Genomic DNA, 57,671 nt, shown 5'->3' on the forward strand with positions numbered 1-57,671 from the left:
GTGGACAGCCATACTTCCGAATTATGGCAGCAAATTTTATCGATTATTCAAACCAAATTAAGCAAGCCGAGCTTTGATACCTGGTTTAAGGCTACTAAAGCGATAACCTTCAACTCCCAGGTTCTCATTATCTCGGCACCTACAACGTTTGCAGTAGAATGGCTGGAAAGTCGTTACACCAAACTGGTAGGAGCAACCGTCTACGAAGTCACAGGGAAACAAGTGGATGTAAAATTCGTGATTGAAGAAAGCAAGCCTCCTGAGCTTGTGGTTCAACAATCCGCTCCGACTCCCGTAGTATCAAGAGAAGAAGCACAAACGCATCTGCTCAATCCAAAGTACACTTTTGACACCTTTGTAATCGGCTCTGGGAACCGCTTTGCGCATGCAGCCTCACTGGCAGTAGCCGAAGCACCAGCCAAAGCATACAATCCCTTGTTTTTATACGGTGGTGTAGGTCTGGGCAAAACCCATTTGATGCACGCAATTGGGCACTATGTCCTGGAACATAACCCAAATAACAAGGTAATTTACATCTCTTCTGAGAAATTCACGAATGAATTTATCAATTCGATCCGTGATAACCGCGGTGAAAGCTTCCGTAACAAGTATCGTAATGTTGACATTTTGCTTATCGACGACATTCAATTCCTCGCTGGAAAAGAGTCTACACAGGAGGAGTTTTTCCATACTTTCAATGCGCTCCACGAAGAACGCAAGCAAATTATCATCTCCAGCGACCGACCACCAAAGGAAATTCCCACACTGGAAGAACGGCTGCGTTCCCGGTTCGAATGGGGCTTGATTACGGATATTCAACCACCAGATCTGGAGACCCGGATTGCGATTTTACGCAAAAAGGCTAAGGCAGAGAACCTTGATATCCCTAATGAGGCCATGATGTATATTGCCAACCAGATTGACACCAATATTCGTGAGCTTGAGGGTGCATTAATCCGGGTAGTTGCTTATTCTTCGCTTACCAACCAGGATGTAACCACTCATTTGGCAGCTGAAGCGCTCAAGGATATTATTCCTTCCAGTCGTCCCAAGATGATCACCATCGCTGATATTCAGCAAAAAGTCGGAGAATACTACAATTTGCGCCTTGAAGACTTCAAAGCACGCAAAAGAACCAAAGCCGTAGCGTTTCCACGTCAAATCGCAATGTATCTATCCCGTGAACTAACGGATTATTCGCTGCCTAAGATTGGTGAGGCTTTCGGAGGACGTGACCATACGACCGTAATTCATGCGCACGATAAAATTACACAGGCATTAAAGGTCGATCAGGAGTTGTACAAAGTGGTAAATAATCTTGCGGAGAAAATTAAAAATCCTTCCTAAGAGGAACAAAGAGCCTATACACAATCTATACACATGTGGGTAGGCTTAATTTTATGCTGTTTGGTGGGGTTATCCACATATTCGTCGCCCCTACTACTAATACTATTAAATAACTATAATAATTCATCATGTAAAGACGCGTAATTAACAGACTCAAATCCATCGAAATTCCCAATTTTTCAGCTAGGAGTGAAATCATGAAAATAAGCATTCTTAAAAATGAGCTCAACGAATCCATTCAACACGTATCCAAAGCTATATCCAGCAGAACAACAATCCCTATTTTGACCGGTATTAAACTGGAAGTTAGCCATCAAGGCGTCACATTAACTGCAAGTGATACCGATATTTCTATTCAATCGTTTATTCCAGCAGAGAATGACAGCCACACCATCGTGAAGATAGATCAGCCAGGAAGTGTTGTCCTTCCCGCTAAATTTTTCGTCGAGATTATTAAGAAGCTGCCCTCCAAAGAAATCCACATGGAAGTAAAAGAAGGATTCCAAACGTACATTTCTTCCGGATCCACTGAGATTCAGATGGTAGGTTTAGACCCTGAAGAATTCCCAGTGTTACCGAGCATTGAAGAGAATGACACGATCTCTCTACCAGGTGATTTGCTGAAAAATATGATTAAACAAACAGCCTTTTCTATTTCTACCCAAGAGACAACTCCGATATTAACGGGTATACTATGGAATCTGAGCGACAATGAGTTTAAGTTTACAGCGACTGACCGTCACCGCTTGGCAACAAGAGCTGCTAAACTTGAAGGCACGGAAAATGTCAATTTCGGAAATATTGTTATTGCCGGTAAAACCCTTAATGAGCTCAGCAAAATTATCCCTGACCAAAATATGCTGGTTGATATTGTCGTTGCGGATAATCAAGTTCTCTTCAAAATCGACAAAGTACTGTTTTATTCACGGATCCTAGATGGGATTTATCCTGATACTTCTAGAATTATTCCAACAACCTACAAAACAGAACTAACTTTAGATACAAAAAAATTAAGCGAATCGATTGATCGTGCTTATTTGCTGTCCCGGGAAGAAAAAACAAATATTGTTCGTATGCAGACGCTTGATCAAGGCGGTATTGAAATTTCTTCAAGCTCATCAGAGCTGGGTAAGGTTCGCGAGGAACTTGAAGTCATTGATTTCAAAGGTGAACCTCTCAAAATATCTTTCAACTCGAAATATATGCTTGATGTATTAAAGGTCATAGAGAGTGAGCAGCTCGTTATTGCATTTACAGGGATGATGAGTCCGATCATTTTGAAACCACTTGACCAAACCAATAGCTTGTATATCATTTTGCCTTACCGTACAACAAATTAATGCCAACATTCATGAACATGTGGATAAGTGGCTGAAAGGATAAAAACCATGAAAAAAATACTTATCCACAGTGGATACATTAAGCTGGACCAATTTCTGAAACTCGCAGATTGTGTATCCACAGGTGGAATGGCCAAAGCTTTATTGCAGGAAGGTCACGTATTGGTCAACGGAGAGGTAGAGGAACGGCGCGGCAGAAAACTTTATCCGGGTGACAAAATCGAAGTGCAGGATAACGGTACCTTTGAGGTTGAAGGCGGAGGAGTAAAAGAGTAGTACGCTAGGGGAGGAACCATTTCGTGTTTGTTAAAAATATCGGTCTGCAGCATTATCGGAATTACGGGCTGCTGCGTCTGGAGAGCCTGGGCGATGTGAATCTGATTCTGGGTCAGAACGCCCAAGGCAAAACAAACCTCATGGAGGCATTGTTCGTCCTGGCGATGACCAAAAGCCACCGCACCTCTAAGGACCGCGAACTTATCTCCTTCGATGCCCCCGGAGATGCAGCTCAGATCGTTGCCGAGGTGGAACGCAAGTATGGCGATCTCAAGCTGGAGCTCACCCTATCTGCCAAAGGTAAAAAAGCCAAGATCAATGGTTTGGAGCAGCGGCGCCTTAGTGAGTTTGTTGGATCTCTGAATGTGGTCATGTTTGCACCGGAAGATTTAGAGATTGTAAAAGGGACCCCTGGTATCAGACGGCGTTTTCTTGATATGGAGATCGGCCAAGTCCAGCCTAGTTATCTATTTCACCTACAGCAGTATCAAAAAATTCTCTTGCAAAGAGGTAATCTCTTAAAGCAATTATGGGGAAAAGAGGCTGCAGGGAAAGAGCTTCTGGAAATCTGGGATGCTCAACTTGTAGAGCATGGTGTTAAAATCGTCAAAAAAAGGAAACAATTCATAAAGAAGCTGCAAATATGGGCTGAAAGCATTCACCGGGGGATTACGAACGGCGGAGAAGAACTGAAATTGCTCTATGTCCCCTCTTTCGGCGATCGGGATGAGGAAGATGAAGCTGTCTTATTAGACAATTTTATGTTAAAGTTATCACAAACGAGAGAACAAGAAATCAGGCGCGGCATGACGCTGACGGGTCCCCATCGGGATGACCTGTCCTTTTTTATCAACGGAAGGGAAGCTCAGGTCTACGGTTCTCAAGGACAGCAGCGTACCACGGCTTTATCGCTTAAGCTGGCGGAAATCGAGCTGATCCATGAGGAAATCGGAGAATATCCTGTGCTGCTTCTTGATGATGTTTTATCCGAGCTTGATCCTTACCGCCAGACCCAGCTTATTGAAACCTTTCAAAGCAAGGTACAGACATTCATTACCGCTACCGGAATTGAGGGTCTGAATGCCGATAAATTAAAGGGCGCCAGCCTATTTCATGTTCATGATGGAAAAGTTGAGTTATAAAAGAGCGGAGGACGATCATGTATATTCATTTGGGCGGGGAGAAGATCATTAGGTCTTCGGAGTTAATTGCTATATTTGATATTTCGATTGAGAAATCTTCCAAGGTATCTAAGCAATTCGTTATTCACTCTGAGCAGGATAAGAAGCTTGAGCGGATTGGCGAAGAGGAAGCAAAATCTATTGTCGTAACTAAAAATATCGTGTATTACTCCCCCATTTCCTCCTCCACTCTTAAAAAAAGAGCCAAAATTTTGCTCGAAATATAACTTGCATTGGGTAACAAAGAGATAATCAGAAAGAAGTAGGTGAAGGCATGTCAATGAATCAACCGACATATGATGAGAGCCAGATTCAGGTACTGGAAGGGCTGGAAGCGGTTCGGAAACGTCCGGGCATGTATATTGGTTCGACTAGTTCTAAAGGTCTCCATCACTTGGTATGGGAGGTCGTCGATAATAGTATCGATGAGGCACTCGCAGGTTATTGTGACCGGATTCAAGTGATTATACATGAGGATAACGCGATCACTGTTATCGATAATGGACGTGGCATACCTGTAGGTGAGAATGTAAAGCTTAAGAAGTCGACGCTTGAAGTCGTAATGACCGTGCTGCATGCAGGCGGTAAATTCGGCGGTGGCGGATATAAAGTTTCCGGTGGTTTGCATGGCGTGGGTATCTCTGTAGTGAATGCCTTGTCTGAAAAGGTCCTTGTTAAGGTCAAACGTGACGGTCATATCTACCAACAGGAATATAGACGTGGTGCACCGCAGTATGACATCAAAATCGTTGGCGATTCAGATGAGACAGGAACGACTACAACCTTTCATCCGGATCCTGAAATATTTACGGAAACCACAGTTTTTGAATATTCGACACTGCTTACTCGTATTCGGGAGCTGGCTTTTCTTAACAAAGGAATCGAGCTTTCACTTCATGATGAGCGGACGGATGTCACCAACGTGTTCAAATACGAGGGTGGTATCGTTGAATATGTGAAATATTTGAATGAGAAAAAAGAAGCACTACATGAGGATCCGATCTACGTGGAAGGCTCACGCGATATGATCCAAGTTGAAGTGGCTCTCCAATATAACGATTCGTATACTGAGAACATCTACTCTTTTGCGAATAATATTAATACGCATGAGGGCGGAACGCATGAATCCGGCTTTAAAAGTGCGCTGACCCGTATCATCAACGATTATGCTCGTAAAGCGGGAGTACTGAAGGATAGCAATTCGAATCTGACTGGTGATGACGTGCGTGAAGGATTGACAGCCATTATTTCTGTCAAAATTCCAGATCCACAATTCGAAGGTCAAACGAAAACTAAGCTCGGAAATAGTGAAGTTCGGGGTATCGTAGAATCACTGTTCGGAGAGAAATTACAAGAGTTCCTGGAAGAAAACCCAGCAGTGTCACGTCGCGTTCTTGAGAAATCACTCTCCGCTTCACGCGCGCGAGAAGCTGCCCGTAAGGCACGTGAGTTAACCCGTCGGAAGAGTGCGCTTGAAGTCAGTGCTCTGCCTGGTAAACTCGCCGACTGTTCATCCAAGGATGCCTCGATCAGCGAACTATACATCGTCGAAGGTGACTCAGCGGGTGGATCGGCTAAGCAAGGCCGGGATCGCCATTTCCAAGCGATTCTACCGTTGCGTGGTAAGATCCTAAACGTTGAGAAAGCTCGCCTTGACCGTATTTTATCTAACGCCGAGATCCGCGCCATCATTACGGCTTTGGGCACAGGGATCAGCGATGACTTTGACTTATCGAAGGCTCGCTATCATAAAGTCGTTATTATGACCGATGCCGACGTCGATGGAGCCCATATTAGAACGCTATTATTAACGTTCTTCTATCGTTACATGCGGAAGCTAGTAGACGCGGGTTATATCTATATTGCACAGCCTCCTCTCTTTAAGATTGAGCGCAATAAGGTTATCCGCTACGCAGGCAGCGAGAAGGAACGCGATGATATTATCGCTTCTTTTGGAGAAAATGCTAAGGTTAACGTCCAACGTTACAAAGGTTTGGGAGAGATGAATGCAACCCAACTTTGGGACACAACGATGGACCCTGAGACCCGTATGATGCTCCAGGTTACGATTGAAGATGCGATGCTGGCAGATAGTATTTTTGATACACTTATGGGTGACAATGTTGAACCAAGACGTGACTTTATCCATGAGCATGCCAAGAACGTTAGATACCTTGATGTGTAAGAACAATATTTAATACAACCTCCGGCTTCTATTCCTAACGGAATGAGAACGCTGGAGGTTCTTTGATTTCAAGCTTTTTTTTAGGCTCTTGTGGATTGTTTATTGCGGGTCGAATAAGGGGATTTTCTTGCTTTTACACGTCCATAGGCTACGGCATAGCGATGTATTTTACGATAGATTGATTTATCAGGAAATAATTTGAATACAGCAATGGACGGAAGAGTGTTGACTTCCAGCAGCCACATATCCAGATGTTGATCCATGGCAATATCCAGACCAATCTCTTTGATTCCTGGATAGGCAGATTGAAGCTGTGTCGCGATTTGTATACCCAAAGCTTTTAAGTGATTGATCGTAACTAGGACTTCAGAGGGCGGCATATAATTTTTTAGTAGAGTACTTACGGAAAGGATACTGCCTCCACTGTGATAATTGGTGACGATTTTTTGAGGGGCAGCTACTCTTCCAAGCATTCCTGTTGTTTCCCATACTCCTGATGGAGTCTTTTGGGTAAGAACCCGAAGATCAAAAGGGCGGTCTTGATGACGCAGAAGGTCAATCCCTTTTTGAATCAAATAGGTTCGATTCTGAATTCGTTTCTGTAAGTTCTCATACAGCTCTTCTGGTGAGAAAAACACTTCCGCAGTCTTCCCATATCTTAAAATATACAAGATCTGTTCTTCGGGCTCTTCTTTATTAACGTTATCGAGGTCGGTACCGTGTTCAGCTTTCTGTTTGCTAGTGCTAAGAGTTACAGTACGCTGCTCAGCTCTCATTACACCGATACCATAACTTCCTCGATCTGGCTTAATATAGACCATTGTATATAACGCAAGCATCTCCTTAAGAGCATTGACATCGAATTTACGGGTATCAGGCACATATTGCAATAGAGAGTGATTTTGAAGGATGACTTTCGTTTTAGCCCATTTGCTTGGGACGCGTTGAATCTTCATTATCTTCCTCCTTATGAGTTTTGTGCAGGAATAGGTCCTTTGGGTTCCTTGTTGTAAAAAATGCAGTGGCAGCATAATCTTTGACAGCTGAAAATCAGGACAAGCTACCTAAACAATGGTATAATATAAGGATATGGGGTTATGCCTTATCGAACGATATTAGGATAATAAAACCGTGTTTCTTGTCTTTACAGTCTATGTAGTAAAGATATTTGCGGAAAGGGCAAATACCCTGATAAGCGCAAAAAGAAATCAATATTAGAAGATAAAAGGCTATCATGTTTAATTGTGCTACTTTTGTGAAAGTAATATAATTAAGGGTAGCGGTTTTTTAACTGAAGGAGGTCCAGCAACTCATGGCTGAACAAAATAACCCACAAGTCAAAGATCGGGACATTGGCGTGGAAATGCGTGAATCCTTTATGGATTACGCAATGAGCATCATTGTTAGCCGGGCTTTGCCAGATGTGCGGGACGGACTCAAGCCGGTTCACCGACGCATTTTGTTTGCGATGTCGGAGCTTGGAATGTCTGCGGATAAGCCTCATAAGAAATCTGCAAGAATCGTCGGTGAGGTTATCGGTAAGTACCACCCTCACGGTGACTCAGCTGTCTATGAAACAATGGTACGGATGGCTCAGGATTTCTCGATGCGCTATATGCTTGTAGACGGTCACGGGAACTTTGGTTCGATTGATGGTGATATGGCCGCGGCGATGCGGTACACAGAAGCCCGTCTCTCCAAGATTGCAGGCGAAATGCTTCGTGATTTGAACAAAGAGACAGTTGACTTCGCACCCAACTATGATGGTGAAGAGAATGAGCCGGTTGTATTGCCAGCCCGTTATCCGAATCTGCTCGTAAATGGGGTATCGGGTATTGCTGTAGGTATGGCTACTAATATTCCACCGCATAACCTTGGTGAAGTTATCGATGGTGTGCAGGCGATGATTAAGAATCCTGATATCACGCCAATGGAATTGATGGAGTTTATCCAAGGTCCGGATTTCCCTACGGCTGGATATATTTTGGGTCGTGAGGGCATTCGTCAGGCTTATCGTACGGGGCGTGGTTCAGTAACCATGCGTGCGAAGGCAACGATCGAAGAGAACAACGGCAAGGCTCGCATCATTGTGCATGAGCTTCCATACCAGGTTAACAAAGCAAGATTGGTTGAAAAAATCGCAGAATTAGTACGTGAGAAACGGATCGAAGGTATAACGGATCTTCGAGATGAGTCTGACCGTAACGGTATGCGTGTAGTTGTTGAGATGAGACGCGATGTTAATCCAAATGTAGTATTAAACAATCTATATAAACATACTTCTATGCAATCCACATTTGGGATCAACATGCTTGCCATCGTAAATAACGAGCCGAAAATTCTTAATCTGCGTGATGTACTTTATCATTATTTGCAGCACCAGATTGAAGTTATTCGTCGTCGTACTATATTTGATCTTAAAAAAGCTGAAGCACGCGCTCATATCTTAGAAGGTCTGCGCATTGCGCTTGATCATCTGGATGAAGTGATTGCGTTAATCCGTGCTTCACGGACAACTGATATAGCCCGCGAAGGATTAATGAGCACCTTTAGCCTCAGTTTAGAGCAGGCTCAGGCTATCCTCGATATGCGGATGCAACGTCTGACCGGTCTGGAACGGGAAAAGATCGAGAATGAATATAACGAATTGATCGTTAAAATTGCAGAGTACCGTGAAATTCTGGCTAACGAGCATCTTGTACTGGAAATCATCAGCAACGAGCTGCAGGATATCCGCGATAGATATTCTGATGAACGCCGGACAGAGATTACGGTTGGTGAAGAAAGTATCCTGGATGAAGACCTTATTCCACGTGAAGAGGTTGTTATCACTATTACACATACAGGATATATCAAACGTCTACCTGTCAGCACCTACCGCAGTCAGAAGCGCGGAGGTCGCGGAGTCATGGGGATGGACACCAAGGACCAGGATTTCGTGGAGCATCTCTTCGTGAGTAACTCTCATAACTATCTGATGTTCTTTACCGATAAGGGTAAAGTTTACCGGATTAAAGCTTATGAGATCCCAGAATTGGGCCGTACAGCCCGGGGGACGCCAATCATCAACCTGATTCAAATCGAACAAGGTGAGAAGATTAGTGCGGTAATCCAAGTGGAAGATGGCGATAGCGACAAATATTTATTCTTTGCTACCCGTGAGGGTATCGTGAAGAAGACGCCTCTTGGGGATTATAACAACATTCGTAAAGGCGGTCTTATTGCTATTAATCTTCGTGAAGAAGATTCCCTAATCGAGGTTAAGCTGACTGATGGACAGCAAAATCTCATTATCGGTACAGCTCGCGGAATGTCGATTACGTTCTCAGAGAATGATGTGCGTTCTATGGGACGTAGCGCGACTGGCGTTAAGGGCATTACGCTTGACGGTAATGACCATGTCATTGGTATGGACTGTGTCGATAAGGAGCTTGAGGTTCTGATTGTTACTACCAAGGGCTATGGTAAACGGACACCAGCCGGTGATTATCGTTCCCAGACTCGTGGCGGTAAAGGGATCAAGACCATTAATCTCACCGATAAGAATGGTCCTGTAGTGGGTCTTAAGGTCGTTAAGAAGGATGAAGACTTAATGATCATTACGACTAGCGGTACCCTGATTCGTACCAGCATGGATGGAATTTCTACTATGGGCCGTTATGCTCAAGGGGTTAAGCTGATTAACATCCGTGAGGATGACGCAGTAGCTACCCTGTGTAGAGCTGACAAGAACGAAGAGGATGAATCTGAGGAAGTGGAAGGTCTGGAAGGCTTGGAAGGGCAAGAAGGCCTGGATGGGCAAGATACAGTCGAGGAATCTGGCGATATTGATCAGCCTGAGATCCTGACTGAGGACGAAGACACTGACTTAGAATAGGTTGAATTCAAAAAAGAGCAAGGGCTTCTATTACAGAAGTTCTTGCTCTTTTTGTTGCTTTTTGAATGACCGATGCTTCAAAAAATAAAATAAATATTTTGAAAGAATAGTTTTCACTGCACTAGTGTCTTCCATTTATCCGTACTATAATTAGCCAATAGAATCCTATAAAGTACTAATTTCTCAGAAATTATCTGTCTTATCAATGTGAGGTAATGCTGGGTGTACGGCTTATAGAAATTAAGGGGCTGAGTATATGCCAAATATATTGGTTGGAGAAGTTAAAGCAGGCTCAAAGATAATAAAGGATGTAATTACACCTTTAGGGGGGACTTTATTCACTAAGGGAAAAATATTGCTCCCTCGTGATCTAGATATTTTACAGGCTTTTTTGATTGGGCAAGTGGAAATCGAAGGTGACCAAGGTGAGGCCAGTTCGGATGGAGCCAAGACAACAGCTAAGCAAGCTTCCCCTAAAGCTGGAGCCATTATCAACGAATCGATGTTGGCCAAGACTAATTCTCCTCTACATGATGAATACGATAAAATGCTCACTCTTATTAAGAACAGCTATCGATCGGTAACGGCAGCTTCACTTCCTATTTTTGAGCTTCGCAGTCAGTTAGAGACACTAATAGGTTATTTGAAGGATTATCATGTCTTGAAGTTTACACCGCGCACTTTAAAGTATGAGGATTACAACTATCACAATGCTGTGTTGTCCGCGTTGACCTCCTATAAAATTGCTCAGTGGTGTGGGTACCCACAAAAGGATTGGATGCAGATTGCTTTTGCAGGATTATTACATGATATCGGCAATGCAAAAGTAGACAGCTCACTTTTACAGAAACCGGAGTCACTTAACAATAGTGAAATAGAAGAGGTTCGCCGACACACTACATATGGTTATCAATTATTACGCAATGTTACAGCGATTAATGAAGGGGTAAGACTTGCCGCCTTGCAGCATCATGAGAAGATTGATGGCTCTGGTTACCCATTGAAGCTGGACGGCAGTCAGATTCATTTCTACGCTAAAGTAGTCGCAGTAGCAGATATATTCCATGCTATGACCTTAGAAAGAGCCTACAGAAGAGCACAGTCTCCTTATTTGGTACTAGAGCAGATTCTGACAGAAAGCTTCGGTAAGCTTGACCCAGTGATTGTGCAGACGTTTATACAGAAGAGTACTGATCTCTTTAATGGCACTAGAATCAAATTAAGTGATGGCCGTCATGGGGAGATTATCTTCACAGATCGCGCAAACCCTACACGTCCGATGGTTAAAATAGAGGAAACAATAGTTAACTTGATGTTGGAACGTGAATTGTATATTCAAGAGATCATTGCTTAGGGCGTAGGTACAAGGGAATAAGGCTGTGCTAGCCATTATATATCGCAGTATTGAGGCTTATGGCAGCACAGTCTCTCATTTGTCTATTATATTTCAAAAAAAGACTTGCAATGCATCTCCATACATGATATATTCTAAGTCCGGCCAAGAAATACACATGCCGAGCTCGAAAAAGAAGTTAAAAAAGAGCTTGACATTAAATAGCCGAACATGATATAGTATAAGAGTTGCTGCTGAGACATTAAACGGCGCCAACGAGAACTTGATCTTTGAAAACTGAACAACGAGTGAGTAGGAAATCACGTAAGTGAAATCCAAAATTAGAGAATTAATTTTCTCGTCAGATGTTTCAAAATGAGCATATCGCTCTTTTCAATACTAATTGGAGAGTTTGATCCTGGCTCAGGACGAACGCTGGCGGCGTGCCTAATACATGCAAGTCGAGCGGAGTTATTTTGAAAGCTTGCTTTCAAAATAACTTAGCGGCGGACGGGTGAGTAACACGTAGGCAACCTGCCCTTCAGACTGGGATAACTACCGGAAACGGTAGCTAATACCGGATAATTTCTTTTTTCTCCTGAGAGAAGAATGAAAGACGGAGCAATCTGTCACTGAGGGATGGGCCTGCGGCGCATTAGCTAGTTGGTGGGGTAACGGCCCACCAAGGCGACGATGCGTAGCCGACCTGAGAGGGTGAACGGCCACACTGGGACTGAGACACGGCCCAGACTCCTACGGGAGGCAGCAGTAGGGAATCTTCCGCAATGGGCGAAAGCCTGACGGAGCAACGCCGCGTGAGTGATGAAGGTTTTCGGATCGTAAAGCTCTGTTGCCAGGGAAGAACGTCCGGTAGAGTAACTGCTACCGGAGTGACGGTACCTGAGAAGAAAGCCCCGGCTAACTACGTGCCAGCAGCCGCGGTAATACGTAGGGGGCAAGCGTTGTCCGGAATTATTGGGCGTAAAGCGCGCGCAGGCGGCTATTTAAGTCTGGTGTTTAAACCTTGGGCTCAACCTGAGGTCGCACTGGAAACTGGGTGGCTTGAGTACAGAAGAGGAAAGTGGAATTCCACGTGTAGCGGTGAAATGCGTAGATATGTGGAGGAACACCAGTGGCGAAGGCGACTTTCTGGGCTGTAACTGACGCTGAGGCGCGAAAGCGTGGGGAGCAAACAGGATTAGATACCCTGGTAGTCCACGCCGTAAACGATGAGTGCTAGGTGTTAGGGGTTTCGATACCCTTGGTGCCGAAGTTAACACAGTAAGCACTCCGCCTGGGGAGTACGGTCGCAAGACTGAAACTCAAAGGAATTGACGGGGACCCGCACAAGCAGTGGAGTATGTGGTTTAATTCGAAGCAACGCGAAGAACCTTACCAGGTCTTGACATCCCTCTGAATCTGCTAGAGATAGCAGCGGCCTTCGGGACAGAGGAGACAGGTGGTGCATGGTTGTCGTCAGCTCGTGTCGTGAGATGTTGGGTTAAGTCCCGCAACGAGCGCAACCCTTAACTTTAGTTGCCAGCAGGTAATGCTGGGCACTCTAGAGTGACTGCCGGTGACAAACCGGAGGAAGGTGGGGATGACGTCAAATCATCATGCCCCTTATGACCTGGGCTACACACGTACTACAATGGCCGGTACAACGGGAAGCGAAGCCGCGAGGTGGAGCCAATCCCATCAAAGCCGGTCTCAGTTCGGATTGCAGGCTGCAACTCGCCTGCATGAAGTCGGAATTGCTAGTAATCGCGGATCAGCATGCCGCGGTGAATACGTTCCCGGGTCTTGTACACACCGCCCGTCACACCACGAGAGTTTACAACACCCGAAGTCGGTGGGGTAACCCGCAAGGGAGCCAGCCGCCGAAGGTGGGGTAGATGATTGGGGTGAAGTCGTAACAAGGTAGCCGTATCGGAAGGTGCGGCTGGATCACCTCCTTTCTATGGAGAATCGTTCTCTGCAATGAGAACATTCAAATCGGAAGTTTAACTTCCAAAACTCAGGTTTAGGCCTGTTACTCACTCGTTGCTCAGTTTTGAGAGTTTAAGCTCTCAAGTAAGACTTGATCCTTGAAAACTGGATACCGAAACGAATTTGCGTTTTAGAACATCTTTTAGCAACTTGTGTAAACAAGTAAATGTTATTAGTGAGATGATTCCAAAGAGAATGTCATCGTATGATATTTTCCTGCGGAAAAATCAAGGTTAAGCTAATAAGAGCACACGGAGGATGCCTAGGCGCCAGGAGCCGACGAAGGACGTGGCGAACAACGAAACTGCCTCGGGGAGCTGTAAGCAAGCTTTGATCCGGGGGTGTCCGAATGGGGAAACCCAGCTGTGGTAATTCGCAGTTACTCATTTCTGAATACATAGGAAATGTAGAGGCAGACCAGGGGAACTGAAACATCTAAGTACCCTGAGGAAGAGAAAACAATAGTGATTCCGTCAGTAGCGGCGAGCGAACGCGGAACAGCCTAAACCTAAGAGCTTGCTCTTAGGGGTTGTGGGACGTCTCACATGGAGTTACAAAGGAATATGGTAGGTGAAGAGGTCTGGAAAGGCCCGCGATAGAGGTAAAAGCCCTGTAACCTAAACTGTGTTCTCTCCGAGACGGATCCCGAGTAGTGCGGGGCACGTGAAACCCCGTATGAATCCAGCAGGACCATCTGCTAAGGCTAAATACTACCTGGCGACCGATAGTGAAACAGTACCGTGAGGGAAAGGTGAAAAGCACCCCGGAAGGGGAGTGAAATAGAACCTGAAACCGTGTGCTTACAAAAAGTCAGAGCCCGATCTATGGGTGATGGCGTGCCTTTTGTAGAATGAACCGGCGAGTTACGTTTAACATGCAAGGTTAAGCCGAGAAGGTGGAGCCGCAGCGAAAGCGAGTCTGAATAGGGCGACTTAGTATGTGGACGTAGACCCGAAACCGTGTGATCTACCCCTGTCCAGGGTGAAGGTGCGGTAACACGCACTGGAGGCCCGAACCCACGTACGTTGAAAAGTGCGGGGATGAGGTGGGGGTAGCGGAGAAATTCCAATCGAACTCGGAGATAGCTGGTTCTCCCCGAAATAGCTTTAGGGCTAGCCTCGGTATAAGAGTAGTGGAGGTAGAGCACTGATTGGGTGCGGGGTCCGCAAGGATTACCAAGCTCAGTCAAACTCCGAATGCCATATACTTATTGCCGGGAGTCAGACAGTGAGTGCTAAGATCCATTGTCAAAAGGGAAACAGCCCAGACCATCAGCTAAGGTCCCCAAGTGTGTGTTAAGTGGGAAAGGATGTGGAGTTGCACAGACAACCAGGATGTTGGCTTAGAAGCAGCCACCATTGAAAGAGTGCGTAATAGCTCACTGGTCGAGTGACTCTGCGCCGAAAATGTAACGGGGCTAAACACACCACCGAAGCTATGGCTAGATACGTATGTATCTGGGGTAGGGGAGCGTTGTGTAGGGGTTGAAGGTGTACTGAAAAGAGCGCTGGACACTACACAAGTGAGAATGCCGGTATGAGTAACGAAAAGATCAGTGAGAATCTGATCCGCCGAAAGCCCAAGGTTTCCTGAGGAAGGCTCGTCCGCTCAGGGTAAGTCGGGACCTAAGGCGAGGCCGAAAGGCGTAGTCGAAGGACAACAGTTTGAAATTACTGTACCACCGTAATCCGCTATGAGCGATGGGGTGACGCAGGAGGGTAGTGACGCGGACTGATGGATGTCCGTCTAAGCAGTGAGGCTGATGTGTAGGCAAATCCGCACATCGATAAGGCTGGGCTGTGATGGGGAGCGAAAATTGTAGTAGCGAAGGTCATGATCTCACACTGCCAAGAAAAGCCTCTAGCCAGGAGAAGGTGCCCGTACCGCAAACCGACACAGGTAGGCGAGAAGAGAATTCTAAGGCGCGCGGAAGAACTCTCGTTAAGGAACTCGGCAAAATGACCCCGTAACTTCGGGAGAAGGGGTGCCCCGGTAGTGTGAATAGCACGAGGGGGCCGCAGTGAAAAGGCCCAAGCGACTGTTTAGCAAAAACACAGGTCTGTGCGAAGCCGCAAGGCGAAGTATACGGGCTGACGCCTGCCCGGTGCTGGAAGGTTAAGGGGAGTGGTTAGGGGTAACCCGAAGCTATGAACCGAAGCCCCAGTAAACGGCGGCCGTAACTATAACGGTCCTAAGGTAGCGAAATTCCTTGTCAGGTAAATTCTGACCCGCACGAATGGCGTAACGACTTGGGCGCTGTCTCAACGAGAGATCCGGTGAAATTTTAATACCTGTGAAGATGCAGGTTACCCGCGACAAGACGGAAAGACCCCATGGAGCTTTACTGCAGCTTGATATTGAATTTGGGTACGATCTGTACAGGATAGGTGGGAGCCGTAGAAATCGGAGCGCAAGCTTCGGTGGAGGCGCCGTTGGGATACCACCCTGATCGTATCTAGGTTCTAACCTAGTACCCTTACCGGGTACGGGGACCGTGTCAGGCGGGCAGTTTGACTGGGGCGGTCGCCTCCTAAAGAGTAACGGAGGCGTTCCAAGGTTCCCTCAGAATGGTTGGAAATCATTCGCAGAGTGCAAAGGCATAAGGGAGCTTGACTGCGAGACCTACAAGTCGAGCAGGGACGAAAGTCGGACTTAGTGATCCGGTGGTACCGCATGGAAGGGCCATCGCTCAACGGATAAAAGCTACCCTGGGGATAACAGGCTTATCTCCCCCAAGAGTCCACATCGACGGGGAGGTTTGGCACCTCGATGTCGGCTCATCGCATCCTGGGGCTGAAGTAGGTCCCAAGGGTTGGGCTGTTCGCCCATTAAAGCGGTACGCGAGCTGGGTTCAGAACGTCGTGAGACAGTTCGGTCCCTATCTGTCGTGGGCGCAGGAAATTTGAGAGGAGCTGTCCTTAGTACGAGAGGACCGGGATGGACGTACCGCTGGTGCACCAGTTGTTCCGCCAGGAGCATGGCTGGGTAGCTACGTACGGACGGGATAAGCGCTGAAAGCATCTAAGCGTGAAGCCCCCCTCAAGATGAGATTTCCCAATTAGTAAGACCCCTTGAAGACGACGAGGTAGATAGGTTGGAGGTGGAAGTGCAGCAATGCATGGAGCTGACCAATACTAATCGGTCGAGGGCTTATCCTATACTTAAAATGCAGATTTGTTTCGGATTCAGTTTTCAGGCATCAAGCCTGTAACACGCTTAGAAATTCATTGTCACTTCTGGTGATGAACCGAATTTCACGCGGCAGCGTCTGTTTCACAGACGCATGTTTGGTGGCGATAGCGGAGGGGTTCCACGCGTACCCATCCCGAACACGACCGTTAAGCCCTCCAGCGCCGATGGTACTTGGACCGAAGGGTCCTGGGAGAGTAGGACGTTGCCAAGCACACAAGACCACTGTTGAGTAATCGACAGTGGTCTTTTTGTTATGTATATTTACTTAAGGATTGTTGCAAATTAAATTATGTTTGACAGACTAGAGTGTTTAACCCATAATACAATTCATACTAAACATATAAGAATTATAGGGGGAGCGAATTATGTCGTACTTTAGTGTATCTATTAAGAAACCGATTCTGTTGGGGGCAATAGCAGTTTTGCTATTGATGTTAATTGCAGGGTGCTCGGGGTCTAATAATAAGGCTGATTCAAATAAAGAGGCACAGGAAAGTGCGAGTCCGGCAACTCAAAGTCCTCAAACTGCAGAACCTGCAACGGGAGGGACTTTCGTCTATGGACGACCTGCTTCTGTAACTTCGCTGGATTTGCATAATCAGATTACGTCCAACAATGCTTTTGCAATCGACAAAGTTTTTGAATCATTAGTCGCTTTTGACAGCAAAGGTGAAATTGTAGATTGGCTTGCTAAGTCACATAATATCAGTGAAGATGGTCTGACGTATACATTCGAGCTTCGTGATGGTTTGAAGTTTTCCAATGGTACGGATGTGACCGCAGAAGATGCTGTATTCTCTCTTGAGCGGCACTTGAAGGTAGGCGGCCCGCTGGCAATATCCGCAAAGGTCGACACAATCAAAGCGCAAGATAACAAAACGCTTGTTATTACACTTAAAGAGCCTTATACACCATTTATCTCGGAGCTATCTAATTTCTCAAATGGTATCCTTCCTAACAATTTCGGGGGAGTATCCGAAGAGGAATTCTTCAAGAAACCAATCGGTACGGGACCTTTTGTTGTTGAAACATGGGACACTGCTGGTGATCTGACCTTCACTAAGAATACATTCTACTGGCAAGAAGGTAAACCCTATATTGATAAGCTCGTTTATAAGCTGATTGAAGATGACAGCCAAGCGATTAACCAGCTGAAGGCTGGAGAAGTTAATGCTATTGAATCTTTGGCTCTGCAAAATGCCAATGAGATTAAAGATGGGGCTGACACTAAAGTAGTTACTAACGGTAGTTGGGTGACAGAGCAATTGTTCTTTAATACGTTGGATGAACATTTTTCTGATGTGCATGTCCGTCGCGCTCTGGCGCTGGCGCTTGATCGTGAGGGCTTGACCAAGGCGTTAACCTTTGGTTATGCACAAACAGCAAACTCATTGCTGCCAACAACGATTCCTTATAACGCAAATGATACAATCAAAGCACTGAACTTTAATATCGAAGCAGCCAAGGAGGAGCTTGCCAAATCTGCCTTCCCTAATGGCTTCACTACCAAATTACTTGTAGCATCCGGTAATAGCACAAGAGCTCAAGAGGCACAAATTATTCAGGCAGCGGGCCAAACGATCGGGATTAAGATTGAGATTGAATCGATTGAACTTGCCACTTTCCGTGAACGTTTCTTCGCATATGATTTTGCGGCAATGCTGAACAGCGGCCAAGCGGATTCCCCTGAAGCGAACTCAATTATTGCTTTCCAGACCGATCCGGAAGGCTTCAGCAAATCATATTGGACGCATTATACAAATGATGAAGTAACGAAGCTTCTATATGAGGGACAAAAAACTGCGGATGGCGATGAACGTGCACAAATCTATACTAAGCTGCTGCAGACCCTTGCTGATGAAGTTCCTTATATTCCGCTTTACTATCCAGATGTTTTAAAAGGTATTCGTTCTTCAGTTGACGGTCTCGTTGTTCTACCGAACGGCAGTGCCCGTTTCGAAGATGTCCGCATCAGCCAATGATGAATCTTAAGCAGGTGTTAAATCAACCGAAAGGAAGCAAGGGTTCTTACAACTGGCTTGTGATATCTCTTATAAAAGCATTGGCAGTGATCTTCTGCGTAATGATAGCGGTCTTTTTCATCATTCGAATCGTGCCGGGAGATCCAGCAAAAATGATTTTGGGAGAATACAGCACCCCTGAGGCGCTCAAGAGTATGCATCATACTCTTGGGCTGGACCTCCCTTTATGGGAGCAATTCATCCGATTTGTGAAGACGCTGTTTACTCAAGGAGATACTGGAAACTCCATTATTATGGGGACATCAACAAGAGAGTTGATTACACAACGGGCCCCTGTTACTTTGCTGCTCATCGTGATGGCTTGTGTGTTGGCGATTTTCGTATCCCTTCTGCTCGCTACGGTAGCCGCTACGCATAAGGATAAACTGCTGGACCATTTGATACGTATTTTTCCTACAATTACTCTAGGTATGCCAATCTTCTGGGTTGGCTTACTTTTAATTTTGCTCTTTAGTGTCCGGCTTGGCTGGTTCCCTGTTGGGGGAGTAAGTGAAGGGTGGGTCGGAACCTTGCATAGTCTTGCACTTCCAGCAATCACTGTTGCTTTTTCACAGGTTCCTACGCTTGTTCGTTCATTAAGAGCGCAGATGCTTGAAGTGTTAGAATCGGATTTTGTAGTCACCCTTAAGGCTGCGGGCATACCAAACAGGGTTATTTTATTTAAACATGTGCTGCGCAACTCTGCTCTTCCTACGTTAATGCTGCTGGGTGTGAATATTTCTTATTTAATCGGAGGCACCTTGGTCGTTGAGCAGGTATTTGGAATTAAGGGAATTGGCAGCTTATTGTTCACTTCAATTTCGAAACGGGACTTTCCGGTTATTCAAGGAATAGCACTTTACTGTGCGCTATCTGTTGTGATCATCAGTCTCTTGATTGAAATCATTTCCTGGTGGCTTGATCCCAGAACGAAAGGAAAACAATGAAAACTATAAGACTAGACTCGCGATTGTATGAAGACGGTAAGATAACAAGCGGCTTAAAGCGAATATGGAATACCCCATCACTTCTAGTGGGAATTATTATGTTTGCAGCTCTTATTCTCTTGACTGTGTTTATACCTTATATAAGTCCTTATGACCCCTCTGAGCAAAATTTGAGTGCCTTTTTACAGCCTCCGTCAGCCGAACATTGGTTGGGAACTGATCAATTAGGGCGTGATCTGTTTACCAGACTGGTTTATGCAGCGAGGACTGATTTGAAAATCATGGTCTTGGCAGAAATCATTCCCTTTTGCACAGGTGTATTTCTAGGAATGCTGGCAGGATATTACGGCAAATGGATCGATACAGTTATTACGCTGTTGTCAGATACATTCATCGCCTTTCCTTTTTATCTGATGGTTATTATCGTGGCTTTTGCAAGTGGAGCAGGAGAACGAGGCATTTATATTACTTTTATTTTTGTAGGATGGATTGTCTTTGCCCGTGTCGTCAGAGGTCTTAGTGCTTCTTTTCGTAATCAGGAATGGGTGGCGTCCGCTCAAACCTTAGGGCTACCAGGAGTGAAAATTATTTTGCGTCATCTCCTGCCGAATGTACTTCCGCAAGCCGTGGTCGTCCTTATGACAGATATGATTGGATTGCTTGTTGCCATTGTTACGCTCGGGTATCTTGGTATCGGCATTACACCGCCAACTCCTGACTGGGGGACAATGATTTCAGATGGACAGCCCTTCATCACTACAGCTTGGTGGCTCTCGGCCGTTCCGGGATTTGCAGTGGTGTATACGGGGATAGCTTTGTCGCTCCTAGGTGATGGTTTGGCAGACATATGGAGGAAAAAATAATGTCTATACAACCCATTTTAGAAATAGAGGCGCTATCGCTGGCAGCTAAGTCAAATGAGAGATTGGTCAATAATGTTAGTTTTTCGCTGAGTAAAGGGGAGAGTCTGGGATTAGTAGGTGAATCGGGATCAGGAAAATCGCTTACGCTGCGTGCAATTTTAGGCTTGCTTCCAAATGGTGTTGAACAGACTGGTGGCACCATTAAAAGTGACGTAAGCAGTGCGATGGTATTTCAAGATCCAAGAGGTGCGCTTGATCCGCTCTGTACGGTTGTCAAACAACTGGCTGAAGTTGTGTATTACAGACAGAAAGTAAGCCGTAAGACTTCGCGGGTAATTGCACTGGAACTGCTCGAAAGGCTTGGTCTCCCCGATTCATTGAAGAAAAAGGACCGGTATCCGAGTCAGCTGTCAGGCGGTCAGTGTCAACGGGTAGTCATCGCTCTGGCACTGGCGTGTAAGCCAGGCATACTTCTCTGTGATGAGCCGACAACGGCACTTGACGTCACGGTTCAACGGCAAATTATTGAGACGATCACGAGCCTCCAGCATGAGCTCAGTTTTGCCATGGTATTTGTTACGCATAACCTAGCGATTGCAGCAAACTTGTGTTCACGGCTATGTGTAATGAAACAGGGGCAGATTGTTGAGCAGGGCAATACTCTTGATATTTTGCAAAATCCGAAAGACCCTTACACACAGATGCTGATTGATTCGGTGCTTCCTTTGCCAGAGCTTGAAGGGAGTAGAGACTCATGCAATTAGCCTTGCAAATAAAAGATTTAACTGTTCATTATGGCGGCTTTACTGCACTGGATCGTATCAATATGAATCTTGAGCAGCACACCACCCTTGGGCTTGTTGGAGAATCCGGATCAGGGAAATCTACGCTGGCGCGAGTAATTGCTGGACTGATTGCCCCAAATGAGGGACAGATTCTGTTGGGTACCCAAGAATTAAAAAAGAAAAGAAGCCGTGAGCAGCACAAAACAATCCAGATGATTTTCCAAAATCCAGATGCTTCGCTAAATCCTAAACATTCGATTAGGCAAATTCTTTCCGAGCCCTTATTGTTTCATAAAATAGTGGGGCGTACAGATGTTGAACAAAGATGCAAAGAGCTTTTGAATCAAGTTCATTTAGGACAAAAGGCGTTAGACAAATTCCCGCATGAATTTTCCGGCGGGCAGCGTCAACGGATAGCGATCGCTCGTGCATTAAGTGTTGAGCCAAACATCCTGATCGCAGATGAACCTACAAGTGCGTTGGATGTATCTGTGCAGCTTAGTGTGCTCGAACTGTTCAATACGCTGAAGGCTGAGCTTAATCTCACCATGCTTTTTATTTCTCATGATCTAGGAGTAATCAATGCAATTAGCGATACGGTAGCAGTTATGCGGCAAGGAAAGCTCGTGGAGCAGAGTCCGCGGGATCAATTCTTCATCCGTCCTAAACATGAATACAGTTATGAGCTGTTGTCGGCGGTTCCGAAAATGCCAAAATAAAGTACATCAGGAGGTTTTTTTATGAACCGAGAACATAAAGGATACGTGCCACTTTCACTGGCTGAGTACAATAAGCTAACACATTTAATTTCCAAAGTCTTGTTTACTGAGCACCCTCCAGTTATCATTCCGGCTGAGGCAATCCTTGGAATCGAGGCGGTAGCCGCCGGAATAGCTGCACCTGGTCGAACCATTGTAAATATAGTAACAGGTCCTTATGGAAGTTTATTTGGAAAATGGCTTGAGCGGGGTGGAGCAACGGTTGTTGAAGTAAAGGTTCCTTTTGATGAAGTGGTCACTAGCGACCAAGTTGCTTCCGCGATTAAGGAGTTTAAACCTTGTGCCCTTTCTTTTGTTCAAGCTGAAGTGGTTACTGGAGGCTCTAATCCTGCTAAAGAAATATTTGAAATTGCAAAAGAATTCAATCTAATTACTGTGTCGGACTCCGTATCTGCGGTTGGGGGAGAGGCCCTGCTGGTGGATGAATGGTCCGTTGATTTTGCAGTTATAGGTGCGCAAAAAGCCTTAGCTGGACCCAACGGTGTTAGTGCCGTAAGTATTTCTCCACGTGGCTGGGAATTTCTTGAGTCGAATGAAAATGCTCCACGCAATTCTATTTTATCCTTGCTGGAGCTGAAACCATCACTTGGAGACGCCGCGCCATTGCGGGTTGCCCCAAACATTCCTACGCTGGAGGCTAGAGCCTTGACTCAAGCTTTGACACGAATTGAAGAAGAAGGATTGGATCAAGTAATCAAACGCCATGAGCGAGCCGCAGCAGCTGCTGTAGCTGGTATTAAATCCTTGGGGCTTGAGCCTTGGCAAAAGGACAGCAGACATTATTCTACGCTGACTACAACGGTGCGGATTTCTGGAAAGCAAGAGTTGCGGATTGAGCAGCCTATAGGCATTGTGGCTCCCGGAGACGGAGAATTATTTGGCCATCTTCTACGGATCAACCATTTTGGAACGAATGCTGAGCGGCAAAGTGTGGAGAAGGCTATATCCACGCTTGCCGAACTGTTGAAACAAGACCCAGTTCAGGCATTAGCAGCTGTTCGGCTGGCATGGGGGGAATGAAGATGATTCATAAGCATCCAGAGCTGCAAACGTTCAATGACATTTTTATAGCAGGTATCGAAGGCAGACGTTTTGATGTCGTGATAAAGGATGGGCGTTTTTCATCCATTACTGAAGCGGATCCGCATCAAGTAGAGTCAAATCTTGCAGGAACAGATCTGTGGCTAAGTCCGGGTATTATTGATCTTCATACGCATTTAGCTTGGACAGATTTTGACCACTCTGATCAATTGAAGCGCGATGCCAACGAGATCGAAATTATGCAGGCACAAGCTTTTGAAGCTACTCTTAGAACGGGTGTAACGACTGCCCGTGATGCAGGTGGGATTCTGCCGAGCACAGTGCAGCATCTTGTTCAGCAATATCAGCATCCATTAAGAGTGCAGACCAGTAGCGATATGATTGGAGCAGCAGATGCCCGTGGTCTCAAGCATTTAGAACAACGCATGGCGGAAATCTTTGCTACAGGAGCGGGTTGGATAAAAATCATGGCCACAGGCGGGCTTGGAGCACCTACCGAGAAAGTCGTTGACCCGATCTTTTCCGAAGAAGAGTTCTCGTTCATTGTTCGTAATGCACATGCCCAAGATAAGAAGGTACTGGTTCATACCTGGGGCGGAGTGACGATAGACTGGTCCATCCAGGCCGGCGTGGAATCAATAGAGCATGGGATGTTTCTAACTGAGGATCAGGCAGGAAGACTTGCTAACTCGCGGGTAGCGTTTGTACCCACTACATCAATTTATCGTATTGCTGCAGACCCAAAAGGCGTTCTAGCGTTGAACCCGATCATTTGCGACCGAGCTGCCCGCGCTGCCGAATGTCATTCCAAGGCCATTCATTATGCAAAAAGAGAAGGCGTTCGTATTGGATTCGGTACAGATTATGCCACACCTGCACTACATGGCTATAACCTTCAAGAACTGGATACATTGATTGATTATGGCTTAACTCGGAGAGAAGCGTGGCAGGCTGCGACTAAAAGTGCTGCAGATATTCTGGGGAGCGGTAACGAGCTGGGACAAATTGCAGAAGGTTTTATTGCAGATGCTGTTGTTTTCAAAGTGGATCCATATGAAGCGCACAATGCGGAGGCACTTCGAAGCAATATCATTGCCGTAATTACTGGAGCGAAGGAAGCGGAATTAATCTAGAATCGTCTAAGCTTCTTCTAAAAAACAACTGTTATCTTCTGCAGTTGTTTTTTTACTTTCTAGATAATTAGATGATAAGGGGAGGTAGTTATTATAATACGATAATACATAGATGATGTTTTATGCATTTGATTATATATAAAAAAACTCTTGCAATGCATCTCCATACATGATATATTCTAAGTCCGGCCAAGAAGTACACATGCCGAGCTCGAAAAAGAAGTTAAAAAAAAGAGCTTGACATTAAATAGCCGAACATGATATAGTATAAGAGTTGCTGCTGAGACATTAAACGGCGCCAACGAGAACTTGATCTTTGAAAACTGAACAACGAGTGAGTAGGAAATCACGTAAGTGAAATCCAAAATTAGAGAATTAATTTTCTCGTCAGATGTTTCAAAATGAGCATATCGCTCTTTTCAATACTAATTGGAGAGTTTGATCCTGGCTCAGGACGAACGCTGGCGGCGTGCCTAATACATGCAAGTCGAGCGGAGTTATTTTGAAAGCTTGCTTTCAAAATAACTTAGCGGCGGACGGGTGAGTAACACGTAGGCAACCTGCCCTTCAGACTGGGATAACTACCGGAAACGGTAGCTAATACCGGATAATTTCTTTTTTCTCCTGAGAGAAGAATGAAAGACGGAGCAATCTGTCACTGAGGGATGGGCCTGCGGCGCATTAGCTAGTTGGTGGGGTAACGGCCCACCAAGGCGACGATGCGTAGCCGACCTGAGAGGGTGAACGGCCACACTGGGACTGAGACACGGCCCAGACTCCTACGGGAGGCAGCAGTAGGGAATCTTCCGCAATGGGCGAAAGCCTGACGGAGCAACGCCGCGTGAGTGATGAAGGTTTTCGGATCGTAAAGCTCTGTTGCCAGGGAAGAACGTCCGGTAGAGTAACTGCTACCGGAGTGACGGTACCTGAGAAGAAAGCCCCGGCTAACTACGTGCCAGCAGCCGCGGTAATACGTAGGGGGCAAGCGTTGTCCGGAATTATTGGGCGTAAAGCGCGCGCAGGCGGCTATTTAAGTCTGGTGTTTAAACCTTGGGCTCAACCTGAGGTCGCACTGGAAACTGGGTGGCTTGAGTACAGAAGAGGAAAGTGGAATTCCACGTGTAGCGGTGAAATGCGTAGATATGTGGAGGAACACCAGTGGCGAAGGCGACTTTCTGGGCTGTAACTGACGCTGAGGCGCGAAAGCGTGGGGAGCAAACAGGATTAGATACCCTGGTAGTCCACGCCGTAAACGATGAGTGCTAGGTGTTAGGGGTTTCGATACCCTTGGTGCCGAAGTTAACACAGTAAGCACTCCGCCTGGGGAGTACGGTCGCAAGACTGAAACTCAAAGGAATTGACGGGGACCCGCACAAGCAGTGGAGTATGTGGTTTAATTCGAAGCAACGCGAAGAACCTTACCAGGTCTTGACATCCCTCTGAATCTGCTAGAGATAGCAGCGGCCTTCGGGACAGAGGAGACAGGTGGTGCATGGTTGTCGTCAGCTCGTGTCGTGAGATGTTGGGTTAAGTCCCGCAACGAGCGCAACCCTTAACTTTAGTTGCCAGCAGGTAATGCTGGGCACTCTAGAGTGACTGCCGGTGACAAACCGGAGGAAGGTGGGGATGACGTCAAATCATCATGCCCCTTATGACCTGGGCTACACACGTACTACAATGGCCGGTACAACGGGAAGCGAAGCCGCGAGGTGGAGCCAATCCCATCAAAGCCGGTCTCAGTTCGGATTGCAGGCTGCAACTCGCCTGCATGAAGTCGGAATTGCTAGTAATCGCGGATCAGCATGCCGCGGTGAATACGTTCCCGGGTCTTGTACACACCGCCCGTCACACCACGAGAGTTTACAACACCCGAAGTCGGTGGGGTAACCCGCAAGGGAGCCAGCCGCCGAAGGTGGGGTAGATGATTGGGGTGAAGTCGTAACAAGGTAGCCGTATCGGAAGGTGCGGCTGGATCACCTCCTTTCTATGGAGAATCGTTCTCTGCAATGAGGACATTCAAATCGGAAGCTCAGCTTCCAAAACTCAGGTTTAGGCCTGTTACTCACTCGTTGCTCAGTTTTGAGAGTTTAAGCTCTCAAGTAAGACTTGATCCTTGAAAACTGGATACCGAAACGAATTTGCGTTTTAGAACATCTTTTAGCAACTTGTGTAAACAAGTAAATGTTATTAGTGAGATTTTTCTTCGGAAAAATCAAGGTTAAGCTAATAAGAGCACACGGAGGATGCCTAGGCGCCAGGAGCCGACGAAGGACGTGGCGAACAACGAAACTGCCTCGGGGAGCTGTAAGCAAGCTTTGATCCGGGGGTGTCCGAATGGGGAAACCCAGCTGTGGTAATTCGCAGTTACTCATACCTGAATACATAGGGTGTGTAGAGGCAGACCAGGGGAACTGAAACATCTAAGTACCCTGAGGAAGAGAAAACAATAGTGATTCCGTCAGTAGCGGCGAGCGAACGCGGAACAGCCTAAACCTAAGAGCTTGCTCTTAGGGGTTGTGGGACGTCTCACATGGAGTTACAAAGGAATATGGTAGGTGAAGAGGTCTGGAAAGGCCCGCGATAGAGGTAAAAGCCCTGTAACCTAAACTGTGTTCTCTCCGAGACGGATCCCGAGTAGTGCGGGGCACGTGAAACCCCGTATGAATCCAGCAGGACCATCTGCTAAGGCTAAATACTACCTGGCGACCGATAGTGAAACAGTACCGTGAGGGAAAGGTGAAAAGCACCCCGGAAGGGGAGTGAAATAGAACCTGAAACCGTGTGCTTACAAAAAGTCAGAGCCCTATTAATGGGTGATGGCGTGCCTTTTGTAGAATGAACCGGCGAGTTACGTTTAACATGCAAGGTTAAGCCGAGAAGGTGGAGCCGCAGCGAAAGCGAGTCTGAATAGGGCGACTTAGTATGTGGACGTAGACCCGAAACCGTGTGATCTACCCCTGTCCAGGGTGAAGGTGCGGTAACACGCACTGGAGGCCCGAACCCACGTACGTTGAAAAGTGCGGGGATGAGGTGGGGGTAGCGGAGAAATTCCAATCGAACTCGGAGATAGCTGGTTCTCCCCGAAATAGCTTTAGGGCTAGCCTCGGTATAAGAGTAGTGGAGGTAGAGCACTGATTGGGTGCGGGGTCCGCAAGGATTACCAAGCTCAGTCAAACTCCGAATGCCATATACTTATTGCCGGGAGTCAGACAGTGAGTGCTAAGATCCATTGTCAAAAGGGAAACAGCCCAGACCATCAGCTAAGGTCCCCAAGTGTGTGTTAAGTGGGAAAGGATGTGGAGTTGCACAGACAACCAGGATGTTGGCTTAGAAGCAGCCACCATTGAAAGAGTGCGTAATAGCTCACTGGTCGAGTGACTCTGCGCCGAAAATGTAACGGGGCTAAACACACCACCGAAGCTATGGCTAGATACGTATGTATCTGGGGTAGGGGAGCGTTGTGTAGGGGTTGAAGGTGTACTGAAAAGAGCGCTGGACACTACACAAGTGAGAATGCCGGTATGAGTAACGAAAAGATCAGTGAGAATCTGATCCGCCGAAAGCCCAAGGTTTCCTGAGGAAGGCTCGTCCGCTCAGGGTAAGTCGGGACCTAAGGCGAGGCCGAAAGGCGTAGTCGAAGGACAACAGTTTGAAATTACTGTACCACCGTAATCCGCTATGAGCGATGGGGTGACGCAGGAGGGTAGTGACGCGGACTGATGGATGTCCGTCTAAGCAGTGAGGCTGATGTGTAGGCAAATCCGCACATCGTTAAGGCTGGGCTGTGATGGGGAGCGAAAATTATAGTAGCGAAGGTCATGATCTCACACTGCCAAGAAAAGCCTCTAGCCAGGAGAAGGTGCCCGTACCGCAAACCGACACAGGTAGGCGAGAAGAGAATTCTAAGGCGCGCGGAAGAACTCTCGTTAAGGAACTCGGCAAAATGACCCCGTAACTTCGGGAGAAGGGGTGCCCCGGTAGTGTGAATAGCACGAGGGGGCCGCAGTGAAAAGGCCCAAGCGACTGTTTAGCAAAAACACAGGTCTGTGCGAAGCCGCAAGGCGAAGTATACGGGCTGACGCCTGCCCGGTGCTGGAAGGTTAAGGGGAGTGGTTAGGGGTAACCCGAAGCTATGAACCGAAGCCCCAGTAAACGGCGGCCGTAACTATAACGGTCCTAAGGTAGCGAAATTCCTTGTCAGGTAAATTCTGACCCGCACGAATGGCGTAACGACTTGGGCGCTGTCTCAACGAGAGATCCGGTGAAATTTTAATACCTGTGAAGATGCAGGTTACCCGCGACAAGACGGAAAGACCCCATGGAGCTTTACTGCAGCTTGATATTGAATTTGGGTACGATCTGTACAGGATAGGTGGGAGCCGTAGAAATCGGAGCGCAAGCTTCGGTGGAGGCGCCGTTGGGATACCACCCTGATCGTATCTAGGTTCTAACCTAGTACCCTTACCGGGTACGGGGACCGTGTCAGGCGGGCAGTTTGACTGGGGCGGTCGCCTCCTAAAGAGTAACGGAGGCGTTCCAAGGTTCCCTCAGAATGGTTGGAAATCATTCGCAGAGTGCAAAGGCATAAGGGAGCTTGACTGCGAGACCTACAAGTCGAGCAGGGACGAAAGTCGGACTTAGTGATCCGGTGGTACCGCATGGAAGGGCCATCGCTCAACGGATAAAAGCTACCCTGGGGATAACAGGCTTATCTCCCCCAAGAGTCCACATCGACGGGGAGGTTTGGCACCTCGATGTCGGCTCATCGCATCCTGGGGCTGAAGTAGGTCCCAAGGGTTGGGCTGTTCGCCCATTAAAGCGGTACGCGAGCTGGGTTCAGAACGTCGTGAGACAGTTCGGTCCCTATCTGTCGTGGGCGCAGGAAATTTGAGAGGAGCTGTCCTTAGTACGAGAGGACCGGGATGGACGTACCGCTGGTGCACCAGTTGTTCCGCCAGGAGCATGGCTGGGTAGCTACGTACGGACGGGATAAGCGCTGAAAGCATCTAAGCGTGAAGCCCCCCTCAAGATGAGATTTCCCAATTAGTAAGACCCCTTGAAGACGACGAGGTAGATAGGTTGGAGGTGGAAGTGCAGCAATGCATGGAGCTGACCAATACTAATCGGTCGAGGGCTTATCCTATACTTAGAATGCAAATTCGTTTCGGATTCAGTTTTCAGGCATCAAGCCTGTAACACGCTTAGAAATTCATTGTCACTTCTGTGATGAACCGAATTTCACGCGGCAGCGTCTGTTTGACAGACGCATGTTTGGTGGCGATAGCGGAGGGGTTCCACGCGTACCCATCCCGAACACGACCGTTAAGCCCTCCAGCGCCGATGGTACTTGGACCGAAGGGTCCTGGGAGAGTAGGACGTTGCCAAGCACATTAAGCCATTGTTGATTTATCAGCAGTGGCTTTTTTGTTTTTTTTGGACAAGAGTGTTATTTGAAGGGGAGTACAACATCTGAAGGGGCTGTAATTGAGTGACATTTTTGTTACCGACGCTGAGGTCGATACAAGTATAATAGATAAGTGCAAATAATAAGCAACATCTCTAATACGAAGGAACTACTCATAAATTCTAACTTTGAATTTTCTTGTGTCTTTAGATGCATTGTGGAGGTAAGGAGGATTTAAGGCATGAAACAAACAAGAATTATTAAGATATTAATTTTTTCGTGTATAGTAGCTTTAATACTGGCAGGCTGCGGTACGAAAGCGCCCAGCTGGGATGCTTTTGAGGGTGCGCTAAACGAGAAAAATTTCCCTGTGCCCCAAGAGGCGTACTCACCAGACCAGACTACGACAAACGTTGCTATGGATTATGTGCGTTATTCTTTACCTGGATTAAAGGAGAAGAACGGCATCCCAGAGGAGTATATGGATACTATTAAGGCCTGGGGATGGGTTGAACAGGAAGAGGAGAATACCGATTCATCTGGTGTTTTTCAGAAGGATGGAGTAACGGTTCATTTAACAGTGCATGATGATTATTTTATAGTTATGATTCCTAAAGAAAAGAAGGCCTTAATTAAAGGTCTTAAGACAAAATAAATAATCGCCGTCCTTTATGGATGGCGATTATTTATTTATATGCGAACACAGGTTAACTGTACTCTATTGAGAGTAATAGGAGGCATCGGATGGATTAAACTTCAGCATGCCTTCCTTGTTGCGTTGATTTATTTTGAACAGTGTATAGAGACGGGGCAATAAAAGCCACAAGTGGCAAATAATCAGGGATACTGTAAATGCCGGTGGAGACCAAAAAATAAAGAGAGCTGCAATACAAAGACCAATATAAAAATTATGTAACTGTACTTTACGGAAAATGCGGTAACTAATGTGTTGATCTGGCATGAAGCCAAGCCACGGGATTTTAAATGAGATGGACCATCTTTTTGAAATAGGATGCCCAGAGATTAGAAGTACTGAGCGTGAAATAACATATTGAACCCAGAACATAACCGGAGCAGCTATAATTAAGTAGAGAATACTCCACCAAGAAAGAAAGACTGTCTCGAGCACAAGGACCAAAAGAGGGAGCAAAATATAAACACGCAGCAGAGGTGCCGTTAGATTAATTTTTTTGATTAATTTATATTGATAGAATGTAGCAGCGCCTTTGGTGTTGGGTTCCATATAAAATAGACTAACCTCCTCACAGATTCATATGTTCTTAATATCGGCGAATGAAAGCATTTTATTAAACTATGGGCGAATATTCACCGATATAGGGGCAGCGGAATATATATAATACACGAAACGAAGGATATGAAAAAACTATGAAAAGGTTTAAAATGATAGAAGGTGTATCATACTGTTCTTAAAAGAGTCAAGGTGGGATGGTTATGGAACAGCAAACCGGGCAAGCTTGTATCATTTGTGGGCAGGAAAAAGAAGAAGGTATTGTGATTGTCTCGCATTTTATTTGTGAGGATTGTGAGGCAGAAATGATCCGTACCGAGGCAGAAGATGCTAAGTACCGTTTTTTTATTGGCCAGATGAAGAAAATCGGATTGCAAAAGAACGCTTAAGTAGAGTAACTCTGTTAATTGATGCGGATAAGAGAGCAGTCTGGATGAAAGATATAAGGGCTGCATTAGAGATATTCATATACGGCTTCCTCGTTGTTTAAGCGGGGGGAGCCGTTTTGCTGTTCAGTCAGATGCTTTTATGAGGAAACATAGGAGTTTCTGAATATTTACGTTAAAATAGAAGGAACCCTATGGGAAGGAATTTAATATGAATAAATTACAACGATGTAGGGCACCTGTATACGAAATGCTGGAGCAATATAGAATTGTGGGTAATATATCTTATCATGTGCCGGGACATAAAAATGGAGCGGCATATGACGGCGTAGAAGGCGCTGGGTTTCTAGATGAGGTCATGAAGTACGATGTTACGGAGATTACCGGTACGGATGATCTTCATCATCCTGAGGGAGTCATTAAGGAAGCACAGGAGTTGGCTGCGGATTGCTTTGGAGCAGAGGAGAGTTTTTTTCTAGTTGGCGGAAGTACGGCGGGTAACCTGGCGCTGATTCTAACGGCTTGCCCCGAGCCAGGAATGATTCTGATTCTTCAACGAAATGTGCATAAATCAGTGATTCATGGTCTTATGTTAGCTGGAGTGAGGGCTGTTTTCGTCGAGCCGCTGATTGATCCACTCAGCGGCTTGGCAGTAGCGCCGGCGGCAGAAGCTGTTGAGGCTGCACTTGCAGCCTATCCGGAAGCCGCCGCTGTATTTGTCACCATGCCCAATTACTACGGCATGGGCAGTGACCTTGCGCCCCTCGCGCGTATTTGCCACGACAGCGGTATACCGCTGCTTGTCGATGAAGCGCATGGGGCGCATTACGGGCAGCACCCGGCACTGCCTGCCGGGGCGCTTGCTTGTGGCGCGGACGGCGTAGTGCAGTCCACGCACAAGATGCTCACTGCGATGACCATGGGCGCTATGCTGCATGTTCAAGGGCAGCGGCTCGACCGCGCCCTGCTCTCGCAGCGGCTCGCCATGGTGCAGAGCTCCAGCCCATCATATCCTATGATGGCGTCGCTTGATCTTGCCCGGCGGCTGCTGCACAGCCGGGGCAGCGATGCTTTCACGGCAGGGCTGGCCGCCGTGGATGTCCTGCGGCGCGGCCTTGCCGAGCTGCCGCGCTATGGATTGGTGCAGCCGGCAGAGCCGCTGCACGACGGCACGCCGCTGCATAAGGCGGCGTACGAGACGCAGGACCCCTTCAAAGTCGTCATTTATGACGCCACCGGGGTCCTAGGTGGTTTCGAGCTGCAGCGCAGGCTCGAGGCTAAGGGCTGTGTGCCGGAGATGAGTGACGACCGGCACGTAGTGCTGCTGTTCAGCCTCGGTTCGAAGGCCGAAGATGCAGCAAGGTTATTGCAGGCGCTGCGGGAAATAGATTCGGAGGTTACATCCGAATCACCGCACACCGCTGGCATTTTAGAATCTCAAAATATTTCCACGTGGAACAATTTGAATGTTTTACAAATCTCAGCACCTGTTCCCTTCTCTTTGAAGCCGGTATCAGTCAATGAGGTAGAAAGTATTAATCTTGAACACAGCGTGGGGAGAGTAGCTGCAGAAATGGTAATTCCCTATCCACCAGGCATTCCATTATTATATCCGGGTGAAGTCATCACAGATCAGATACAGCAAAGACTGACTGGTTTAGCTTATGGAGGCGCGAAGTTCCAGGCTTGTGCTGATCCGGTCTTGCAGCGTATTAAGGTATACAACATTCAGAAGGGCGGAGAAGTATAAGTGGGCAAAGAAGGTTTCTTCATAACATTAGAAGGGGGCGAAGGCTCCGGAAAAACAACGGTACTGGGCAGAGTAGCAGCATATTTGCAGAATCGGTCCATGCCCTATCGAATTACACGTGAACCTGGAGGCATAGAAATCGCCGAAAAAATTCGCTCTATTATTCTGGATCCTGCCCATACTGCAATGGATGCACGTACTGAGGCATTGCTGTACGCTGCATCAAGAAGCCAACATCTCGCTGAAGTAGTAGAGCCAGCTCTTAGAGAAGGGCTTACAGTCCTCTGTGACCGCTTTGTAGACAGCAGTCTCGTTTATCAAGGACATGCAAGAGGATTAGGTATGGAAGAGGTGTGGAGTATTAACCGTTTTGCTATTGGAAATCGCATGCCCGATCTAACCTTTTATCTGGATGTAGACCCTGAGATTGGATTATCACGGATTGCGGCCAATCAAGATCGCGAAGTCAATCGTCTGGATATGGAGAGTCTTGCCTTTCATCAGAAGGTTCGTGAAGGTTATCATTTATTAATTAAGGCGAATCCGGAGAGAATAGTAGTTCTTGATGCAAACCGCCCTATTCATCTGGTAGAACAAGATATCGTGAGAACTCTTGAAGAGAGAGTATTAAAGGGTTTTTAGGGTGTTTTGTCTAATATAATAAGAGAAGTGGCATATAACTAAGCGTTTGCTTATGAAGTGAGGTTACTACTAAGAACACATTAAGTAGTAATACTCCATAAAACTTTTTTGGGAGGGAATGCGAAGATGAAGTTGATCATTGCAATTATCCAGGATAAAGACAGTAACCGGTTATCCAGTGAGCTAGTAAAAGCCAATTTCCGTGCTACCAAACTCGCAAGTACAGGTGGATTTCTGCGGGCGGGAAATACGACATTTATGATTGGGGTAGAAGACAGTCAGATCGAAGCTGTATTGAACGTTATCCGTAACAGCTGTAAAGTGCGTGAACAACTAGTCACTCCAGTAACTCCGATGAGTGGCACGACGGATTCCTATTTACCGCTCCCTGTTGAAGTACAGGTCGGTGGCGCTACTGTATTCGTGCTTCCTGTAGATCGTTTCGAACATTATTAAGTATAATATAAATGAGTAAGTCATTTACAAAAAAGGGGCGGTAGATAACCTTTGAAGATCAATCCGGGATATAGGCCCTTAAAGAGTGAGCTTCCAAATGCAGAAGGGGCTAATAAGCCTGTTCAGCAGAAATCGTTCTCTGACGTTTTTCAGCAGCAAGGTGAACAGAAAACCAAAGATGAACTAAACCGCCAGATCAAAGAAATACAGTCACAAGGCGACCGTTTATCTAAGTCTATGACCATTCGTGAACTCACCATTTACCGGATGATGATCAAAAGGTTTCTGGAAGAAACCGCTCGTAGAGGCGTTATACTGAAAGAGACACGTGGATGGGATAGACGTGGGCGGGGTAAGCGTTACAAGCTGCTTGAGGAAATTGATGCGGCTTTGCTATCTATGGCAGACGATCTGCTGAATAGTGAGCAGGGCCGAATAGATCTGTTGGGACGTGTTGGAGAAATTCGTGGGTTGTTAATCAACCTTTCTTTTTAAAGTTTTGGGAGGAAATTATGCCTTTTCATGATATAGTAGGCCAGGAGCATGCTAAACGGCTACTCCAAAATGCCTTGCGCAAGGATGCTGTGAGCCATGCTTATTTATTTACAGGACCAGCAGGCAGTGGACAAATGAAGACGGCGCTGATGTTTGCCCAAGCAATTTTTTGCACGGAAAGCAAGGATGACGCCTGTGGCGAATGTCTAGAGTGCCGAAAGGTTGAGCATGGAAACCATCCTGATTTGTCATTGCTGCAGCCCGACGGTGCAAGCATAAAAATAGACCAGATCCGTGAGCTGCAGCGTGTCTTTTCCTATCGATCTGAGGGTGTGAATCCAAAGGTTTATATTATAGATGGGGCAGACAAAATGACGGTACAAGCTGCCAATAGTTTGTTGAAGTTTCTGGAAGAACCGCCAGCTCCGGCAGTGGGAATCCTAATATCTGATAATAGTCGTTCTTTATTGCCGACGATTCAGTCACGGACTCAGCGGATCCCATTTAGTCCGTTAAATCCGGATATTATGCTTCAAGCGCTAGCAAGTGAGGGTGTGCCGATCCCCTTAGCTCGATGTGCAGTATCACTCAGTTCGGGACTTGATGGTTGCAGGGAACTTTTGGAACAGAATTGGTTTGCAGAAATGAGAAATCTAGTGTTACAATTAGCTAAGGAGTCCTTAAGCAAGGGCAGCTCCACGGTAGCAACTGCCGGGCAGAAGCTGTTCAAGACTGGGCTCGCTGAACATTTGGATATCCTTTTCAGCATGTTCCATCTATGGTTTAAAGATATGCTCTACTTCCTGTACCGCAAGCACGAAAGTATCGTTTTTATAGATCAGTTAGACTTTATTTCCAGGCATGCCCGTGGGCGCAGTGCGGAACAATGGGTGGCTTATATGGGATATGCTGCAGAGAGTACTAAGAAGCTGCGTTCCAATGCCAATGCCCAGTTGTGTCTGGAGCAGTTCTTAATCCGACTGGAAAGTTAAAGGATTAGCAATGATATATCCTCCGGATGTCGCTTTACCTGGAAGTATCGTTTTAACAGACGAGGAAGGACAAGCATGGATCATCAGGGAGCGGACATGCCCATAGGTTCCTTTTACCGGCAAACAAGGGGGTTAATTTTTGTACAGCGTAGTAGGTGTCCGTTTTAAAAAAGCGGGTAAAATATATTATTTTGATCCACTTGATTTTCCGATTGAACGAGATCAATGTGTTATTGTTGAGACAGCACGTGGGGTGGAATACGGTAAGGTTGTCGTAGGCAAAAAAGAGGTGGAGGAGTCCGATGTTGTACTACCCCTCAAAAAAGTGATGCGTATTGCCGGAGAAACCGACGCACGCGTTGTTGAGGAGAACAAAAGCGCCGCTAAGGAGGCTTTTACCACCTGTTTAAATAAAATACGCGACCACGGTCTCAAAATGAAGCTCGTAGATGTAGAGTTTACTTTTGACCGTAATAAGATTATATTTTACTTTACGGCCGAAGGACGCGTTGACTTTAGAGAATTGGTTAAGGATCTGGCAAGTATTTTTCGGACCCGCATTGAGCTTCGGCAAATTGGGGTACGTGATGAAGCTAAGATGCTAGGTGGACTTGGACCTTGTGGACGAGTGCTTTGCTGCTCCTCTTGGTTAGGGGATTTTGAACCCGTATCCATAAAAATGGCCAAGGATCAGAACCTTTCACTTAATCCGACGAAGATTTCCGGACTTTGTGGACGTCTGATGTGTTGTTTGAAATTTGAGCATGACAATTATGAGAGTGTAAAGGAAGAAATGCCAGCGGTCGGCAAGATTGTCGTGACCTCATTGGGGGATGGCAAAGTAGTAGGAATCAATGCCGGAAACCGTACGGTTCATGTACAGTTGTTTGAAGTGGGCAAAGTTAAGGAACTTCCAATGGATGATGTTGTCGTCAAGTAAACCATATAAGGTTACTTTCGGGGTGGAAACTTGGAGAAGAAAAATATATTTGCACACATGCAGGATATGGAAGCGCAGATGGAAACGATGCGCGCCAATCTTGGAGAATGGAAACAGACGGTAAAAGAACTGATGGAAGCTAACCAGAGGTTAACTCTGGAGAATGAACAGCTTCGCAAAATTTTAAAGCGGGATGCACCTTTGGATCCTACCGTAGATTCTGCGGAGGCGGAAGCTCTTTTAGCTACCGGAGAGGGAACAGAAGAGGTTGTCGGGGAAGGTTATGACAACTTGGCTCGACTTTACCACGAAGGCTTTCACATCTGTAATGTTTATTTTGGACATTTACGCACGGAAGGTGACTGTCTGTTCTGTCTTTCTTTTCTTAATAAATGAGGATATCCAGCCGTAGGAGATTAATCCTACGGTTTTTTTTGAATTTTAGCCCATAGGCATATGCCTTTGAAGCAAGTTTTTCTCAACAAAACCTTTAGGAGATTATTACATGACGAATTCTTTTAATGATATATCTGTCCCCTTGTTACCGACGGAGCGGGTGGATGATTTACTAACACATGATCTGCGCATTATTCAAAGTGATGAAGTATTTAGCTTTTCTATGGATGCTGTATTGCTTGCTCGTTTCGCCAGTGTTCCGCCACGTGGAAGAGTTCTAGATCTTTGTACGGGAAATGGTGTAATACCGATTTTAATGACTACCCGGACAAAAGCTTCTATAGAAGGTATTGAAATACAACCTCGTTTAGCCGATATGGCTCGTCGTAGCGTGGCTCTAAATGGCCTTCAGGATCAGGTTGTAATTCATGAAGGTGATTTGCGCGAGTTATATACTACCGCAGGACATGGTGTGTATGATGCAATAACGGTGAACCCTCCTTATATGCCGCTTAATGGCAGTGATCTGAAGCTGAACAACCATCAAGCTATGGCTCGCCATGAGATAGGCTGTACACTGGAGGAGGTCATTCAGGCTTGTGTGCGATTGGTTCGGACGGGCGGAAAGGTAAGTATGGTTCATAAACCACAACGGTTGGTTGATATTATCAGTCTTATGAGACAATATAGACTCGAGCCAAAGATTATTCGGTTTGTACATCCACGTGCCCATCTGGAGGCAAATATGGTATTAATCGAAGCTGCACGTGATGGAAAGCCTGAGGTTCGTTTACAACCACCGCTCATCGTATATAATGAGGACAATCAATACTGTCCAGAGATTATGGACATCTACTATGGTGCTAAAGAGGGTAAATCATGACGATATCATGCCAAAGCAGTTTTCAAAACAAGACTAATACCAGTACTCATGAGACAATAGGGTCGCTTTTTCTGGTGGCTACACCTATCGGTAATCTGGAGGATATGACCTATCGTGCAGTCCGTACATTGCAGGAATGTGATATTATTGCCGCGGAAGATACGAGACAGACCCGAAAATTACTCAGCCACTTTGAGATTTCACCTTCGATGTTGTTTAGTTATCATGAGCATAATAAGGCCGCCAGTGGACCTGAGCTTGTACGCTATATAATAGAAGGAAAAAATTTGGCACTCGTCAGCGATGCCGGTTTACCAGCGATTTCTGACCCTGGAGCGGATCTTGTAGCTCTTGCAATAAGTCATGGAATTCCGGTGATTCCTATCCCTGGAGCTAACGCAGCGTTGTCAGCTTTGATCGCTTCTGGTCTATCTACGAATACGTTCACCTTTATCGGCTTTCTTCCCCGAGAGCGTAAGGACATCCGAGCAGTATTAAGTCCACTTCGTTCGGCTCAAGGCACTTTGTTGTTCTACGAATCTCCCCATCGCGTAGTTAAGACACTTGCTCATCTTCAAGAAGCATTCGGTAATCGCCAGATTGTGTTGGCACGTGAATTAACGAAAAGATATGAGGAGTTTCTACGCGGTTCGATTGAGGAATGTACACTATGGCTGGCTGAACATCCTCCGCTAGGCGAATATGTTATTGTCGTAGAAGGGGAGAGCAAGGAAGATGCAGAAATCGCAGAATCGGCGTGGTGGCGTCAGTTAAGCATTGAAGATCATGTAGCTCATTACGAAGCACAGGATGTACCACGGAAAGAGGCTATGAAAAAAGCGGCATCAGACCGGGGTGTAGCCAAACGGGATATTTATAATGCGTTGCTTGATAGAGCAGAAGAGTAAGTGTTGTAGACGAATTCTTAGAATAACTAAGGATTGTCGGAAACGGCCTGCCCGAGCTTGAATGATTTATCTGCGGGTTAAATGTATTTTGTACAGTTATTTTTGAATTTTTTTATGTATTTGTTCGTTTAGTTGTACTTCATACAGTTATAAAGGTGGAAAGGATTGATTTCACGGAGATATAGGAAATATAAGTGTACAAAATACAATTAATTCGTTTAATGGTAAAAAGCATTTAAAATAACTGTAAGAAATACAACTAAGTATTACTAGTTCCGTCTTGAAGCACATTGCCCTTAGGGAGGGGATAACCAGGAGGGCAAACCCAGACATAAAAAATACCTCCCGCGGTCACGGGAGGTCAAGGAGATATGAAAAGGTTAGAATTAACAATTTGATTAGTTCTATTATATACTATTTAATTTAGTTTGTCACAGGGGTAGGGATGGAAGATATGCATTCATGACAAACTATTTTTCCTTTAAAGTAAGTTACGTTCTCAGCGTTGCCACAGAAAATGCAGGCAGGCTCATACTTTTTAAGCATAATCCGTTCGCCATCAACGTAAATTTCCAGTGCGTCCTTTTCGCCAATGCCAAGTGTACGGCGTAATTCAATAGGAATAACAACCCGTCCAAGTTCGTCTACTTTTCTTACAATTCCTGTTGATTTCATCATAACAATCGTTACTCCTCTCAATGTTCCAAAAACGTCATTATTCGACATTGTTCACTGTTTTATGATACTTATAATACCAACGATTCCCAAATCAGTCAACCTTTTTTCATAGGCTGAATAAGAAAATTTCCATAAGAACTTTGAATGTCCCTATAAAAATTAAGAATTACCCTGAAAGCATTTTGTCGATTTACCAAGACCAAAAATGATACTTTTCGACAAAGTACGACATAATTACTTATTATATACTGATATTAGTTAAAATCATATTAAATTATTAGAAGGAGTTGATCTCATGAAGCAGCCGCTCACGGAAGAAAAAGTTTTCAAGGATCCCGTTCATAATTATATTCACGTACAGGATACGATTATTTGGCGACTAATTAATACAAAAGAATTTCAGCGTTTACGCCGGATTCGCCAGTTAGGTACCTCATATCTCACTTTTCATGGTGCAGAGCATAGTCGTTTTTCTCATTCTTTAGGAGTATATGAAATTACACGCAGAATCATTTCGCAATTTGAGCGCAGCGGGTATAAGGATTGGATTCCTGAAGAAAGTTTGCTTACTTTGTGTGCGGCTTTGCTGCATGATTTAGGGCATGGTCCATTTTCACATTCTATAGAAGAAGCTTTTGAAATGAACCATGAGGATTGGACCTGCCGAATTATTTTGGAGGACACGGAGATAACCGAAATATTGCGTGATGTGGAGGAAGATTTTCCTCGTAAAGTAGCCTCAGTTATCTCTAAGACATATGAGCATGAAATTGTTGTCAATTTGGTTTCCAGTCCGCTGGATGCTGATCGTATGGATTATTTGCTGCGTGATGCCTACTATACAGGTGTAAACTATGGAACCATCGATATTGATCGGATTTTGAGAATGCTTCGTCCTTATAATGGGCGGATTGTAGTAAAAGAATCAGGTATGCATGCCATTGAAGATTATTTAATGTCGCGTTATCAAATGTACTGGCAGGTATATTTTCATCCGGTGACGCGCAGCTCTGAAATTATTTTGCGTCAAATCTTCCGTAGAGCTAAAGAATTGTTCCAAGAGGAGTACAAATTTCGCTTTATGATCGCTCCGCTAGAAGATCTCTTTCGAGGAGAAGTAACAGTGAAACAATATTTAATGCTTGATGAGGCACTGGTACAGACTGCTTTTATGCAATGGACACTTGAAGAAGATGAGTTATTAAGCGACTTGTGTACCCGTTTTATTCATCGTAAACTGTATAAATATGTAGAGATCGAGAATTTGGATACAGATATGATTACGGAAATCCGCAGCAGTTTTGCGGGAGCGGGACTTAACCCAGAATATGACTTAGAGATTGATTATCCGACAGATTTGCCTTATGATGTGTTCCGTCCAGGAGCAGCCTTCGACAATAATCAAATTTTACTGCTTGATCGCAATGAGCAATTGCGGGAAATTTCAGAGGTATCGGATATTGTGCGCTCAATAAGCGGAATTCATCGTGGCAGATATCACCTATATTTCCCACAGGATAAGCTGAAAAAAGCCCTTACACGGTTGCCCTTTTCTGTAGCAGAGATTTTTGCAAAATAATACAAATATTTATGGAACTATTGATAAAAACAACAAGGAGTGAGCTTTAAAATGTATCTGTTCGACACACATACACATTTAGATGCGCCTCAATTCGACGAGGATCGCGAGGAAGTTATAGCTCGTGCAGTAGAGGCCGGAGTTAGCAAGATGATCAATATTGGATTTAATCGGGAAACGATCCCTTCAACGATGAAGCTGGCTGAATCTTATGATTATATTTATGCAGCGGTGGGCTGGCATCCACAGGATGCGATTGATATGAAAGAGGGGGACCTCGATTGGATCGCCTCTCTTTGCAGCCATGAGAAAGTGGTGGCCATCGGAGAGATTGGGTTGGATTATTATTGGGATACCTCTCCCAAGGATGTGCAGCAGGAGGTCTTCCGCAAACAAATTGGACTAGCCCGTGAACTAAAAATGCCAATCTGTATACATGACCGTGATGCCCATGAAGATGTCGTACGGATTTTACGGGAGGAAAAAGCAAATGAAATTGGTGGCGTAATGCATTCTTTCTCAGGCAGCTGGGAAACCGCAAAAATGTGTCTAGATCTAGGATTTCATTTGTCATTTGGAGGACCGATCACGTTCAAAAATGCCAGAGTGCCTAAAGAGGTGCTTGCACAGACGCCATTGGACAGATTATTGATCGAAACAGACGCTCCATATTTGACTCCACACCCCTTCCGAGGCAAGCGAAATGAGAGTGCTCATGTGAAGTTAGTAGCAGAGGCTGCGGCTGAAATTAAAGGGTTAACATGGGAAGAATTGGCTAAAATTACGTATGCGAACGCACTGGAACGATTTGGGATTGTCTGAAAACAGGAGTAAAACGGGTGAAAAATAGAGAATGGCCGATATATTAAACTTTTTTAATATAAAAACGGCTGATTATTACAATATTTTAACCATATATTTGCGTAAACGTGGTTGAATCGTCCTTTACAACATGCATCAAAACAGGATATCATCTTTTCAGTGATGTGAGCTGTTGTTATTGTGACAGCCATTGATTCATGGATCGTCTCGCTGAGTCTCCGTATGGAGAACGGGGGAACCAATATTGAACTGCCGCATGCCTGTATCTTGAATACGACTAGGAATTGCCGCAGAACAATATTTGATTTCTTCACGTGGTCTTTGGGGTGAATTTAAGGGCAACCGCCGTGAGCGGGTGACCTGAAATAGGGCGTCTCTCTTTCGTCCGAACCCGACAGCTAACCCCGTAAGCGCAAGTAAGAGAGGCAACCTCGTGCACAAACATTCCCGCGTATTCTGACATCGGAGAAGCCACGAAAGAGTCCTCAAGAGAACTCTTTTTAGGCTTCTTTATTTTTGAATAAACTGAATGTTGCCCGCATACTGTTATATAACAGGTGTAGGAGTAGCTGTGCCGAGCAGGCGATCCATGAGCAGGAGACGCTAAGTTAATACGTGCGTATCCTGTGACAATCTCAAATAGTTTCGTCAAAGAAATTCAGTCCTCATGATATACAAATTGACGACGAGGCTATGTAAGGAGGATGGAGAGAATGGGCTTATTCCAACCAGAGGTATCCCATGATTCGCAGTCATCCAGCAGGTCTTTCGCATTACGGTGGGAGCAAGTAAATACTCGCGTACTTTTACTTGCAGGTGTGATTTCAATCGCAATCGCGCTGTTAATTCTGCTGTACGTACACGGTCAAAGTAATAAACAATTAGTTTTAGTAATAGACGGGCAAACACAGACACTTGAAACGCGAGAAGCACTTCTTGGTGATGTGTTGGAGAAAGAGCAAATTTCGCTGCAGCCGCATGATGAATTATCTTTAGGTCTGAGTGATGAAATAAAAGACGGTGACCGTGTCGTTATCAATCGTGCGCAGAAATTTAGCCTTACTGCGGACGGAGCAACAAAAACGTTATATACGACCGAAGACACTATCGGTCAAGCGATTGACAAACTGGGTATCAACCTAGAAGGCTATGATAAGATTTTTCCTTCGTTAGACACCACCATCTCTGCTGACATGGAGATTAAGATCGTTCGTATCAACAAGCAAACGGTACAGCGAACAACTAACTTACCTTTCCGTGTTATTAAGACAGCAGATCCCTCCCTTACTGTGGGAACAGTTAGAGTGGCACAGGCAGGCAAACCAGGCGTCATGGTTCAGCATATTGAAAAGATCTATCAAGACGGAGAACTGGCCTCTATGCGCATGATCGGCAAGGAAGTACAAACGGTAACAAAAGATAAGATCATTGCCGTTGGTACTAAAGCACTTCCTAAGCCTACTGTAGTTGCTAAAGCTACAACAACTTCCAAATCAAGCACTACCTCCAAAACGACTAAAGTTAGCGCTAAGACTAAGAACGTCACAAGCAAGGCTGGCGTAGACTTTGAGTACAAGAAGATGATTAAGAACGTCTCCATGACAGCTTATTCGTCAGAAGAGCCAGGGATAGGTACTAAAACTGCCTCCGGAACACGCGTAACGGAAGGTCGTACAATTGCAGTAGATCCGAATGTAATTCCTATTGGCTGGTGGGTTTATATCGATGGGCTTGGATTCCGCCGTGCAGAGGATACTGGCGGTGCCATTAAAGGCAATAAAGTGGATGTCTATTATGATTCCCTGAGCCATGCTCGTAATTTCGGCCGTAAATCACGTACCGTTTATGTGATTGGACCTGTGAAACCAGAGCTTAACTAGAACTGAAGCTTTTGCAAAAAATCCTTTGATAAGCTATAGTGATGATAACCGTTAAGGAACGCTGGATGATCATTTCGTTGATCGCAGAGCAACCGCTCATCACTTATACATTCTTTAACCAAAAGAAGAGGAGCGAATCCTCTTCTTTTTGCTTTTTTTGGAAGGAGTCAAGAAATATGATTAAGGAATTAATCGTCGTTGAAGGCAAAAGCGATACCGTAGCCATTAAGCGTGCTGTAGAAGCGGATACCATTGAGACAGGCGGCTCTGCTGTAAACCGGACTGTAATTGCTAAGATCGCGCTTGCTATGGAACGTAGAGGGGTTATTATTCTTACGGACCCGGACCATGCTGGGGAGCGAATTCGTAAAATCGTTTCAGCGAAGGTGCCGGGCTGCAAGCATGCTTTTATTCCAGAGAAGGACGCAACTCGAAAAGGGGATATCGGTGTAGAGAATGCATCGCCAGAGGCGATTCGTCATGCGCTGCGTAATGTACATACCTCTTTTGAAGGAGCACCTGCTTTGATTGGTATTGATGATCTTATGGCCGCTGGAATGCTTGTACACCCTCGGGCTGCTGAAAGACGTATGGCACTTGGTAATTTGCTTGGAATCGGATATTGTAACGGCAAACAGCTGTACAAGCGGCTGGCGATGTTTGGGATTACGCGGGAGGAATTTGCCGGGGCTCTCGCCCAAATTGATCAGGGAGGCATTACTTCATGAGTGGTAGAGAGGAAATTTCGACTCCAAAACGGACCAAAGAGATTATTCAACGTTATGGATTCAAGTTCAAGAAAAGCCTGGGACAGAATTTTTTGATTGATCAAAATATTTTGGACAAGATTGTAGACGCTGCTGGACTAGATAGCGATTCTGGGGCGCTGGAGATCGGGCCGGGAATTGGAGCGCTGACGGAGCGTCTGGCACTAACAGCGGGTGCTGTAACTGCCGTAGAGATTGACCGTAGACTGATTCCAATATTAAAAGACGTACTTTCCCCCTATCCCCATGTTAAGGTTCGTAACGATGATGTCCTCAATGTGAACTTGCAGGAAATGTTCAAGGAAGATTTCACCACTGTGAACAAGGTCAGTGTGGTTGCTAACCTGCCTTATTATGTGACTACTCCGATTCTGATGAAGCTGCTCGAAGAGAAGCTTCCCCTTGATAACATCGTTGTAATGATTCAGAAGGAGGTTGCGGAGCGTATGGCTGCATCTCCAGGTGGAAAGGAATACGGAAGTCTTAGCATTGCCGTGCAGTACTACAGCGAGCCTGAGCTCGTCTGTATCGTGCCACGTACGGTATTCATCCCTCAACCTAATGTGGAGTCTGCTGTTATCCGTCTGAAGGTTAGAGAGCATCCTCCGGTAAAGGTGGAGAGTGAGAAGCATTTCTTTGAAGTGGTTCACGCTTCTTTCACACAGCGCCGCAAGACGATTGCTAACAATCTGAAGGCTCGTTACTTCCCTGAACAAGGACGTGAGCAGCTGGAGGCTTTACTCGCAGAAGCGGGTATTGAACCGACCCGTCGCGGAGAAACACTCAGTCTTGAAGAATACGCCCGCTTAAGCGGTGTTTTGCTAGCCGCTGGAATTGAATAAGCAATAGGAAACGGTTGTTGTCTTAAGGACGACAACCGTTTCTCGTAGAAATATAAGGATGTTATTCTGGTGGAGCATTATACATTCTTATATTTTAAAAATATGTTGAGTTATGAACCAACTGAGGCCTTTGCCCATACGATGGGGTAGAGGTGGTGGTTGTAATGAATTTAGGAGACTTGGTCGTTCGCAAATCTTATGGCGGTGATTTAACATTTCGTGTAGATAATATTGTGCAGGATAGAGCCGTCATTAAAGGCACAGATTTCCGCCTGTTGGCGGATTCTCCTCTGGATGACCTGGTTCAAGTGCCTCCTACCCGAATAACGGAACGGGGACAGCAAGCACAGATCAAAGCGAAGGAATCACTGACACAGCTGCGGAAGGACCGTCAGGAGCAAAGTCAGCGGAGCGGGGGAACCCTAACAGAGGGGACATGGGCTCCACCGTCCAAGGAAGCTCCTTATTTTGAAGTGCCAGGTAAAGTACTGCATCTGGATGGCGATCCGGCATATTTGAATAAGAGCCTTAGCTTATACGAGCAGCTGCGGATTCCCGCTGAAGGGCATCATGTTCATGAATCTGCAATGGCTGATACGTTATACCGGCTGTTGCCCCGTGTACGCCCAGATATTGTAGTGATCACTGGTCATGATGGGGTACTGAAGCAACAGCATACTTACGATCTGTATAGTCTGAATAGCTATAAAAATTCGCAAAACTTTATAGCTGCTATTAGGGTAGCTAGGGAGTATGAGCGGAATTTTGATGCGTTGACTATTGTTGCCGGTGCTTGTCAATCTCATTTCGAGGCCTTACTTGGAGCTGGAGCTAATTTTGCCAGTTCACCTGGTCGAATTTTGATCCATGCTCTGGATCCCGTGTATGTAGCAGCAAAATCATCCTTTACTTCCATCAGGGATACTGTAAATCTTAGCGATGTTCTGAATAATACCATCAGCGGCAATCAGGGTATTGGTGGTGTTGAGACCCGTGGCAGCTTCCGCATCGGAATGCCGCGACTGCAGAATCTGTCGGCGCTAAAAGTGACACCATCAGCCATTTAAGCGGCAGAGATAGGTCTATGGTGTCAGGAATATAGGTAATTTGAATGGGCTGAATAGAATATCCGAAAGAAAGGGTGAGCGCTGAGCTTAACCCTTTCTTTTTTTCTTTGTAATGCCTATATTACAGATAACAAGGATATTAGTCCGGCGCTGATTTCTCGCAAAAAAATTCCGTTGACAACGAAATATGCATCAACTATAATTAATTATTTATTTGCTTTGACATTGTCCTGAAAAAGTTGTATAATGGACAAGAAAAGAGGTGGTCGTCAGGTAATGGCTAATAACGCGCTGTTGGAAATCAAACGCAGTCTTGAAGCTCACGTCGGTCATAAGATCACATTGCGTGCAAACGGAGGTCGTCGTAAAACCGTTGAACGCACAGGTGTCCTGGAAGAAACGTACCCTTCTGTATTTATTGTCAAACTGGATCAGGAGCAGCAAACTTTTAAGCGAGTCTCCTATAGCTATGCCGATATACTTACTGAATCTGTGGAAATCACAGTTTGTGAAGACGATGGGCAGATGCGGATTATGTATATTAAAGCTTAATGTTTCACGAACAGTCTCCCTTGGAGGCTGTTTTTTGTTTGCGTTTTTTGGGACAAATATTTGGTGCATGATCCGTGTGCTAAGCAAGCATACTAATTGGGCAACGGGTTAATCATTTATTTTCATAAGGGAGGAATTCCGTAATGAGCCGCAGAAAACGAGGCATGATGTCGGAGGAACTGAAGACAGAGTTAGCCAAGGAGCTGGGTTTTTATGAAACCGTGGAACGTGAGGGCTGGGGTGGAATTACAACTCAAGACGCTGGCAACATGGTGAAAAAAGCGATACAGCTTGCTGAACAGGCTGCGCGGAAATCTTAAATTTTAGGCTATAAAGTGAATATTACTGAAAAAGGGTGCGTCTAAATGGCGACACCCTTTTATTATTGGACTTCATTAGAAGTTTCTCATATAATATGTTAAGTTGTTTTTACGGGAAAAGCTGAAGGTGGGTGAACGCCTTGAAAATGTATGAAAAGGCACCAGCTAAAATTAATTTGATGCTGGATGTGCTGCACAAACGTGCTGACGGTTTTCATGAGGTGGAAATGATTATGACCATGGTAGATTTAGCAGACCGCTTAGAGCTGTCTGAGCTGCCAAGGGATACTATTATAATATCAAGTCAGGCTGGTTATATTCCCCTGGACGAGAAAAATTTAGCTTTCCAGGCGGCAAGGCTTATTAAAGACCGTTATAACGTGAAGAGTGGGGTACATATCCATCTGGATAAAAGAATTCCGGTTGCGGCTGGCCTGGCTGGCGGCAGCAGTGATGCCGCAGCTACGCTACGCGGTCTAAACCGTCTGTGGCGTCTGGGTATTCCTGCACAGGAGCTACAGGAGCTTGGCGCTGAGCTGGGTTCTGATGTACCTTTCTGCGTCACAGGCGGCACAGCCTTGGCTACAGGACGAGGCGAAAAGCTGACACCAATCAATAACCCGCCACAATGCTGGGTTGTGTTGGCGAAACCACCGATCAATGTATCGACTGCAGAAGTGTATGGACGCGTTCGGAGCAATAATATAGCGGTTCATCCTTCTGCTCGAAAGATGCAGCAAGCGATAGAAGCTGGAGACTTTGGGGGCGTGTGCAACCATCTGGGCAACGTGCTTGAGGATATTACCTTAAAGCTGCATCCAGAGGTTCAGCAGCTCAAGGAAGCGATGATAAAGCTTGGAGCAGATGGCGTACTGATGTCAGGCAGCGGACCTACCGTATTCGGATTAGTGTCCAAGCAGTCTAAAGTAGCAAGGATTTACAACGGACTGCGAGGGTTCTGCAAGGAAGTCTACGCAGTGAGATCACTGAATTAGTCTGCTTCTCTTGTGTAAACCCGTACAAAAGTGATATATTTTTCTAAAATATTCGGTTTTGGCGAGGAGCATTCCGTGAAGAAATTAAAAAGAAGCCAACGTTTGGTAGACATGACTCAGTTTTTACTTGAGCGGCCGCATGAACTACTGCCGCTGTCTATATTTGCCGATCGCTATGGAGCTGCTAAGTCCTCCATTAGTGAAGATTTGGCAATCATAAAAGAAGTATTTGAAGGTGAAGGCATCGGAGAGCTGCAGACTTTAGCTGGTGCAGCGGGTGGAGTACGTTATATCCCGGTTATGCCTAAAGATATGGCGCTTACCTTTGTGCAGCGCTTATGTGTGCAGCTAGAGCAGACTGACCGGATATTGCCTGGCGGTTATTTGTATATGTCGGATCTACTTGGGTTGCCGTCTTTGATGGAACAGGCGGGTAAGATCATCGCAACGGCCTTTTACGGATCGGAAATCGATGTGGTGATGACCGTTGAAACGAAAGGCATTCCACTAGCCTATGCAACAGCAGCACAGCTAGGCTTGCCGGTAGTGCTTGTGCGACGTGACCATCAGGTTACAGAGGGATCAGCAGTAAGTATTAACTACGTATCAGGATCTCATAAAAGCATACACACAATGTCTCTCTCCAGACGTGCACTCAAGGAGAAATCGCGAGTACTTATCGTAGATGACTTCATGAAGGCGGGAGGGACTGTACGTGGTATGGTCGATCTGCTCGGTGAATTTAATGCCGAGGTTGCTGGGGTAGGCGTTTTAGTGGAATCAGGCGCTGTAGAGACGGAAGAGCGTCTGTTGCACGATTACGTGTCCTTGGTAAAACTAAGTGAAGTAGACTCGAAAGAGCGGAGAATTTCGGCGCATCCGGGCAACTACTTTTCCTCTTGATTAGCCATTCTCTTACATTTTCAAAAAGCGTGGAAATTGTCGAAAACGTAAGGAATATTAAGAAAACTACTCGATGTATGTCGAAAACAACATATCCCAAAAAATATATTTCTTTTTTAGGTATTTTATGGAATCAAAAAGAAGGAATTCGCTTTGCTGTGTGGAATTATACACCAAGTCTCTGATGGAAAAAGGTGGTGAACACACACATGCAAATTACGGATGTCAGACTCCGCCGCGTTAACTCTGAGGGGAGAATGAAAGCAATCGCATCCATTACCATCGATAACGAGTTTGTTGTTCATGACATTCGCGTCATCGATGGCAATAATGGGATGTTTGTTGCAATGCCCAGCAAGCGTACACCGGACGGCGAATTCCGCGATATCGCGCACCCGATCTCTTCGGGAACACGCGAGAAGATTCAATCCGCGGTTCTGGCCGAGTACGATCGCGCCGCTACGGAAGAAGAAGAAGTTATTGAAGAGGGAGCTTAGGCTTCCTCGGAAGACTGCTACCTTTTGGGTGGCGTAGGATCCGCCGTTTTTGATAAGATCACACCGACATACACTTCATGAATTAGCAGCCTGATCTTGCAAGAAAAGCTATTGCTGGTGAAGGATTTGACGACATCTTCGAAAGGCAGCGATAAATGCTTTTCTAACTTGGGGTTTATAGAAAAGAGAACCATGACTTCATGGTTCTCTTTTCTTTTTGCCCGGAATGAGATATATTCAGTAGTGAGTTCAAGAGTAGGAGGTTGGCATTCTTGAAAAGAATGGCTGTAGTACTTGCCGCAGGTCAAGGCAAGCGAATGAAATCTAAATTATATAAGGTGCTGCACCCCGTTTGCGGTAAGCCGATGGTAGGGCACGTGCTTGATACAGTAAAAGCGACCGGATGCCAGCGCACCGTTGTTGTTGTTGGGCATGGCGCAGAGAAAGTTAAGGCCTATGTAGGTGAAGGCGCGGAATACGTGCTGCAGGAAACTCAGCTCGGCACTGGCCATGCTGTCAAACAAGCAAAGGATTTACTTGCTGGCGAAGAAGGAACAACTATAGTTATTTGTGGAGACACACCACTTGTTACCACGGAAACTCTAGAAGGACTCATGGCGCTTCATGAACAGCGTAATGCGGCTGCAACCGTATTGACAGCTGTTATGGAAAAGCCTACAGGCTACGGAAGAATTATTCGTGGTGAAGATGGCGGCGTTCTGAAGATTGTAGAGCAGAAGGATTGCACTACTGAAGAAGATGCCGTTCAAGAAATCAATACAGGCACTTATTGTTTTGATAATGCTAAATTATTTGCTGCACTCGAGAAGGTAACGAACAGTAATAACCAGCAGGAGTATTATTTGACTGATGTGATTGGGATTCTTCGTTCACAAGGGGATACCGTACTAGGATATCAGACCCATGACGCAGCTGAGTCTATCGGCGTTAATGATCGTTTAGCTTTGTCCGAAGCGGAAGCCTTTATGCGTCAACGTATTAATCGTAAACACATGCTGGGCGGTGTGACCATCATTGATCCAGCCTCCACTTATATCGGAGCAGATGTAGTTATCGGATCAGATACTACGCTTTATCCAGGAACCATCCTGAAAGGGAAGACTGTAATCGGGGACAATTGTGTGATCGGACCGGCTAGTGAAATCGAAGACTGTAAGATTATGGATGATGCAACGATTAAGCAGTCCGTATTGAATCAAGCTCAAGTCGGCGCACGGACAACCGTTGGGCCTTTTGCCTATTTGCGTCCAGGCTCTGTGCTTGGAGAAGAAGTTAAGGTTGGAGATTTCGTCGAGATCAAGAATGCTACTATTGGTGACGGTTCAAAAGTGTCACATCTTAGTTATGTCGGCGACGCATCTGTAGGTAAGAATGTAAACGTCGGGTGCGGTGCGATTACCGTTAACTACGACGGGTATAATAAATTCAAGACAACAATCGCAGACGATGCCTTTATTGGCAGTAATGTTAACCTTATTGCTCCAGTTACTGTGGGCAAAGGGGCTTTTGTTGTAGCAGGTTCGACAATTACACGTTCCGTTTCCGAGAACGATCTGGCTGTAGCTAGAGTAAGACAAGAGAACAAACCGGGATATGCAGAGAAGATCCGTTCCCGTGCAAAAGCGAAGAAAGACCACTCGAGTCCATCGTAAAGCGTTGCTAAGAAGCGCCGGACGGACTTATATTTCCGCGCCGGCGCCTTTGGAAAGCTAAATTCCGTCACGGAGGGTTTATATTTTATGACTTATTGTGATTCCAAGTTAAAGATTTTCACCTGTAACTCCAATCCTAAGCTAGCTAGTCAAATTGCTGATTACATCGGGATTCCGATGGGTGAATCACACACCACAAGTTTCAGCGATGGAGAAATTCAGGTCAAGCTGTCAGAAAGCGTTCGGGGATGCCATGTTTATATTGTTCAATCCACTTGTGGCCCTGTAAATGATAACCTGATGGAGCTTTTGGTTATGGTAGATGCGCTTAAACGTGCCTCCGCAAAAAGCATCAACGTGGTTATCCCTTACTACGGATATGCCCGTCAAGATCGTAAAGCCCGTTCCCGTGACCCCATTACCGCTAAGCTGGTAGCGAATCTAATTGAAAAGGCTGGCGCTCACCGTGTAATCACGATGGATCTTCATGCCATGCAGATTCAAGGATTCTTCGATATTCCAGTGGATCACTTGCTTGGTGTACCGATTCTGGCTCAGTATTTCCGTTCCAAGCAAATCGAGAACCCAGTTGTCGTATCGCCGGACCATGGCGGTGTAGTACGTGCAAGAAAGCTTGCTGATTTCCTGAACGCTCCACTGGCTATTATAGACAAGCGTCGTCCAGAACCTAACGTCAGCGAAGTTATGAACATCATCGGTAATATCGAAGGCAAAACAGCCATCCTGATCGATGATATCATCGATACCGCTGGAACGATCGTACTTGGTGCTAATGCTTTGATGGAAGGCGGCGTGAAGGAAGTATACGCATGCTGTACACACCCAGTATTGTCTGGTCCTGCACACGAGCGTCTGGAGAATTCTCCAATCAAAGAAATTATCGTGACGGATACCATTCCAATTCGCAGCACGAATCCAACCTCTAAGCTCAAGGTGTTGTCCGTGGCTCCACTTATGGGTGAGGCAATTATCCGCGTTCATGAAGAGTTGTCGATTAGTAAATTGTTCGAGATTGAATAAATATAACGAATGAATAGTACAAAAGGGTTACACCTCCGTTCTCGGAGATGTAACCCTTATCGGCGTGCTACAGGTAGAACTACTGGATTTAATATCCGGGACGGGAGACAAAGGTGAATAAACTGCGGTTATAGAGTGTCCCTTGTAGCTCCACGAAAGCTTCGTCTACCGCTGTTAATACACCGATATCAATATGCACGTCGCCCTTGTATATTTCCACGGGCACTGCATATTGGATGTGGTACTGAAAATGGCGTTGATGTGTCAATAATTCGCCTTTGTGCGGCATGGGTTATCACCTGTCTTCGGAGTATAATTTCGCTCTGGTTGCACAGAGATATGTAGATTAGATCTATTGTACCAAAAACGGACTCCTCTTGCCGGAGAGCCCGAACGGAAAGGAAAGGTTCGATAATGAAATGGATTGTCGGATTGGGAAATCCCGGAACACAGTACGCGAAAACAAGGCATAATGTTGGCTTTATGGCTTTGGATGAGCTTGCTGCCCAGAACGGAATTGCCTTCAACCAGAGCAAATGTAAATCCGTCATCGGTGAAGGGGTCATTGGTGGCGTCAAAACCGTATTGATTAAGCCCATGACCTTTATGAACTTATCCGGTGAGGCCGTTCGCGCTTATATGGATTATTACAAAGTTCAACTTGAAGATATGATCGTCGTTTATGATGATTTGGATACAGAAATCGGAAAAGTTCGCTTGCGTTATCAAGGAAGCGCTGGTGGACATAATGGAATTAAATCCATCATACAGCATGTAGGGACACAGAATTTCAATCGGGTACGAATGGGTATTTCTCGTCCTGAGCCAGGTTTTGCTATTGTCGATTATGTTCTTTCTACTTTTCCTAAGAAGGAAAGCGATCCGCTTAAGCAAATGATCCTTAATACTTGTGATGCACTGGAATACAGCTTACAGCATTCATTCGAGCAGACAATGGCTAAGTTCAATGGTTAATCTGTAAACCCTGTTGTTTTTAAGGCTAAAGATGAAGCTGCCCGGACATACTGAAGGTATATAGTACCTTCAGGAGGCATATAGATGGCAATAAACTATGTTTGTAGGCACTGTAAGACATCTCTAGGCAGTATTAATAGAAGTGATGTTACAGAAATGCAGTTGGGCCTTCATTCCTTGACCCCTGCGGAGCGCAGAGATATAATAGCGTATAATTCAGAAGGTGAAATCACGGTAAAGGTTACTTGCGACTATTGCAAGGAGGCTTTAGAGAACAATCCGGAGCTTAGCCTGCTGACAAGTCCGCTTCAGTAAGGTGGAAGCGCCTGTCTCTATCGTCATCCGCAAGCCTTGGCGTTACAGCTGAGGCTTCTTTTCGATTCCAATCATAATAGGTGACGGTGGCTATGCCACCGTTAGCCTGTTTAGTAAGAGAGGTGCGCCTGTTGTTACAAGGTCTTATAGAAGCTTTTTCCAAGGATCCCGATTTCCAGTCTATCACCCATGGTGTTGCTGCAGGTATGAAAGAGCAGCTCATATCGGGGCTTACAGGTTCTGCTAGACAGATTATGCTTGCAGCATTACATGAAGAGACAACTCGTCCCTTACTTGTAGTGACTCATAATATGTTTTCGGCCCAGAAGATGGCCGATGATTTGCAGGAAGCGCTTTCTCCTGACCGGGTTCTGCTCTATCCCGCCAATGAACTAGTGGCTGCAGAAGCGGCTGTATCAAGCCCAGAGACACTGGCTCAGCGTATAGATGTGCTGACCAAATGCGCTCAGGGCTTCCGTGGTATTGTTGTAGTTCCTTACTCAGGAGTGCGTAGATTGCTGCCAGCCCCAGAGGTTATGGCAGAGGCACAAGTCACCGTTTCCCAAGATGGAACGCTTGCTCTGGATGAATTTTTGATGTCCATGATTGAAATGGGCTATGAAAGAGTAGAGCGGGTTGAAAATCGTGGTGAACTGAGCGTACGGGGTGGAATAATTGATTTTTATCCAATGACATCTCCTTTGGCTTATCGGGTTGAGTTATTTGACGATGAGGTTGATTCCATAAGAACTTTTGATCCAGTGGATCAGCGTTCTATTGATAAGGTACGTAGTGTGAAGATTACACCGGCTAAAGAGATTATAGCTAGTAGATTGCGCCAGGAATCTGCTTCTGCTGAAGCCTCAGCTATGATGGAGCGACAGTTGGAGAAGATGGCGGATCGCCAGGCGAAGCTCAGGCTGCGGGAAGAAATTGGCCGTGAGCTGGAAATGCTGCGGGAAGGTACTTATTTCCCGGAGATCTATAAATATATCAGTCTTTTATATCCTGAACGCTCTCATTTATTTGATTACATGGCCCAGGATACCATTCTTATTCTAGATGAGCCGACAAGACTGCTCGAAACGGCGAGACAGCTTGAACGGGATGAATCGGAATGGAACCTGCATTTGCTGCAAAACGGCAAATCATTGCCGGATCTAGATCTCTCTGTCGATACGGATGTTGTTATGTATCAGCGCCCGTTCCAAAGCCTGTTTATGTCAATCTTTTTACGTCAGGTTCCGCATATTCAGCCTCAGAACATTCTTGGATTTATCAGTCGTGGAATGCAGGATTTCCATGGCCAGATGAATGTGCTGAAATCGGAAATGGAGCGTTGGCAGAAGTCCGGTGTTAAGGTAATGATGCTTGCGAGCAGTGAGGAACGGATTGAACGAGTGCGCAGAGTTCTTTATGATTACGGCATTAACGAGCCGATGATTGTACAAGGAAATCTGGGTTCTGGTTTTGAGCTGCCCTCTATTCATCTAGCTGTTATAACTGAGGGAGAAATGTTCTCTCAGAAGCAGCGGAAGGCACGGAAGATCTCCAAAGGAATAGATAATGCAGAACGGATCAAGAGTTACACAGAGCTGAAAATCGGTGATTATGTCGTCCATCAGAACCATGGTATCGGAAAATATATGGGAATCGGCACGCTTGAGGTCAGCGGTATTCACCGTGATTACATGCATATTCTGTATGCTGGCGGCGATAAGCTCTCAGTTCCGATTGAGCAGATTGACCTGATTCAGAAATATGTCGGTTCCGAAGATAAAGAGCCGAAAGTATATAAGCTAGGCGGCAATGAATGGACACGAGTGACCAATAAGGTTCGTTCCTCCGTTCAGAATATTGCTGATGATTTGATAAAGCTATATGCTGAGCGCCAAAGTGCCGCAGGATATGGTTTTGAAAAGGATACACAGGAACAGCATGAATTTGAAGAAATGTTCCCTTACGAGGAGACCCGAGATCAGCTTCGGGCTATCGAAGAGATTAAGAAGGATATGGAACAAAACCGGCCAATGGACCGATTGCTTTGCGGTGATGTTGGGTATGGTAAGACTGAAGTGGCTATTCGGGCGGCTTTTAAATCAGCGATTGAAGGTAAACAGGTGGCGGTGCTAGTCCCGACAACGATTTTGGCTCAGCAGCATTATGAGACCTTCCGGGAACGTTTCGCTAATTACCCGCTCAATATTCAGGTCTTAAGTCGTTTCCGCAGCCGTAAAGAGCAGAACGAGACGATTAAAGGCGTTAGGGCAGGAACTGTCGACGTAGTTATCGGTACACATCGTCTGTTATCTCAGGACCTTGTATTCAAGGATCTGGGGTTATTAATTGTGGATGAAGAACAGCGTTTCGGCGTGACTCATAAAGAAAAGCTGAAAAAACTGAAAACGAATGTAGACGTTCTTACGCTGACTGCAACTCCAATTCCTCGTACGCTACATATGTCGATGCTCGGAGTGCGGGATTTGTCTGTCATTGAGACCCCGCCAGAGAACAGATTCCCTGTACAGACGTATGTAGTGGAGCATAGCCAGACCCTTACGCGGGAAGCTGTAGAGCGGGAATTAGCTCGTGGTGGTCAAGTCTATTATCTCTATAATCGTGTGCAGGGCATTCAAGAAATGGCTGCTCAAATCTCTATGCTTGTTCCTGAGGCTAGAGTTGGCATCGGACATGGTCAAATGTCGGAATCTGAGCTGGAGAAGACCATTCTCGATTTCCTTGACGGAGAATACGATGTGCTCGTCAGCACAAGTATTATTGAGACGGGCGTAGATATTCCGAACGTTAATACACTTATTGTGCATGATGCGGATAAAATGGGCTTGTCTCAGCTCTATCAGCTGCGTGGACGTGTAGGCCGGTCCAATCGGATCGCTTACGCTTATTTCACGTATCAACGGGACAAGGTGCTGACAGAGGTTGCAGAGAAACGTCTGCAGTCTATTAAGGAATTTACGGAGCTGGGCTCTGGTTTCAAAATAGCGATGCGAGATCTGTCTATTCGCGGTGCAGGTAACTTGCTGGGTGCAGAGCAGCATGGCTTTATCGCATCCGTGGGGTTTGATCTGTACTCACAAATGCTGGCGGAGGAAATTCGTAAGCGTAAGGTTACTGTGCTTGGGGAGGAAGATACATCCCTGAAAGAGGGCAATACAGTCATTGATTTGTCGATTGACGCGTATCTGCCGTCAGAGTATATTTACGACAGTATCCAAAAAATTGAAATTTATAAAAAAGTGGCGGCAGTAACCTCCTTCGATGATGCTTCCGAGCTTGAAGATGAGCTCTTGGATCGGTTCGGTGAGTTACCTGAAGCCGTGGTGAATCTACTATCGGTCGCTCGTTTGAAAGTGTATGGAAAAATGTATGGCATTGATTCCATGATTAGACGCGGAGATGATGTTACCTTGAATTTCTATGAGGGAAGTCTCGGCGCTTTAGACACAGCGAAACTCGCCAAAGTTGGAAATAGCTTCGAAAGACGTGTACAATTTGATAGGGATGCGAAAGCCAGTATCCGGGTCAAATCGAAAGATTTAAGTGATAAACAGCTGCTTGACTTGCTTGAACAGTTTCTTAAGGAAGCTAAACAGTCTTTTAAATCGAAGGGAGAACTACACAATGTCGTTAAATAAAACAAAATCATGGAAAGTGCTGCTCGTTTCATTGGCAGCGGCAGTTTCCTTTTCTATGCTAGCAGCATGTGGAAATAGTGCGGATGATAATCAAGCTGTGGCCACTTATAAAGGTGGAACGATTACACAAAAGGAATTTGCAATGGATCAGAAAATCATGAAATTTCTCTCTCCACAACAAGCGCAATATTTAGAGATCGATGCGTTTAAGGAGTCCATTCTGAAGCAAGAAGTGGGCTTTGAATATTTGGCTTCCCAAGCAACGGATGAAGCGAAAAAGCAAGCGGAGAAAGAAGCCGATACTCAAATCGCAAGCATT

Annotated in this window: 47 protein-coding genes, 6 rRNA genes and 1 riboswitch (1 of these 54 running past the window's edge); of the genes, 49 read left to right on the forward strand and 4 right to left on the reverse strand. The window is 45.8% G+C overall.

Annotated elements, in window-relative coordinates:
* The 6 genes from dnaA to gyrB all read left to right on the forward strand — a co-directional run bounded on the left by dnaA (position 1) and on the right by gyrB (position 6,329).
* Complete coding sequence (gene dnaA / locus NSQ91_RS00005; RefSeq protein WP_036677741.1) at positions 1–1,347, forward strand: chromosomal replication initiator protein DnaA; 1,347 nt, start codon at positions 1–3, stop codon at positions 1,345–1,347.
* A gap of 197 nt (positions 1,348–1,544) precedes the next feature.
* Entirely contained in the window at positions 1,545–2,687 is a 1,143-nt protein-coding gene (gene dnaN / locus NSQ91_RS00010; protein WP_036677739.1) for a DNA polymerase III subunit beta, read from the forward strand.
* Between the two features lie 48 nt (positions 2,688–2,735).
* The gene (gene yaaA / locus NSQ91_RS00015) at positions 2,736–2,963 is read left to right on the forward strand and encodes a S4 domain-containing protein YaaA (protein ID WP_036677736.1); all 228 of its coding nucleotides are present in this window, start codon (positions 2,736–2,738) and stop codon (positions 2,961–2,963) included.
* Between the two features lie 23 nt (positions 2,964–2,986).
* Entirely contained in the window at positions 2,987–4,105 is a 1,119-nt protein-coding gene (recF, locus tag NSQ91_RS00020) for a DNA replication/repair protein RecF (protein WP_036677733.1), read from the forward strand.
* 17 nt (positions 4,106–4,122) lie between these two features.
* Positions 4,123–4,371 (forward strand): extracellular matrix regulator RemB, encoded by a 249-nt coding sequence (remB, locus tag NSQ91_RS00025; protein ID WP_036677731.1) that lies wholly within the window; start codon positions 4,123–4,125, stop codon positions 4,369–4,371.
* Positions 4,372–4,418: 47 nt separating this feature from the next.
* Positions 4,419–6,329 (forward strand): DNA topoisomerase (ATP-hydrolyzing) subunit B, encoded by a 1,911-nt coding sequence (gene gyrB / locus NSQ91_RS00030; RefSeq protein ID WP_036677726.1) that lies wholly within the window; start codon positions 4,419–4,421, stop codon positions 6,327–6,329.
* Between the two features lie 80 nt (positions 6,330–6,409).
* On the opposite strand, the gene NSQ91_RS00035 is transcribed toward gyrB, so the two are convergent.
* Complete coding sequence (locus NSQ91_RS00035) at positions 6,410–7,285, reverse strand: YheC/YheD family protein (RefSeq protein WP_076282221.1); 876 nt, start codon at positions 7,283–7,285, stop codon at positions 6,410–6,412.
* A gap of 356 nt (positions 7,286–7,641) precedes the next feature.
* On the opposite strand from NSQ91_RS00035, the gene gyrA reads away from it, so the two are divergent.
* The 16 genes from gyrA to NSQ91_RS00115 all read left to right on the forward strand — a co-directional run bounded on the left by gyrA (position 7,642) and on the right by NSQ91_RS00115 (position 30,348).
* Positions 7,642–10,206 carry a DNA gyrase subunit A gene (gene gyrA, locus NSQ91_RS00040; RefSeq protein ID WP_036677722.1) on the forward strand — a complete coding sequence of 855 codons (2,565 nt, stop codon included), beginning with the start codon at positions 7,642–7,644 and terminating at the stop codon, positions 10,204–10,206.
* A gap of 256 nt (positions 10,207–10,462) precedes the next feature.
* Positions 10,463–11,560, forward strand: coding sequence for an HD-GYP domain-containing protein (locus tag NSQ91_RS00045; RefSeq protein ID WP_076124333.1), 1,098 nt, complete (start codon positions 10,463–10,465; stop codon positions 11,558–11,560).
* 379 nt (positions 11,561–11,939) lie between these two features.
* Positions 11,940–13,497 (forward strand): 16S ribosomal RNA (locus tag NSQ91_RS00050).
* A 262-nt stretch (positions 13,498–13,759) separates the two neighbouring features.
* A 23S ribosomal RNA gene (locus NSQ91_RS00055) occupies positions 13,760–16,686 on the forward strand.
* Between the two features lie 128 nt (positions 16,687–16,814).
* Positions 16,815–16,931 (forward strand): 5S ribosomal RNA (gene rrf / locus NSQ91_RS00060).
* The 16S, 23S and 5S rRNA genes sit together here, the layout of an rRNA operon.
* Positions 16,932–17,085: 154 nt before the next feature.
* Entirely contained in the window at positions 17,086–18,702 is a 1,617-nt protein-coding gene (locus NSQ91_RS00065) for an ABC transporter substrate-binding protein (RefSeq protein WP_076130912.1), read from the forward strand.
* The gene (locus NSQ91_RS00070; RefSeq protein WP_076130914.1) at positions 18,699–19,688 is read left to right on the forward strand and encodes an ABC transporter permease; all 990 of its coding nucleotides are present in this window, start codon (positions 18,699–18,701) and stop codon (positions 19,686–19,688) included. Before NSQ91_RS00065 ends, NSQ91_RS00070 begins: the two co-directional genes overlap by 4 nt.
* The gene (locus NSQ91_RS00075) at positions 19,685–20,551 is read left to right on the forward strand and encodes an ABC transporter permease (RefSeq protein WP_340916053.1); all 867 of its coding nucleotides are present in this window, start codon (positions 19,685–19,687) and stop codon (positions 20,549–20,551) included. Before NSQ91_RS00070 ends, NSQ91_RS00075 begins: the two co-directional genes overlap by 4 nt.
* On the forward strand, positions 20,551–21,315 hold the full coding sequence (locus NSQ91_RS00080; RefSeq protein ID WP_076130917.1) for an ABC transporter ATP-binding protein: 765 nt from the start codon (positions 20,551–20,553) through the stop codon (positions 21,313–21,315). The genes NSQ91_RS00075 and NSQ91_RS00080 overlap by 1 nt, the downstream gene beginning before the upstream one ends.
* Positions 21,306–22,055 (forward strand): ABC transporter ATP-binding protein, encoded by a 750-nt coding sequence (locus NSQ91_RS00085; protein ID WP_340916056.1) that lies wholly within the window; start codon positions 21,306–21,308, stop codon positions 22,053–22,055. The genes NSQ91_RS00080 and NSQ91_RS00085 overlap by 10 nt, the downstream gene beginning before the upstream one ends.
* A gap of 21 nt (positions 22,056–22,076) precedes the next feature.
* Positions 22,077–23,135 (forward strand): aminotransferase class V-fold PLP-dependent enzyme, encoded by a 1,059-nt coding sequence (locus NSQ91_RS00090; protein WP_076130920.1) that lies wholly within the window; start codon positions 22,077–22,079, stop codon positions 23,133–23,135.
* A 2-nt stretch (positions 23,136–23,137) separates the two neighbouring features.
* Positions 23,138–24,289 (forward strand): amidohydrolase family protein, encoded by a 1,152-nt coding sequence (locus tag NSQ91_RS00095; RefSeq protein ID WP_340916058.1) that lies wholly within the window; start codon positions 23,138–23,140, stop codon positions 24,287–24,289.
* Between the two features lie 426 nt (positions 24,290–24,715).
* A 16S ribosomal RNA gene (locus NSQ91_RS00100) occupies positions 24,716–26,273 on the forward strand.
* Positions 26,274–26,505: 232 nt separating this feature from the next.
* Positions 26,506–29,432 (forward strand): 23S ribosomal RNA (locus tag NSQ91_RS00105).
* A 127-nt stretch (positions 29,433–29,559) separates the two neighbouring features.
* Positions 29,560–29,676: ribosomal RNA gene (gene rrf, locus NSQ91_RS00110) — 5S ribosomal RNA — on the forward strand.
* Positions 29,677–29,934: 258 nt separating this feature from the next.
* The gene (locus tag NSQ91_RS00115) at positions 29,935–30,348 is read left to right on the forward strand and encodes a hypothetical protein (RefSeq protein ID WP_036678856.1); all 414 of its coding nucleotides are present in this window, start codon (positions 29,935–29,937) and stop codon (positions 30,346–30,348) included.
* 63 nt (positions 30,349–30,411) lie between these two features.
* Here the strand turns inward: NSQ91_RS00115 and NSQ91_RS00120 are convergent, their stop codons facing one another.
* Entirely contained in the window at positions 30,412–30,936 is a 525-nt protein-coding gene (locus NSQ91_RS00120) for a hypothetical protein (RefSeq protein ID WP_076194944.1), read from the reverse strand.
* A gap of 209 nt (positions 30,937–31,145) precedes the next feature.
* On the opposite strand from NSQ91_RS00120, the gene NSQ91_RS00125 reads away from it, so the two are divergent.
* The 10 genes from NSQ91_RS00125 to rsmI all read left to right on the forward strand — a co-directional run bounded on the left by NSQ91_RS00125 (position 31,146) and on the right by rsmI (position 38,790).
* Positions 31,146–31,331, forward strand: a complete 186-nt coding sequence (locus NSQ91_RS00125) for a sigma factor G inhibitor Gin (RefSeq protein ID WP_036678851.1) — start codon at positions 31,146–31,148, stop codon at positions 31,329–31,331.
* Between the two features lie 208 nt (positions 31,332–31,539).
* A complete protein-coding gene (locus NSQ91_RS00130) occupies positions 31,540–33,078 on the forward strand; it encodes an aminotransferase class I/II-fold pyridoxal phosphate-dependent enzyme (RefSeq protein ID WP_340916061.1) in 1,539 nt (512 codons plus the stop codon).
* The gene (gene tmk, locus NSQ91_RS00135; RefSeq protein ID WP_036678846.1) at positions 33,079–33,720 is read left to right on the forward strand and encodes a dTMP kinase; all 642 of its coding nucleotides are present in this window, start codon (positions 33,079–33,081) and stop codon (positions 33,718–33,720) included.
* A 126-nt stretch (positions 33,721–33,846) separates the two neighbouring features.
* Positions 33,847–34,176, forward strand: a complete 330-nt coding sequence (locus NSQ91_RS00140; RefSeq protein WP_036678844.1) for a cyclic-di-AMP receptor — start codon at positions 33,847–33,849, stop codon at positions 34,174–34,176.
* A 51-nt stretch (positions 34,177–34,227) separates the two neighbouring features.
* Complete coding sequence (locus NSQ91_RS00145) at positions 34,228–34,671, forward strand: YaaR family protein (protein ID WP_036678842.1); 444 nt, start codon at positions 34,228–34,230, stop codon at positions 34,669–34,671.
* Between the two features lie 17 nt (positions 34,672–34,688).
* The gene (gene holB, locus NSQ91_RS00150) at positions 34,689–35,663 is read left to right on the forward strand and encodes a DNA polymerase III subunit delta' (protein WP_076099912.1); all 975 of its coding nucleotides are present in this window, start codon (positions 34,689–34,691) and stop codon (positions 35,661–35,663) included.
* Between the two features lie 139 nt (positions 35,664–35,802).
* Positions 35,803–36,603, forward strand: coding sequence for a PSP1 domain-containing protein (locus NSQ91_RS00155; protein ID WP_036678838.1), 801 nt, complete (start codon positions 35,803–35,805; stop codon positions 36,601–36,603).
* Between the two features lie 30 nt (positions 36,604–36,633).
* Positions 36,634–36,999, forward strand: a complete 366-nt coding sequence (gene yabA, locus NSQ91_RS00160) for a DNA replication initiation control protein YabA (protein WP_036678835.1) — start codon at positions 36,634–36,636, stop codon at positions 36,997–36,999.
* A gap of 109 nt (positions 37,000–37,108) precedes the next feature.
* Positions 37,109–37,882 carry a tRNA1(Val) (adenine(37)-N6)-methyltransferase gene (locus NSQ91_RS00165; protein WP_036678833.1) on the forward strand — a complete coding sequence of 258 codons (774 nt, stop codon included), beginning with the start codon at positions 37,109–37,111 and terminating at the stop codon, positions 37,880–37,882.
* Positions 37,879–38,790 (forward strand): 16S rRNA (cytidine(1402)-2'-O)-methyltransferase, encoded by a 912-nt coding sequence (gene rsmI, locus NSQ91_RS00170; protein ID WP_076305376.1) that lies wholly within the window; start codon positions 37,879–37,881, stop codon positions 38,788–38,790. The genes NSQ91_RS00165 and rsmI overlap by 4 nt, the downstream gene beginning before the upstream one ends.
* Before the next feature lie 423 nt (positions 38,791–39,213).
* Here the strand turns inward: rsmI and NSQ91_RS00175 are convergent, their stop codons facing one another.
* A complete protein-coding gene (locus NSQ91_RS00175) occupies positions 39,214–39,468 on the reverse strand; it encodes an AbrB/MazE/SpoVT family DNA-binding domain-containing protein (protein ID WP_036678829.1) in 255 nt (84 codons plus the stop codon).
* Positions 39,469–39,763: 295 nt separating this feature from the next.
* Here NSQ91_RS00175 and NSQ91_RS00180 point away from each other — a divergent pair, with 295 nt between their 5' ends.
* The 13 genes from NSQ91_RS00180 (at position 39,764) to NSQ91_RS00240 (ending at position 52,406) form a co-directional block, all read left to right on the forward strand.
* On the forward strand, positions 39,764–41,047 hold the full coding sequence (locus tag NSQ91_RS00180) for an HD domain-containing protein (RefSeq protein ID WP_076130066.1): 1,284 nt from the start codon (positions 39,764–39,766) through the stop codon (positions 41,045–41,047).
* A 51-nt stretch (positions 41,048–41,098) separates the two neighbouring features.
* Positions 41,099–41,869 (forward strand): TatD family hydrolase, encoded by a 771-nt coding sequence (locus tag NSQ91_RS00185; protein WP_036678823.1) that lies wholly within the window; start codon positions 41,099–41,101, stop codon positions 41,867–41,869.
* A 198-nt stretch (positions 41,870–42,067) separates the two neighbouring features.
* Positions 42,068–42,297, forward strand: a riboswitch (cyclic di-AMP (ydaO/yuaA leader).
* 285 nt (positions 42,298–42,582) lie between these two features.
* On the forward strand, positions 42,583–43,749 hold the full coding sequence (locus NSQ91_RS00190; RefSeq protein WP_076105834.1) for a 3D domain-containing protein: 1,167 nt from the start codon (positions 42,583–42,585) through the stop codon (positions 43,747–43,749).
* A gap of 176 nt (positions 43,750–43,925) precedes the next feature.
* The gene (rnmV, locus tag NSQ91_RS00195) at positions 43,926–44,477 is read left to right on the forward strand and encodes a ribonuclease M5 (protein WP_036678817.1); all 552 of its coding nucleotides are present in this window, start codon (positions 43,926–43,928) and stop codon (positions 44,475–44,477) included.
* Positions 44,474–45,358: a 16S rRNA (adenine(1518)-N(6)/adenine(1519)-N(6))-dimethyltransferase RsmA gene (gene rsmA / locus NSQ91_RS00200; protein ID WP_036678815.1), complete on the forward strand. Its 885-nt coding sequence runs from the start codon at positions 44,474–44,476 to the stop codon at positions 45,356–45,358. Before rnmV ends, rsmA begins: the two co-directional genes overlap by 4 nt.
* A gap of 164 nt (positions 45,359–45,522) precedes the next feature.
* Positions 45,523–46,425 carry a sporulation peptidase YabG gene (yabG, locus tag NSQ91_RS00205; RefSeq protein ID WP_036678813.1) on the forward strand — a complete coding sequence of 301 codons (903 nt, stop codon included), beginning with the start codon at positions 45,523–45,525 and terminating at the stop codon, positions 46,423–46,425.
* 276 nt (positions 46,426–46,701) lie between these two features.
* The gene (gene veg, locus NSQ91_RS00210; protein WP_019914493.1) at positions 46,702–46,977 is read left to right on the forward strand and encodes a biofilm formation stimulator Veg; all 276 of its coding nucleotides are present in this window, start codon (positions 46,702–46,704) and stop codon (positions 46,975–46,977) included.
* Between the two features lie 143 nt (positions 46,978–47,120).
* Positions 47,121–47,297: a small, acid-soluble spore protein, alpha/beta type gene (locus NSQ91_RS00215; protein WP_036678812.1), complete on the forward strand. Its 177-nt coding sequence runs from the start codon at positions 47,121–47,123 to the stop codon at positions 47,295–47,297.
* Between the two features lie 140 nt (positions 47,298–47,437).
* The gene (gene ispE, locus NSQ91_RS00220) at positions 47,438–48,292 is read left to right on the forward strand and encodes a 4-(cytidine 5'-diphospho)-2-C-methyl-D-erythritol kinase (RefSeq protein WP_076130067.1); all 855 of its coding nucleotides are present in this window, start codon (positions 47,438–47,440) and stop codon (positions 48,290–48,292) included.
* Positions 48,293–48,367: 75 nt separating this feature from the next.
* On the forward strand, positions 48,368–49,195 hold the full coding sequence (gene purR / locus NSQ91_RS00225; protein WP_036678807.1) for a pur operon repressor: 828 nt from the start codon (positions 48,368–48,370) through the stop codon (positions 49,193–49,195).
* Between the two features lie 209 nt (positions 49,196–49,404).
* A complete protein-coding gene (spoVG, locus tag NSQ91_RS00230; RefSeq protein WP_020425826.1) occupies positions 49,405–49,692 on the forward strand; it encodes a septation regulator SpoVG in 288 nt (95 codons plus the stop codon).
* Between the two features lie 272 nt (positions 49,693–49,964).
* The gene (glmU, locus tag NSQ91_RS00235) at positions 49,965–51,365 is read left to right on the forward strand and encodes a bifunctional UDP-N-acetylglucosamine diphosphorylase/glucosamine-1-phosphate N-acetyltransferase GlmU (protein WP_076130068.1); all 1,401 of its coding nucleotides are present in this window, start codon (positions 49,965–49,967) and stop codon (positions 51,363–51,365) included.
* Between the two features lie 87 nt (positions 51,366–51,452).
* Complete coding sequence (locus tag NSQ91_RS00240) at positions 51,453–52,406, forward strand: ribose-phosphate diphosphokinase (protein ID WP_340916066.1); 954 nt, start codon at positions 51,453–51,455, stop codon at positions 52,404–52,406.
* A gap of 88 nt (positions 52,407–52,494) precedes the next feature.
* On the opposite strand, the gene NSQ91_RS00245 is transcribed toward NSQ91_RS00240, so the two are convergent.
* Complete coding sequence (locus NSQ91_RS00245) at positions 52,495–52,695, reverse strand: hypothetical protein (RefSeq protein WP_036678792.1); 201 nt, start codon at positions 52,693–52,695, stop codon at positions 52,495–52,497.
* Between the two features lie 125 nt (positions 52,696–52,820).
* On the opposite strand from NSQ91_RS00245, the gene pth reads away from it, so the two are divergent.
* The 4 genes from pth to NSQ91_RS00265 form a co-directional block, all read left to right on the forward strand.
* Positions 52,821–53,381 (forward strand): aminoacyl-tRNA hydrolase, encoded by a 561-nt coding sequence (gene pth, locus NSQ91_RS00250; protein WP_076130069.1) that lies wholly within the window; start codon positions 52,821–52,823, stop codon positions 53,379–53,381.
* Positions 53,382–53,465: 84 nt separating this feature from the next.
* A complete protein-coding gene (locus NSQ91_RS00255) occupies positions 53,466–53,696 on the forward strand; it encodes an anti-sigma-F factor Fin family protein (protein ID WP_036678789.1) in 231 nt (76 codons plus the stop codon).
* Positions 53,697–53,827: 131 nt separating this feature from the next.
* The gene (gene mfd / locus NSQ91_RS00260) at positions 53,828–57,352 is read left to right on the forward strand and encodes a transcription-repair coupling factor (RefSeq protein WP_038568019.1); all 3,525 of its coding nucleotides are present in this window, start codon (positions 53,828–53,830) and stop codon (positions 57,350–57,352) included.
* Positions 57,339–57,671, forward strand: the start of a protein-coding gene (locus tag NSQ91_RS00265) for a peptidylprolyl isomerase (RefSeq protein ID WP_076130070.1). The gene runs 708 nt beyond the window's last position; only the first 333 of its 1,041 coding nucleotides appear in the window; its start codon is at positions 57,339–57,341; its stop codon lies beyond the right edge, outside the window. The genes mfd and NSQ91_RS00265 overlap by 14 nt, the downstream gene beginning before the upstream one ends.

The sequence above is a fragment of the Paenibacillus sp. FSL R7-0048 genome (genome assembly GCF_038004505.1).
In the GTDB taxonomy this organism is placed as follows: domain Bacteria; phylum Bacillota; class Bacilli; order Paenibacillales; family Paenibacillaceae; genus Paenibacillus_AQ; species Paenibacillus_AQ odorifer.

What these genes read in the sequence shown, in the direction of transcription:
- pth (WP_076130069.1), top strand. Translation starts at nt 52,821, where the DNA reads ATGAAATGGATTGTCGGATTGGGAAATCCCGGAACACAGTACGCGAAA.
- NSQ91_RS00045 (WP_076124333.1), top strand. Translation starts at nt 10,463, where the DNA reads ATGCCAAATATATTGGTTGGAGAAGTTAAAGCAGGCTCAAAGATAATA.
- yabG (WP_036678813.1), top strand. Translation starts at nt 45,523, where the DNA reads ATGAATTTAGGAGACTTGGTCGTTCGCAAATCTTATGGCGGTGATTTA.
- NSQ91_RS00185 (WP_036678823.1), top strand. Translation starts at nt 41,099, where the DNA reads ATGTATCTGTTCGACACACATACACATTTAGATGCGCCTCAATTCGAC.
- NSQ91_RS00070 (WP_076130914.1), top strand. Translation starts at nt 18,699, where the DNA reads ATGATGAATCTTAAGCAGGTGTTAAATCAACCGAAAGGAAGCAAGGGT.
- NSQ91_RS00190 (WP_076105834.1), top strand. Translation starts at nt 42,583, where the DNA reads ATGGGCTTATTCCAACCAGAGGTATCCCATGATTCGCAGTCATCCAGC.
- remB (WP_036677731.1), top strand. Translation starts at nt 4,123, where the DNA reads ATGTATATTCATTTGGGCGGGGAGAAGATCATTAGGTCTTCGGAGTTA.
- veg (WP_019914493.1), top strand. Translation starts at nt 46,702, where the DNA reads ATGGCTAATAACGCGCTGTTGGAAATCAAACGCAGTCTTGAAGCTCAC.
- holB (WP_076099912.1), top strand. Translation starts at nt 34,689, where the DNA reads ATGCCTTTTCATGATATAGTAGGCCAGGAGCATGCTAAACGGCTACTC.
- NSQ91_RS00240 (WP_340916066.1), top strand. Translation starts at nt 51,453, where the DNA reads ATGACTTATTGTGATTCCAAGTTAAAGATTTTCACCTGTAACTCCAAT.
- NSQ91_RS00255 (WP_036678789.1), top strand. Translation starts at nt 53,466, where the DNA reads ATGGCAATAAACTATGTTTGTAGGCACTGTAAGACATCTCTAGGCAGT.
- NSQ91_RS00120 (WP_076194944.1), bottom strand. Translation starts at nt 30,936, where the DNA reads ATGGAACCCAACACCAAAGGCGCTGCTACATTCTATCAATATAAATTA.
- NSQ91_RS00085 (WP_340916056.1), top strand. Translation starts at nt 21,306, where the DNA reads ATGCAATTAGCCTTGCAAATAAAAGATTTAACTGTTCATTATGGCGGC.
- NSQ91_RS00180 (WP_076130066.1), top strand. Translation starts at nt 39,764, where the DNA reads ATGAAGCAGCCGCTCACGGAAGAAAAAGTTTTCAAGGATCCCGTTCAT.
- yaaA (WP_036677736.1), top strand. Translation starts at nt 2,736, where the DNA reads ATGAAAAAAATACTTATCCACAGTGGATACATTAAGCTGGACCAATTT.
- rnmV (WP_036678817.1), top strand. Translation starts at nt 43,926, where the DNA reads ATGATTAAGGAATTAATCGTCGTTGAAGGCAAAAGCGATACCGTAGCC.
- NSQ91_RS00165 (WP_036678833.1), top strand. Translation starts at nt 37,109, where the DNA reads ATGACGAATTCTTTTAATGATATATCTGTCCCCTTGTTACCGACGGAG.
- NSQ91_RS00175 (WP_036678829.1), bottom strand. Translation starts at nt 39,468, where the DNA reads ATGATGAAATCAACAGGAATTGTAAGAAAAGTAGACGAACTTGGACGG.
- NSQ91_RS00095 (WP_340916058.1), top strand. Translation starts at nt 23,138, where the DNA reads ATGATTCATAAGCATCCAGAGCTGCAAACGTTCAATGACATTTTTATA.
- NSQ91_RS00245 (WP_036678792.1), bottom strand. Translation starts at nt 52,695, where the DNA reads ATGCCGCACAAAGGCGAATTATTGACACATCAACGCCATTTTCAGTAC.
- gyrB (WP_036677726.1), top strand. Translation starts at nt 4,419, where the DNA reads ATGTCAATGAATCAACCGACATATGATGAGAGCCAGATTCAGGTACTG.
- NSQ91_RS00090 (WP_076130920.1), top strand. Translation starts at nt 22,077, where the DNA reads ATGAACCGAGAACATAAAGGATACGTGCCACTTTCACTGGCTGAGTAC.
- rsmI (WP_076305376.1), top strand. Translation starts at nt 37,879, where the DNA reads ATGACGATATCATGCCAAAGCAGTTTTCAAAACAAGACTAATACCAGT.
- NSQ91_RS00065 (WP_076130912.1), top strand. Translation starts at nt 17,086, where the DNA reads ATGTCGTACTTTAGTGTATCTATTAAGAAACCGATTCTGTTGGGGGCA.
- dnaN (WP_036677739.1), top strand. Translation starts at nt 1,545, where the DNA reads ATGAAAATAAGCATTCTTAAAAATGAGCTCAACGAATCCATTCAACAC.
- NSQ91_RS00130 (WP_340916061.1), top strand. Translation starts at nt 31,540, where the DNA reads ATGAATAAATTACAACGATGTAGGGCACCTGTATACGAAATGCTGGAG.
- spoVG (WP_020425826.1), top strand. Translation starts at nt 49,405, where the DNA reads ATGCAAATTACGGATGTCAGACTCCGCCGCGTTAACTCTGAGGGGAGA.
- gyrA (WP_036677722.1), top strand. Translation starts at nt 7,642, where the DNA reads ATGGCTGAACAAAATAACCCACAAGTCAAAGATCGGGACATTGGCGTG.
- NSQ91_RS00115 (WP_036678856.1), top strand. Translation starts at nt 29,935, where the DNA reads ATGAAACAAACAAGAATTATTAAGATATTAATTTTTTCGTGTATAGTA.
- rsmA (WP_036678815.1), top strand. Translation starts at nt 44,474, where the DNA reads ATGAGTGGTAGAGAGGAAATTTCGACTCCAAAACGGACCAAAGAGATT.
- NSQ91_RS00215 (WP_036678812.1), top strand. Translation starts at nt 47,121, where the DNA reads ATGAGCCGCAGAAAACGAGGCATGATGTCGGAGGAACTGAAGACAGAG.
- NSQ91_RS00075 (WP_340916053.1), top strand. Translation starts at nt 19,685, where the DNA reads ATGAAAACTATAAGACTAGACTCGCGATTGTATGAAGACGGTAAGATA.
- NSQ91_RS00140 (WP_036678844.1), top strand. Translation starts at nt 33,847, where the DNA reads ATGAAGTTGATCATTGCAATTATCCAGGATAAAGACAGTAACCGGTTA.
- NSQ91_RS00125 (WP_036678851.1), top strand. Translation starts at nt 31,146, where the DNA reads ATGGAACAGCAAACCGGGCAAGCTTGTATCATTTGTGGGCAGGAAAAA.
- NSQ91_RS00035 (WP_076282221.1), bottom strand. Translation starts at nt 7,285, where the DNA reads ATGAAGATTCAACGCGTCCCAAGCAAATGGGCTAAAACGAAAGTCATC.
- NSQ91_RS00080 (WP_076130917.1), top strand. Translation starts at nt 20,551, where the DNA reads ATGTCTATACAACCCATTTTAGAAATAGAGGCGCTATCGCTGGCAGCT.